The sequence below is a fragment of the Xenorhabdus bakwenae genome, assembly GCF_030272115.1.
Classification (GTDB): Bacteria; Pseudomonadota; Gammaproteobacteria; order Enterobacterales; family Enterobacteriaceae; genus Xenorhabdus; species Xenorhabdus bakwenae.
On record NZ_CP119194.1, the window covers coordinates 3,976,362 to 4,030,269 of the forward strand.

Sequence of the window (53,908 nt, forward strand, 5' to 3'; positions counted from 1 at the left end):
GATCAAGAATAATTGATTAAATGCCATTGTAGTTAAATTGTTTTGCTATTGTTACATTTTGTCTGGTCGGATGAGTGTAAGGAAAAAATAGTAATGAGTACAATTATCAAAGTCAGGGGTTACCATATTGATCTTTTCCAGCACGTGAACAATGCTCGTTATTTGGAATTTATGGAAGCAGCTCGCTGGGATTTACTTACTGAAGATGACACGCTGGAATGGTTAAATCGTAAGAATATTGGTTTTGTTGTGGTGAATATCAATATTAATTATCGCCATCCCGCCGTGATGACAGATGAGCTGGAAGTGAAATCTTCGATGCGGGAGTTACGTAATAAAAGTGGTACATTTTTTCAGGAAATTATACGCCGGGGTGATAATCAGATTATTGCAGATGCTTTAACTACATTTGCTTGTATTGATTTGAAAACGCAAAAAGCGTTAGCTTTAGAAGGTGAATTACGAGAAAGGATGGAAGCCTATAAAAACAATGCCGACGAATAACGATAAAATAAAAATGTGGAATGAGAGGTTCCACGAGCCTCTCACAGATCACGTTGATGAGATCGTTTCGATTAACTGAGATGGGTTTTGGCTTTCATATCTAACATCGTGGCTTGGGCATTGCTTAAATAATGCTTTAATCCCTCAGCCCTGAGATGACAGGCAGCGCATTCACCGCATCCATCACCCTGAATACCGTTATAGCACGTAAGGGTTTTATTGCGAACAAAATCCAATTTTTGATAATAATCTGCCAATGCCCAAGTTTCCGCTTTGGTTAACCACATTAGAGGGGTTTCGAAACGAATATCACGAGCGATACCAAGGCTGACGGCTTTATTGAGTGCTTTAACAAATTCATCACGGCAATCTGGGTAGCCCGAAAAATCAGTTTCACAAACGCCAGTAATAACGACTTCAGCTTCAACCTGATAAGCATAAATTGCCGCCAGGGTTAAAAATAATATATTACGGCCAGGCACAAAAGTACTTGGGAGGCCACTTTTTTCACTTTCACTGAAATCGGGTACGGGAATATTGTCTCTTGTCAGGCTACTGATGGCGAGCTCGTTCAATAAAGTCACATCAAGGACTTTGTGGGCAGCAGCGCCCAATTTTTTGCTTATACGACAAGCGACATCAATTTCAGCATGATGGCGCTGTCCATAATCAAAGGTGACACAGTGAACTTCGTCATATTGGTGGAGTGCCTGAATTAAACAAGTGCTGGAATCCTGTCCACCACTGAATACAACAACGGCTCGTTTCATGATACCTACCTCTGTAAATTGAAGGAGATATGTTACTCATAACCGTTTAACTTGGGTAGTTGTGTTAGATACTGTGTGATATCACCGATATTATTACGCACCCACTCTGGGTTGTAATAGGTATCAAGATAGCGTTCCCCACTATCACAGAGTAATGTCACAATTGCCCCTTGTTGGTTGTTATCGTGCATTTGCTTGGCGAGTTGTAAAGCTCCCCAGACGTTAGTTCCTGTTGATGCTCCCGTTTTTCTGCCAATTAATTTTTCAAGCCAATAAATGGTAGCAATTGTGGCAAGATCGGGAACTTGGATCATGTCATCGATAACCGTAGGGATAAAAGAAGGTTCTGCGCGTGGGCGGCCAATTCCTTCTATTTTACTGCCAGTACCTCCGCAAATATCACGGCGGTTCTGATGGTAGCAATCGTAGAAGACGGAGTTCTCTGGATCGACAACAATGAGTTTAGTGTTATATCCCTGATAGCGGATATAGCGCCCAAGTGTCGCAGATGTGCCCCCTGTTCCTGCACTCATAACGATGTAAGTTGGTTCAGAAAAAGGCTCTAGTTGCATCTGGCGGAAAATACTTTCTGCAATATTATTGTTTCCTCGCCAGTCAGTTGCTCGCTCGGCATAGGTAAACTGATCCATGTAATGGCCATTAAGCTCTTTTGCCAGGCGCTCTGATTCTTGATAAATCAAGGCGGAATGCTCTACAAAATGACATTTACCGCCATAGAACTCAATCTCTTGAATTTTGCGTTTAGCAGTACAGAAAGGCATAACAGCAATAAATGGTAAACCAAGCAAGCGGGCAAAATAAGCTTCCGAAACAGCAGTACTTCCAGATGAAGCTTCAATAATAGGCGTTCCTTCCTGGATCCAACCATTAGTAAGTGCGTAAAGGAATAGGGAACGTGCAAGCCGATGTTTGAGGCTACCCGTGGGATGAGTGCTTTCATCTTTGAGATAGAGGTAAATACCCGGAAATATTGGGAAGTTAAGACGAATAAGATGTGTATCAGCGCTGCGTTGATAATCAGCTTGGATAGCTTTTATGGCATTTGTAGCCCATAAAGACGACATAAATTGACCCTAAATAATAATACCGTAGTGGTATATAGATTACCCTTACATTTGGAGAAATAGATTGTTATTTTTCTGAGAATATCCGTTATATTTGGGAAATATTTCTATAGGATTTAGATATGTTAGATAAAATAGACCGTAAGCTACTGGCACTGCTCCAACAGGATTGTAGTCTATCCTTGAATGCACTGGCTGAAGCCGTTAATTTGACTTCGACACCTTGCTGGAAGCGTCTTAAACGACTTGAAGATGAAGGTTATATTGTTGGCAGGGTTGCCTTGTTAAATGGGGAAAAACTCGGTCTGGGTTTGACAGTGATAGTGATGATTAAAACGCAACAACACAGCAGTGAGTGGTATGAACAGTTTGTCTCCTTTATAAAAGAGATGCCAGAAGTCTTAACATTTTATCGCATGGCGGGTGAATATGATTACCTGATGCATATAGAAGTTGTTGATATGAAAAGTTATGATCATTTCTACAAACGTATGGTAAATGGGGTTTCTGGTTTGATTGATGTTACTTCTAACTTTGCCATGGAAAAGATCAAATATACAACGGCGCTGCCAATACCAGATTCAGTAACATCATAAAGATCCCTTTGGTCGGTAGGTGCTAACTCTTTTATTTTTACCTTGGGAATAGATGTGTGAGATTATTTTCACAATTAAGCTGGTATTTTATTCGTGAATGGCGGCGTTATCTGGGTGCTGTTATTTTCCTCGTTTTGATTGCGGTGCTGCAACTCATTCCTCCCCACTTAGTCGGGATTATCGTTGATGGTATTAGCTCAAAAACAATGACCTCCCGTCAGCTATTAATGTTGCTGGGGTTAATGCTGTTCATTGCTTTGGCAATTTATGGTCTGCGATATGTTTGGCGTGTATGGTTGTTCGGTGCTTCTTATCGGCTGGCTGTTAAGCTGCGTGGTGACTTCTACAAGCGTTTGAGTAGTCAGAATCCTGAATTTTATCTGCGTCATAGAACAGGCGATCTCATGGCGCGCGCAACCAATGATGTTGACAGAGTTGTTTTTGCCGCAGGTGAGGGAGTCCTTACTTTGGTTGATGCATTAGTTATGGGGTGTTCTGTCCTAATTGTCATGAGCGTGGAGATCAGTTGGCAATTAACATTGTTATCACTAGTGCCGATGCCTGTTATGGCCTTGGCGATTAAGCATTATGGTAATCAGCTTCATCATCGTTTTAAATCTGCGCAAGGCGCATTTTCTGTACTGAATAACCATGCGCAGGAAAGTTTGACTAGTATCCGTATGATAAAAGCGTTTGGATTGGAAAAACTTCAATCTAACCAGTTTGAAGAAGTTGCTATTGATGCTGGGCGTAAGAATATGCATGTTGCGCGTGTAGATGCGCGTTTTGATCCCACCATTTTCATTGCTATTACTGTTGCAAACCTCTTGGCTGTCGGTGGAGGGAGTTGGATGGTGGTGAAGGGTTCCATGACCCTTGGTGAATTGACTAGTTTTGTCATGTATCTGGGATTGATGATCTGGCCTATGTTGGCATTGGCATGGATGTTCAACATTGTTGAGAGAGGAAGTGCTGCTTATACACGTATCCGCAGTTTGTTGCAGGAACCCCTGGTAACCGAAGATGGTGTGTTGTCTTTGTCTTCAGAGCGGGGGAGCTTGTGGGCAAATATCAACAAATTTACCTATCCTCAAAGTAATAAACCTGTTTTGGAAAATATCCATTTTCAATTAGAGCCTGGTCAGTTATTAGGGCTTTGTGGATCAACTGGTGCAGGGAAGAGTACTTTATTGGCTTTGTTACAACGGCAGTTTGATGTCACCGATGGAGCCATTCTTTTCCAGTCAAAAAATATCTCTGCGCTTCGAATAGAAGAGTGGCGTTCACGATTGGCTATTGTCAACCAAACTCCTTTCCTGTTTTCGGATACCGTTGCAGGTAATATTGCGTTGGGACGACCGGATGCAACCCAAGAGCAAATAGAAGAAGTCGCTCGTTTAGCAAGTGTACATGATGATATTTTGCGATTGCCCCAAGGTTATCAAACGGAAGTGGGCGAACGCGGTGTGATGCTTTCCGGGGGGCAAAAACAGCGTATATCCATTGCCAGGGCTTTGCTGTTAGAGACAGAGATTTTAATCCTTGATGATGCTCTGTCAGCCGTTGATGGTCACACGGAACACCAGATTATGAAAAATCTTAGCCAATGGCGGCAACAGCGCACTGTTATTATCAGTGCGCATCGGCTGTCAGCATTAACGGAAGCCGATAATATTTTGGTTATGCAACATGGCTCAGTGATACAACACGGCCAGCATAAACAGCTTATCACCCAATCAGGTTGGTATTCCGATATGTACCATTACCAACAACTCGAAGCTGAATTGGGTGGAGAAAATGACTAAAACTCATATAGGTAAGCTATGGCCGTCATTAAAGCGCTTACTTTCTTACGGCAAAAATTACCGTAAACCGATGCTAATTGCTGTATTGATGTTGTGGATTGCTGCATTGGCAGAGGTAAGCGGACCTCTGCTTGTGAGTTATTTTATCGACAATATGGTGGCAACGGGAAATTTACCGCTCGATATTGTCGGTGGGCTTGCCGCAATCTTCTTGATTTTGCAGCTTATTGCTGCGGCTTTACACTATTATCAAACATTATTTTTTAATCAGGCATCTGTGGGAGTGGTGCAGAAGCTTCGTACTGATGTGATGGATTCAGCATTACGTCAGCCATTAAGTGCTTTTGATAATCAACCCGTTGGACAACTGATATCCCGCGTAACAAATGATACTGAGGTCATTAAGGATCTGTTTGTTAATGTGATTCCTATGGTATTTCGCTGTATTGCACTAATTGGTGCCATGCTGATAGCCATGTTTGTTTTAAATTGGCGTATGGCATGTGTTGCAATCGTAATATTTCCGGCAGTCTTGCTTGTCATGGTGATCTATCAGCGTCTTAGTACCCCAATAGTTAGGCGGGTTCGCGGTTATCTGGCTGACATTAATGATGGTTTCAATGAAGCCATTAATGGCATGAGTGTGATTCAGCAGTTTCGTCAGCAAGCTCGTTTTGGCGAGAAAATGTTAGCAACCAACCGAGCACATTATCAGGCTCGTATGCAGGCTTTACGGCTAGATGGCATCTTATTAAGGCCATTAGTGAGTTTCTTTTCTGCCGTAATATTGTGTGGTCTGCTCTTAGTGTTTGGTATCAAAGGCACTGAGGTTATCGGCGTTGGTGTACTGTATGCTTTTATTAACTATCTTGGGCGATTAAATGAGCCACTGATTGAGTTGACTTCACAGCAATCGGTATTGCAGCAAGCGGTGGTTTCAGGAGAACGTGTTTTCGAATTGATGGATAGTCCACAACAGCAATATGGCAACGATTTACGGGCGTTAGAAAGTGGCAGAATTGATATTGAAAATTTAAACTTTGCTTATCGCGGTGACAAACTTGTCTTAAGCGATATTAATCTGCATGTTCCTTCACATGGGTTTGTGGCCTTGGTTGGGCATACAGGGAGTGGAAAAAGCACTCTGGCTAATTTGATTATGGGGTACTATCCGTGGCAAGACGGTGAGATCTATCTTGACAGGCGCTCCATATCTTCGCTTTCTCACGCCGTGTTGCGTAATGGGGTGGCAATGGTGCAGCAAGATCCTGTTGTTTTGGCCGCGTCATTCCTCAACAATATCACGCTAGGGCGGGATATCAGCGAAGAGAAAATATGGGAAGTACTAGAATTAGTTCAATTAGCTGACTTTGTTCGTCATTTACCAGATGGTTTGAATTTCGTTTTGGGAGAACAAGGGAATACACTTTCAGCCGGCCAAAAACAGCTTTTAGCAATGGCTCGAGTTTTAGTGCAAACGCCACAGATCCTTATTTTGGATGAGGCAACCGCAAATATTGATTCTGGGACAGAACAATCAGTACAGAAAGCGCTGAGCATGATCCGCAAACAGACGACATTGGTGGTAATTGCTCATCGTCTTTCAACCATTACTGAGGCTGATTCCATATTAGTGCTGCATCGTGGTGCAATTGTTGAGCAAGGTCAGCATCAACAGTTACTGGAAAAGCGTGGACGCTATTATCAAATGTACCAACTCCAGCAAGTTGGCGAGACGTTGAATGAATCAGTGCACGTTTAGTGTGCATATTTAGGCTGCGTATAGGGAGCAGATGCATTTTCTGTTCCCTTTTTTATCCGCTCTTTAGCGATGTTTTTCGATAACAAACTGATTACTCATCATTTTTAACTTTTGGCATATCCCTTGCAGATATTCCCTTGTACAAACGTAGCGAAAAACGGGGGAAATATGAAACTTATTACCATCATCATCAAGCCATTTAAGCTGGAGGAAGTGCGGGAAGCACTTGCTGATATAGGTATACAGGGTATGACTATAACAGAAGTAAAGGGATTTGGGCGTCAAAAAGGTCATTCCGAACTTTATCGAGGTGCTGAATACAACGTTAATTTTTTGCCCAAAGTTAAGATTGATATTGCTACCAATGACGAACGAGTTGAAGAAATTATCCATGTTGTTCAACAGACTGCTTTCACCGGAAAAATGGGGGATGGAAAAATCTTTCTCTTTGAATTGCAGCATGCCGTCAGGATCAGGACGGGTGAAACGAATGATGCAGCACTGTAAATGAGGAGGGAAAAATGAAGAATAAATTTTTATCCATAGCGTGTATTGCGGCCAGTTTTCCTTCGTTTGCTATTGCTGCGGAAAGTCATTTTAATAAAGCAGACACTGTATTTATGTTAATAAATACGATACTGGTACTTTTTATGACAATACCTGGCATTGCCCTGTTTTATGGGGGATTACTACGCAGCAAAAATGTGTTGTCACTCATGTCACAGGTGATTGTCAGTTTTTCATTGGTTTGTGTGCTTTGGATTATTTATGGATATAGTATGACCTTTGAGACAGGCAACGCTTTTTGGGGTGGTTTTGGTCAGGTTATGTTAAAAAATATATCCATAACTGATCTAACTGGTAATTTTTATCAGTTAATTCATGTTGTTTTCCAAGGTGCATTTGCCTGTATTACTGTTGCTTTGGTGGTAGGCGCGTTATGTGAAAGAATTCGGTTTTCAGCATTGCTGATTTTTAGTGTGTTATGGCTGACCGCATCTTATATCCCTATGGCGCATATGGTATGGGGTGGCGGCTGGCTGGCTCAGGATGGAGCCTTGGATTTTGCTGGCGGGACTGTCGTTCATATTAATGCGGCAGCAGCAGGTTTGGTTGGTGCTTATTTACTTGGGAAGCGCTCAGGCTTTGGGCGGGAAGCATTTAAACCTCATAACCTACCAATGGCTTTTATTGGAACAGCGATCCTTTATATTGGATGGTTTGGCTTTAACGTGGGATCGACTGGTGAAGTCAATGCCACTTCGGCGCTGGCTCTAGTGAATACGGTGGCGGCAACGGCGGGAGCCGTGTTGACATGGGTTTTCTGTGAGTGGCTATTTCGCCAGAAACCTTCGCTTCTGGGGGCTTGTTCTGGATGTATTTCGGGGTTAGTGGTCATTACGCCTGCCGCTGCAACAGTGGGTATCGGTGGTGCATTGGTGATGGGATTGATTGCCGGTATTGCAGGCTTGTGGGGGGTAGTCATACTGAAGAAGTGGTTACGTGTTGATGATGTTTGTGATGTGTTTGGGGTACATGGAGTATGTGGCATTGTTGGTTGTGTATTGACCGCTGTTTTTACTGCCCCGGCTTTAGGTGGAACAGGGTTTGCTGAAGGAATGACAATGCTAAGGCAGCTCGGTATTCAGGTTATTAGTATATTGGTCTGTATAGTTTGGTCATCCATAGCGGCTTATATTTCATTTAAGATCGCTGATAAATTGGTTGGATTACGTATTAGTATCGAGTCAGAAAGAGAAGGACTTGATATTACTTCACATGGTGAAAGCGCTTATAACTGAGCACTTTTATTTGCAAATAGGTATGCCGTAGTAACAGAAAAGTTGATTACGGCATACGGCTATTGATTCAATTCATCATAGCTTACGGATGACTCCCTCCTGAACCGCAGAAGCGATAAGCACCCCTGTGCGGTTATAGATATGCCCGCGGACAAAACCACGCGCCCCTGATGCTGATGGACTTTCGATTGAATAAAGTAACCAGTCATCCATATTGAAAGGGCGGTGATACCACATTGAGTGATCAATCGTGGCTATTTGCATATTTTCCGCCATAAATTTTACGTCATGGGGCTGTAGTGCCGTAGGCAGAAAATTGAAATCTGATGCATAGCCCAGCAAACAATGGTGAATGAATGGATCTTCCGGCATTTTTCCATTGCTACGGAACCAAACATAACGCACAGGGATTTGGGATGAATGATTAGGTAGACTTTGAAGAGGAACGAATTTCATCTCCAAGGGTGGCATGGAAAAAACTTTTTTTTAATTTTGTCGGAAGTGAGTTAGCCATTTTTTTTACAATGTCTTCTTCGGGATCTAACTCTTCGGGAAAAGGGACCAGGGGCATAGTATTTTGATGTTCAAAACTTGCTTCATGTCCTTGAAAGGACGCGGTCAGGTAGAAGATAGGATGACCATTTTGTATTGCGCTGACGCGGCGGGCACTGAAACTTTTTCCATCACGCAATATTTCAATATCATAAACAATGGGCTTATGGCTATCACCTGGGCGTAAAAAATAGCTATGAAAGGAGTGGATCATTCTATCATCCGCGACGGTTTGTTTTGCTGCATATAGCGCCTGGCCTATGACTTGCCCACCGAAAACTTGAGGAAATCCTAAGTCTTGACTTTGTCCTCGGTAAATCCCTTCTTCTATTTTTTCTAAATGTATCAAGTTAATTAAGTTTTGTAATGCTTGACTCATAACATGCCTTTACTTTTAGCGTATTTGAAAATTATAAATGAAAGATTATGGATAATAAGTTTTTATTTATTTGAAAATAAATGGATTAAGTTGTGAATGAAATTATCCTTGAGTTTTTATTTTAGATGTGAATTATCACTGCTAATTTCATTAATGCTTATCAAATAATGCGAATGTATTGCTTTGTAGATTTATCTTTTGATTTGTATGATTATTTTTATTTTAAATGCTAAGGATAAGGAAATTGTTATTTAACTTAGGTTAAATTTGTGAAATTATGTGGTTTTTATATGACATGGCAATGATTCATTAGTGTTATTAAATATATCTATTGTTGCACCTGTTTGCTGTTCATCTACTGTGAGTTATAGCTTGAAAAAAATGCTAAAAGCATTCTGTTTAGTAGGATTATTAATTTTTTGATGCTTTTTACAACGTTACGTGCAATAAATCAGCATTCAAATGAAGTTGCCTTGCTATTTCATCATGTTTGAAAGATAATGACCACCGCTTCGAAATTTGAAGCTAACTTCAATGGGGGCTCTGTTGGTTCTCCCGCAACGCTAACTTGTTAACTTGGTCAGGTCTGGAAAGAAGCAGCCATAGCAAGGGATGCGTGTGCCGGGATGTAGCTGGCAGAGCCCTCACCAATTCCAAGCTCATCATAAGATTATACTGTCAGCCGATAATAGCTACCGGCTCAAGTCACTTTCTATCTGAACATTACAGTCTAGCGGACAAATTTCCAAACAGATGATGGGATTTTATCATAGAGTTTATTCATGGTAAGTTCAGCCAAACGGTGATCAGCCGCAGAGTAGAACAATTCAAGTTCATCTTCCGAAAGCTCGTATTTATTTTTTTCAATTACACGTTCCAGTGTTTCAATAGAAGTGCATTTTCTTAAACGCATCAGATAGTCAGTTTTAGTCATAATCGCCTTATCTTATTTGGTATAAAAAATAGTTAGTAATATATTTATCAGATTCTACTTAAAGAAGCGTTCAAATCATGTAACAAAACGTTAGTTAAGTGTTCGTTTGTTTTTTGCCATTTTGTAAGCTCAAGAAAGCTTATCTTATCACTTCCAAATAAATTATATGTTTTATCTAGATAGTCATCAATTAAGGTGCTCAGAGTGTGGTTGTCTGAGTATTTAATTTTAAAGCTCCAAACAAAAGCTGCAATGTGTTCAATCAATTCGTTTAGTTTTAAACTTTTCTCGGAGGTCAGGTCGTGAATCCAATGATTATCAGTGCGATTCAGGACGGAAAAAGCCTCATGAATTAAATTTTCGCATAAGTATTTTAATTCAGCAACATCATGTCTTCTTGGTGAATATTCATCCATAGTCACCCCCGTAAACGATGCATAGCTTATTTGAACTAAGGCTTATACATGCTAATTATTATAGTCATTCTTTTAGAATAGAGCTTATCAAAACATGATTATTATTTATTAATGTTAATGTTCTATTTTACCTATCTGCCAACTGTTTTTTTAACAATAGCTCATTTACGTTTAGTTATGACAAAAACACTAAATTCTGGCAAAGTCCCGTTTCTGGCAAGCACCAGCATTCTGCTATGAAGGATAATCATATCCACATATGCTGTGAAATATATTAAATTATACTAATACAGTAGATGCTGTAGCAATAGCACAACAATCATTATAGGCGATTGTATTGAGACTTTCAAAACCAATATAGCGTCATTATTACATATGTCACCATCGAGATGGAACACTTTTTACCATTAAAGGTGTAATCAAGAAAAAACAAGGAAAGTTACCCGCCCATCTTCTGTTTTTTATAAAAAACAGAAGATGTTGTCTTTTTAAACCTCTTACTCATTCATAAGTATTTATTTTAATTAGACTATGAATGAATTTTAACGCAGATATTGTCATCCTGTAATTTGCTGTTTGAAGGCATTTTTACTCGTTAAAAAGGCCACATAAGTGGCCTTTTTAACATAACTGAATTTAGTGAGGGGGTGAAATGTGTTCAAGCTCCTCATTTTTTTCGTAAACCGCCGCTTAATGACAACGAAAAATACAGGAACGAAATAAATTGCTAACGATGTCGCTGCGATCATTCCACCCAATACTCCCGTTCCTACAGCATTTTGTGCACCTGAACCTGCGCCATTGCTCAATACCAGAGGCATAACGCCAAGCATAAAGGCTAAAGAAGTCATCAGGATTGGGCGTAAGCGCATTCTGGCTGCTTCAAGAGTTGCTTCTATTAATCCCTTGCCTTCTTTTTCTATTAAATCCTTGGCGAACTCGACGATAAGGATGGCGTTTTTCGCAGACAACCCGATAGTCGTCAATAATCCAACCTTAAAGTAAACGTCGTTATCCAGTCCACGTATTGATGTTGCCAGTAATGCACCGATAACCCCCAGAGGGACGACTAGCATGACCGAGAACGGAACAGACCAGCTTTCATATAATGCTGCCAGGCAAAGGAATACGACAATCAATGACAGCGCATACAGTGCAGGAGCCTGGTTACCGGATAAACGTTCTTGATAAGACATTCCGGTCCAGTCATAGCCAATTCCTGGTGGTAATTGTGCTGCCAGTTGCTCCATAAGTGCCATTGCGTCACCAGTACTTTGGCCCGGCGCTGCTTCGCCCACAATTTCCATAGAAGGAAGACCGTTGTAGCGTTCCAGACGTGGTGAACCATAAATCCAAGGCTCTTTTGATGCATCTATGAACGCAGAAAACGGTACCATTTCTCCATGATAGTTACGAACATACAACTTGCTGATATCGCTTGGTAACATACGATAAGGAGAATCAGCTTGAATATAGACTTTTTTGACTCGACCGCGGTCGATAAAGTCATTGATGTAAGCACCGCCAAACATCGTGCTCAGGGTTGAGTTGATATTTGTTGTGGATACAGCCAAGGCTTCTGCTTTTTCCTTATCGATATAAAGGCGATATTGTTGTGTGTCATCTTGACCATTGGGGCGGACACTTGTCAGCATATCTGGGTGTTGTACAGCCATACCAAGTAATTGGTTGCGTGCTTCTGTCAGTGCTGCATGTCCCAGATTTCCTTTATCAATCAACTGGAAGTCAAATCCGCTGGCAGAACCTAACTCTACAATTGAAGGAATATTGAACGCAAAGACAAGACCTTCCCTGATTTGAGCAAAATTCGCATTTGCTCTGGCAACAATGGCCGGAACTTTATCTTTCGGGTCTTTACGTAATTCCCAATCTTTTAAGCTGATAAAGGCCAGACCCATATTTTGCCCCTGACCACTAAAACCAAAGCCATTAACTGTAAACACAGATTTAACAACATCTTTCTCTTTGGTATAGAAGTAGTCATTGATTTCATTCAATACCTTTTGTGTCTGTTCCTGAGTTGAGCCAGGTGGTAATTGGGCCATTGCCAGTAAAACCCCCTGATCTTCTTCTGGCAAGAAGGAGGATGGCAGGCTCTTAAATATCCAGGCCATGCCCGCGATCAACATGACATAGATCACCAAATAGCGCCCGGTGCCACGTAACATCCGACCGATACTATCAGTATAATGATGTGTACTCTGTTCAAACAGACGGTTAAACCAACCAAAGAATCCTGTGTGAGTTCCATGGCCGCATTTGGCAACAGGCTTGAGCATCGTGGCGCACAATGCCGGGGTCAGGATTAATGCTACCAGCACAGACAATATCATTGCTGAAACGATCGTGATTGAGAATTGGCGGTAGATCGCGCCTGTTGAACCTCCGAAGAAGGCCATTGGTACAAATACAGCGGAAAGCACCAGTGCGATACCGACCAGAGCACCTTGGATCTGCCCCATTGATTTTTTGGTGGCTTCTTTCGGTGATAGTCCCTCTTCCTGCATGATTCGTTCGACGTTTTCCACTACAACAATGGCATCATCCACGAGCAGGCCTATGGCAAGTACCATAGCGAACATGGTTAACGTATTGATGGAATAGCCAAACGCAGCAAGAATGGCAAATGTACCAAGCAGTACAACCGGAACCGCAATCGTTGGGATAAAGGTAGCTCGGAAGTTTTGCAGGAACAGGTACATGACGATAAACACTAACAGAATGGCTTCTGCCAATGTTTTCACCACTTCGAAAATAGAAATTTTAACAAATGGTGTGGTGTCATACGGATAGACAATAGTTAACCCATGTGGGAAGAAAGGTTGCATCTCCGCCAGTGCTTCTTTAACGGCTTTGGAAGTATCTAAAGCGTTGGCATCAGTTGCCAGTTTGATACCAATGCCTGCTGCCGGTTTGCCATTAAAGCGACCAATGATACTGTAATTTTCCGCGCCTAATTGAATAGTAGAGACATCATGCAAACGAATTTGTGAACCATCGGGATTCATGCGCAGCAAAATGTTGCCAAATTCTTCTGCCGAATTCAGACGAGTTTGGGCGATGATCGAAGCATTTAAACGCTGACCTGGAACCGGTGGTGTTCCTCCTAATTGACCGGCCGCAACCTGATTATTCTGCGCCTTGATTGCACTGATAACATCTTGAGTGGTGATTTTATAGTTGAGCAATTTGTCAGGGTTGAGCCAGATACGCATAGCATACTGCGTACCGAAGAGCATTGTTTCGCCCACACCAGTAACACGGCTCAAGTTATCTTTGACACTGCCCCCGATATAGTCAGCGATATCATCTTGGGTCATGGACCCATCTTGAGAGATGAAACCGGCTACCATCAAAAACGAACTGGTGGTTTTATCAACACTAACACCTTGTTGCTGAACTTCTTGAGGCAATAGCGGCATTGCCAATTGCAGTTTATTTTGAACCTGAACTTGTGCGATATCTGGATCTGTGCCTGCTTCAAAGCTCAGCATGATATTCATGTGCCCCGCAGAATCGCTGCTGGAAGACATGTACACGAGATTATCGATGCCATTCATATTCTGTTCAATAACCTGCGTTACAGTATTTTGTACTGTTGCTGCATCAGCTCCAGGATAAACAGCTGAAATGGAAATGGCTGGCGGGGCAATGTCAGGATATTGCTCCACGGGTAATTTCATGATTGCCAGCAAGCCAGATAGCATGGTGATAATCGCGATTACCCATGCAAATATTGGCCGTTCGATAAAAAACTTAGGCATGAATCACCGACTCCTTATTGAGGCTTTTTTGCGAACTCAGCTTGATTAGCCGTAGGACTAGCATTCAAATCTGTTTCCGTTGGCTTGACCGTTATTCCCGGCGCTATTTTCTGCAATCCCGTGACGATTACTCTATCTCCAGCTTTCAGACCTTCTACTACCAACCACTTGTTACCAATTGCCTGAGTCGCATTGATATTGCGCAATTCTACTTTGTCATCTTTATCGACAATCAGTGTGGTTGCTTGACCACGAGGTGTTCTGGTAACAGCTTGCTGAGGAACCAAAACCGCATTTTTGCGTACACCTTCTTCTAACTTAGTGCGAACAAACATACCTGGCAGTAATTCTTCATTCGGATTTGGGAACACAGCACGCATAGTGATAGAGCCTGTTGTTTCGTCAACCGTCACGTCAGAAAACTCAAGGTAACCTTCTTGACTGTATTCTTGTCCGGTGTCAGTGATTAGATGGATTTTGGTTTTTTTTGCTCTCTTTTTGAACGGTTCCTTTTGCAATTTCATTTTTGAACCGCAGATAGTCGTCACTGGATTGAGTGATATCAACATAGATAGGATCTAACTGCTGAACAATCGTTAGAGCTGTTGGCTGACCTGCTGAAACCAGTGCCCCTTCTGTGACGGTGGACTTACCCGCCCGCCCAGAAATAGGGGAGGTTACCTTGGTGTATGCCAGGTTGATTCTGGCATTTTCCAATGCAGCCTGAGAGGACTGAACATCTGCTTTTGCCTGCGCATATTCTGAATTTGCTTTATCAAATTCCTGCTTACTCACGTACTGTGTGCCTAGCAAGGATTGATAGCGTTCAACGGTCAAGCGGGAAACATTCTCGTTGGCTTGCGCTCTGGCTAAACTTGCGTTGGCTTTACTGTATTCTGCTTGATAAGTTGCGGGATCTATTTGGTATAACGACTCACCAGCAACCACATCACTTCCCTCTTTATAGTTACGTTTCAGTATGATGCCGCCGACTTGGGGCCGAACCTCGGCAACACGATAAGCCGAGGTTCGGCCGGGTAATTCTGTGATGACCGTTAGAGGTTCCGCCTTCAGCGTTACGATACCCACTTCAGGAACATGCTGGCCAGCAGCCCCTTGCTGTGTATTTTTATTGTCATTACATCCTGAAAGAATGAAACTGCCTGAAATGATCAGTAATGTGGCCAGAGGCAAAACTCCCCTGTTCTTTCGCATAAGTAAACCTCAATTTTTCAATGTTGATTCGCTAATCTAACAAGTGAAATCATTACTTCGTTGGTTAATGGGTGCTATAGTACAAACATACATGAATGTATGTAAATCAGCCTCCGTCAAAAACAAAGTTTATGGCACTAAAATGGCACGAAAAACTAAACAGCAAGCAAACCAAACCCGTCAGCAAATTATAGATGCTGCGATAAAGCTCTTTTCTGAGCGTGGTGTCTCTGCTACCTCGCTATCCGATATCGCAACTGCCGCTGATGTAACGCGCGGAGCAATTTACTGGCACTTTAAAAATAAAACAGATCTACTTTCTGTTGTTTGTAGAATGCCAGAGCATAAAATAGACGAACTAGAGAAAGAGTATCAATCAAAATATCCTGATAATCCACTTATTGCGTTGAGATATTTATTAATTGCCATGTTAAAAATGATGATTGATGATTCTCAGATTCGACAATTAATGGAAATTTTTTTCCATAAATGTGAATTCGTTGGAGAAATATCTCCATTAGTAGAGGATATTAGGGAAATGTGCATTTCTGATCACCAGAAGATTGAAAAAATGTTATTTGCTTGTATTCAATCTGGAGAGCTACCCTATGATCTTGATTTCAGACGTTCTGCCATCATGTTGAGAGCATTGATGACAGGGATATTTGAGAACTGGTCATTCTCACCGGGCAGTTTTAATCTTCAAGAGCAATCTGCTCATTTAGTGGATAGTTTCATTGATACACTTAAATACAGCCACCATTTGCGGAACATTGAAGAAAACGAAGCTTGAAGGAATCCGCAACGGTGTTCCAGCCCGTAATGATATTCAAAATCAGCTTAAGATCCTGACGGAGCGTAAGGCGTATACAGTTGAAGGAAAGGTATCGATAGCTGATTTGGAAAAAGCGCGCTCTATTCTTTGACAAAATAGAATCAACTGAGACTGGATTGTGATCTACTCAGAAAAAATGTGCTATTCCGTCACATGCAGCGATTGCAGTAAGTACAGAAGCCATTGAATGATGGGAGCCAATAGCCAGATAAATGAAGAGCAAGCATGAGTTAGGCTTATTCCTCAGATTGCCGGGCCTGTTTTTTCAATTTCCCTTGAAGATCGTGTTTGACGATTTCTAGTGCTGCCAGTGCGATAGCAGGAGAAATTTCGTTACATTCAAGCAGATAAATAAGATCTACTGCGAGTTGTATTTCAGGTGGTGCTTGTTCCAGAGCCATAGCTACCGCTTCCTTTGTGATTAATCTGAATGCTCTTGCTTTTCTATCGACTTCTCGATTCGCATTAATGCTTGACGGCAGCGGGCGAGCCTACCCGCCAAGGCGGCAATTTCTTTTTGCAGTTTGTACTTATTGGCAAGTGTAGTTTGTTTATTTAACTGTAATTCCCTGTCATCAATCATTGCCATTAAACGACGTTCATAATCTTGATGTTCTGCCAGACGTTGATAAAGATCCTGTTTTTGTGATCGGCGCTCAAATTTATCTTCCTGTTTTCGCAGCGCTTGGGTGGATATCTCGCGCTTAAGTGCCTCGATTTGTGTTACTAAACGCTCGGCAAGGAACTTCACTTGTTCAATCCGATAATCGCTTATACAGGCTTTCAATTGTTCCAGATTTTGCCTGATTTCTTGCATATATCCACCGAGTTTATTGCTGCGGTGGTGAAATAACACTTGATCAAAACGGGCAGTGGAAAAAGGGGTATCAGGCAGTAAAGCTAGCTCTTTTTCCAGAGTACTGACTTGTTTTGCAAGTACACTTAATAAATTTTGTATGCCCATTAGCATCTCATTATCATTAATAATCTGTCTGTTAAAGTACTCAGGTGTGGAGCTTGACTTAAGTCAACAAAATATAAGCAGCGGCTTGCTTGGCAGTTGCTTTTTTTTCGGCAGTTTGAATAGATTTTACCGTTTTCTTTTTAAACCAGGCTGGCATCAATTATGACCGCTAACGCACAACAACTGCAATTAATTAAAGATAGTATCGAAACCATCCCTGATTATCCAAAGGCGGGGATACTTTTTCGTGACATTACCACATTGCTCGATAATCCAGCGGCCTATCAAGCCACAATCGATTTATTGGTAGCTCGTTATCAGAATACAGGCATCACGAAAATTGTTGGTACTGAAGCACGTGGTTTCTTATTCGGAGCGCCTGTTGCACTGCGTCTGGGGGTTGGTTTCGTTCCTGTTCGCAAAAAAGGTAAATTACCGCGTGAAACATTGAGCGAAACTTACGATCTGGAATATGGTACAGATACATTAGAAATCCATAAAAGCGGCATTCAGGAAGAGGATAACGTGCTGGTTATTGATGATTTGCTGGCAACGGGGGGCACCATTGAGGCGACGGTACGTTTGATTCGTCGTTTAGGTGGTCAAGTTTCTGAAGCGGCATTCGTTATTGGATTGCCGGATTTAGGTGGTGTTGAACGTTTGAAAAAACAAGGCGTTGACAGCTACACCCTCGTTGAATTCCCCGGTCACTGATTATTCTGTTTTTTTTGCATTATTGATACATCAGCCTCGCCGTTAACGGTGAGGCTGTGCTAGCATGTTAGACAGTCATGTTCAATTTCCTCGGTATTCATGAGCTATCAGGTACTTGCCCGTAAGTGGCGCCCACAAATATTTTCTGATGTGATCGGTCAGCAACATGTGCTGACTGCATTGGCGAATGGTCTCGAACACCAACGCCTTCATCACGCTTATCTTTTTTCCGGCACTCGTGGCGTGGGAAAGACCACTATTGCACGTCTGTTGGCAAAAGGACTGAATTGCGAAACGGGTATAACCAAGGCTCCGTGTGGTCAGTGTATCAACTGTCTTGAAATTGAACAGGGGCGGTTTGTTGATCTGATTGAGATCGATGCTGCTTCCCGAACAAAAGTAGAGGATACCCGCGAGTTGTTGGACAACGTCCAATATGCGCCTGCCAGAGGTCGTTTCAAAGTTTACCTTATTGATGAAGTTCACATGCTTTCTCGCCATAGTTTCAATGCATTGTTGAAGACACTGGAAGAGCCACCAGAACATGTGAAATTCCTTTTGGCAACAACAGATCCACAGAAACTGCCAGTGACTATTCTTTCACGCTGCCTGCAATTCCATTTGAAAACACTCGACGTGGATCAAATGAGTAGCCAGTTGGAACATATCCTTGATGCAGAGCAAATAGAAAGCGATGCTCGTGCCCGTCAGCTACTTGCCCGTGCAGCAGATGGCAGTATGCGTGATGCCTTGAGTTTAACAGATCAAGCCATTGCTCTTGGTGGAGGGAAGCTGACATCGGATATCGTCAGCCAGATGTTGGGAACGCTGGATGATGACCAACCATTAGCGATGATTGAATCGTTGGTGCGTGCAGATGGTCAGCAAATGATGGCACTGGTGGAACAAGTGGCAACCCGTGGTGTAGATTGGGAACATCTACTGGTTGAAACATTGTCGCTGTTGCATCGGATTGCCATGCTCCAGCTGTTGCCTCAGCAACCTGAAAGTGAGCCTTCTTCAACCGAAGGGCGGTTGCGTTTGCTGGCAAGATCAGTTTCTCCGACTGATTTGCAGCTTTATTATCAGGCGTTACTGGTGGGGCGCAAGGATCTTCCTTATGCACCAGAGCGACGGATGGGGGTGGAGATGGCGTTATTGCGCGCCTTGGCTTTTCATCCCAAAACCATTATTGAGGAAACATTACCACCCACTGTGGAAAACCCTGTAGCGCCAATGGGAATAGCCCCCCAGTTATCTTCAAATCAATTTACTTCAAATAATGAAGAAAATGAACGTGTTGAACGGAGAGTGCCACAATTGATGGACAGTGAATCTTCCGTTGCAAACAGCCCAACAGCGAAACTATTACACGCTAAAAGTTCGTTGACTCGTCAAGGAAATACGCCCCCAAAAAAGCCTGAGCCGGCAGAGTCTGCGAAGGCGAAGCCGGCAAGTTCGGCGCTGGAGAGACTGGTGGCGGTGGCAGAACAACAGTCTCAATCCCATATCCCTGAAACACGGGAACCTGAGTCGGCTAATCCGGTAAAAAAAGAAGCTTATCGCTGGCGAGCAACCAAGACTGGAGAAGAGAAGAAGCCGCGTCCGACTGCGACACCAAAAACGATCAAAGCGGCGCTGGAACACGAGAAAACAGCAGAATTGGTAGAAAAGCTGGCCATTGAATCGAAACAAAGGGACCTATGGGCTGCGGAAATTGATAAGCTGCATATTCCCAAATTGGTTCAACAGGTAGCGCTGAATGCATTTAAAGAACAGATTGATGAAAATCGTCTTTGTCTGCATTTACGTTCAAAGCAGCGCCATCTTAATTCAGCATCGGCTCAGACAGTGTTGACCGAAGCATTAAGTGAATTGCATGGCAAACCTATTGAACTCAATATCATTGAAGATGATAATCCTGCGGTAAAAACGCCTCTGGAGTGGCGACAAGCCATTTATGAAGAAAAATTGGCACAAGCGCGTCAATCCATTATTTCGGATAAAACGATTCAAACACTTCAGCAACTATTCGATGCAGAATTGGATGAAGACAGTATCCGGCCTGTTTAACTGCCGTAGTGTATTTTATGCTGTGGCTATAGCGAAGAGAGAGAATTATGTTTGGTAAAGGTGGTTTGGGCAATTTGATGAAACAGGCCCAGCAGATGCAAGAAAAAATGCAGCAGATGCAGGAAGAAATTGCAAAGCTGGAAGTGACAGGCGAATCTGGCGCGGGTCTGGTAAAAATCACGATTAATGGCGCACATAACTGCCGTCGGGTTGAAATCGATCCAAGTTTAATGGACGATGACAAAGATATGCTGGAAGATCTGATCGCAGCGGCATTCAATGATGCTGCTCGCCGTATTGAAGAAACCCAGAAAGAAAAAATGGCCGGTGTTTCCAGTGGAATGCAATTACCACCCGGGTTTAAGATGCCATTCTAATGCAAACCAGCCCTCTTCTTGAATCTCTGATGGAAGCCCTGCGCTGTTTGCCCGGCGTAGGTCCAAAATCTGCACAACGGATGGCATTTCATCTATTGCAGAGAGATCGCAGTGGTGGAATGCGATTGGCACAGGCACTGACACGAGCGATGTCTGAAATTGGTCACTGTCAGGATTGCCGGACATTCACGGAACAGGAACAGTGCACGATTTGCGCTAATCCCCGTCGTCAGCAAAATAGCCAGATTTGTGTAGTGGAAAGCCCGGCAGATATTCATGCCATCGAACAAACGGGGCAGTTTGCGGGACGTTATTTTGTCCTGATGGGGCATTTATCGCCACTGGATGGTATCGGGCCAATGGATATTGGTTTAGATCGTTTAGAAGAACGTTTATCTTCTGAAACCTTGTCTGAAATCATTCTGGCAACTAATCCCACTGTCGAAGGAGAGGCAACGGCAAACTATATTGCAGAAATGTGCTCTCAATATGGTGTGACAGCCAGCCGAATTGCTCACGGTGTTCCTGTGGGCGGAGAACTTGAAATGGTGGATGGTACAACACTGTCTCATTCGCTGGCTGGCCGTCAAAAAATCACGAACTTGTGATTTTGTTCCCGGTTAATGGGTGATTTTATGGATGGTGCTGCGGATTATGCCGCCATCCATAGCTGATTACCCGCTTATCAAACTAATTTTATATTCTTCTTGTTGTCTTAACTTGAAACTCTCCGTATCTATCCCCATTTGATGATTATCGTCCGATTGTACATATCTGAACTGGATTTAGATTGAGGTAATAAATGAGTATGAAAGATCAGGAAACCCGTGGATTTCAGTCTGAAGTCAAACAACTGTTGCAGTTGATGATCCATTCTCTCTATTCCAATAAAGAAATTTTTCTGCGTGAACTGATTTCAAACGCATCTGATGCGGCTGACAAATTGCGCTTCCGTGCATTGTCTGCCCCTGAGCTGTATGAAAATAATGGTGAATTGCGTGTTCGTCTGGCTCTTGATAAAGAACAGAAAACTATCACTATCAGCGATAATGGTATCGGTATGTCCCGTGATGAGGTTATCGATAATCTGGGCACGATTGCAAAATCTGGTACTAAAGCCTTTCTTGAATCCATTGGTTCTGATCAAGCAAAAGACAGCCAATTGATTGGTCAATTTGGTGTAGGCTTCTATTCTGCTTTTATTGTCGCGGATAAAGTCACCGTACGTACCCGTGCAGCAGGGGCACCCGCTGAACAAGGTGTATTCTGGGAGTCAACGGGAGAAGGCGACTACACTGTTGCTGATATTGAAAAAGCCGAACGTGGTACAGAAATCATCCTGCATCTGCGAGATGGGGAAAGCGAATTCCTCAATGACTGGCGCCTACGTTCTATCATTGGCAAATATTCTGATCATATTGCCTTGCCTGTTGAAATTGAAACCCAAACTAAAAACGAAGAAGACGACTCGATTACCGTTACATGGGAAAAAATCAACAAAGCCCAGGCATTATGGACGCGTAATAAAGCTGAAATCAGTGATGAAGAGTACCAAGAGTTTTATAAGCACATCTCCCATGACTTTACTGACTCCCTGATTTGGAGCCATAACCGCGTTGAAGGTAAGCAGGAATACACCAGCCTGCTCTATATTCCCTCTCAGGCACCGTGGGATATGGGGAACCGCGAACATAAACATGGACTGAAACTGTACGTACAGCGTGTCTTCATCATGGATGAAGCTGAACAGTTCATGCCAAATTACCTGCGCTTTGTTCGTGGGCTGGTCGATTCCAACGACCTGCCATTGAATGTTTCCCGTGAAATTTTGCAAGATAGCTCAATCACGCGTAATCTGCGCAGTGCGCTGACTAAACGTGTATTGCAAATGTTGGATAAACTGGCAAAAGACGACGCAGAAAAATATCAGACCTTCTGGCAGCAGTTCGGCTTGGTGATGAAAGAAGGTCCAGCCGAAGATGGCGCAAACAAAGAAGCTATTGCTAAGTTACTGCGCTTTGCTTCGACTCATAATGATAGCTCCGCTCAAACCGTTTCTCCGGAAGATTACATTGGCCGTATGGCAGAAGGGCAGGAGAAGATTTATTACATTACTGCGGATAGTTATGCGGCGGCGAAGAATAGCCCGCACCTGGAGCTGTTCCGCAAGAAAGGCATTGAAGTTCTGTTACTGTCTGACCGCATTGATGAATGGATGATGAGCTACCTGACTGAATTCGATGGTAAGTCATTCCAATCGGTCAGCAAGGCTGATGAATCCCTCGATAAACTGGCGGATGAAAACAAGACTGAGCAAGAAGAAGCAGACAAAAAACTGGCACCATTCATTGAACGTGTGAAGACTCTGCTCGGTGATCGCGTGAAAGAAGTCAAGCTTACCCATCGTCTGACAGATACTCCAGCTATTGTAACAACTGATGCTAATGCGATGAGCACCCAAATGGCGAAGCTATTTGCGGCAGCGGGTCAGGCTGTGCCAGAAGTCAGTTATAACTTTGAGCTGAATCCTGAACATCTCCTGGTTAAGAAATCGGCTGAGATTGATGATGATGCTCAATTTGCTGATTGGATAGAGTTGCTGTTGGATCAAGCACTATTTGCTGAACGTGGCACATTGGATGATCCAAACCAGTTTATTCGTCGTATAAATCAATTATTATTAGCTGAAAAAGCTTAAACTTATTGAGATAATGATAAAAACCACGCTTCAACGAAAAATGGGGCGTGGTTTATTTTTTTTAGTTAATGCGGAAACGTTTACCTGTTTTCTTGAGCCATTCCCCATTCAAATGGTATGGTGGTACGTTTTCTTTAAAATATGAAAAGCAAATAGCAAGGGGATTTACGCAATGCGTATTATTCTACTGGGCGCACCAGGCGCCGGTAAGGGGACTCAGGCACAATTTATTATGGAGAAATATGGGATCCCCCAAATTTCGACAGGTGACATGCTACGTGCTGCGGTAAAAGCTGGCACCGAATTGGGTTTGCAAGCAAAAGAGCTGATGGATAATGGCAAGCTGGTAACTGATGAGCTGGTCATTGCATTGGTTAAAGAGCGCATCAAACAAGATGATTGTCATAATGGCTTCTTGTTGGATGGGTTCCCCCGCACTATTCCTCAGGCAGATGCCATGAAAGCAGTCGATATCAAGGTTGATTATGTGCTGGAATTTGATGTTCCTGATGAAATCATCGTTGAACGTATTATTGGTCGTCGTGTGCATGCGCCGTCCGGCCGTGTTTACCACATCAAATTCAATCCACCAAAAGTGGAGAATAAAGATGATGCTACAGGCGAAGAGCTGACTACCCGTAAAGATGATCAGGAAGATACTGTCCGTAAACGTCTGGTTGAGTACCACACACAAACAGCACCTCTGGTTTCTTACTATCAGCAAGAAGCACAGGCTGGTAACACAAAATACTTCAAACTTGATGGTACTCGTCAAGTAGCGGAAGTTAGTGCAGAGCTGGCTAATATTCTGGGTGAATGATTCGTGTTTGCTTGAGTTGTTATAACAGGCGGCCTTCATACCGCCTGACTTTTTTATAGTGCACGCTACCCTAGAGCAATTAACTCCATGAAATGTTACATGTAACTATCATTCATGTTTTATACTATACCAATCCAACTTCAAGATGCGTGTTATATTTCCCCGCGCAGCGGGGAAATATAAGGCCTCGCGTCATCTGGCGGATTGCAATTTGAAGTTTATCGAGTATAGATTGTCAGTCATTTTAATGGAGCTCTGAGGAATGAGTAGCAAGAAGTATGGTGTCCTGTTAGTGAATCTTGGTACACCTGATGCGCCAGCACCAGCAGCAATAAGATGTTATCTGGCAAAGTTTCTGAGTGACAGAAGGGTCATTGATATCCCTTCATTTATTTGGAAACCTATCTTGAATGGTCTTATTCTTCCGTTTCGTGCTTCTCGAATGGCTAAACTTTACCAAGAAATTTGGATGGAAGAAGGTTCCCCTTTATTAGTTTATAGTCGTCGTCAGCAGAAATTGCTGGATGAAAAGTTGGCGAATATCCCTGTTGCTTTGGGAATGACTTACGGCTCCCCTTCTTTATCTCAGGCCGTAGAGAGTTTGTTACAACAGGGCATTGAGGCTCTCATTATACTGCCACTTTATCCTCAATATTCCAGTACAACTTCGGCAGCAGTTTTTGACAGGATCAGTAAAATATTACGGGAGTACCGGACAATTCCTACCCTGCATTTTGTTCGTAGTTATGCCACCCATCCGGCTTATATTGCTGCACTAAAGGAAACCATTGAGCAGAGCTTTGAAAAACAGGGTCAGCCTGATCGGTTAATTATTTCCTATCATGGTATTCCTGAACGTCTGGTAAAGATGGGGGATATTTATCCGCAAGATTGTCAAGCGACAACTGAACTATTGAGTCAGGCACTGGATTATCCCGCAGATAAAATTATGATGACATATCAGTCGCGTTTTGGTTGCTTACCGTGGTTATCTCCTTATACAGATAAAACCATGGCATCATTACCCAGCCAGGGCGTAGAACATGTTCAAGTAATATGTCCGGGATTTGCGGCAGATTGTCTGGAAACGTTGGAAGAGATTAAGCAACAGAATAAAGTTATCTTTTTAGAGGCTGGTGGGAAAAAGTTTGAATATATTTCTGCACTTAATGATAATAACGCCCACATTTCTTTGCTTGAACAGTTGATAAATGATGTCATGAAATAACTTGCAATTGCGGGTTATGGGACATTATCACACATGATGAATAGCAGACATTGATCGTCGTATGATTTTAAGGATACGTTTTTTTAACCAATGAATACGATAAGCGAGAGAAAGGGCTTGCATATCAATGAAAAGCAAAATTATTTGGATTGGACATATAGATAATGAGTAATAAACCTATTAAACACCCTGATTTTTATCAAGAACATGCAAACTATTATCCTCCAGAGCGGGAGGATGAAATTGATTTGTTTGAACTATTCTCTGTACTCTTCCAATCAAAATACTTGATTATTGCAGTATCTTTCGTCTTTGCAATTATTGGTTTTGGTATCGCATCATTTTTACCACAAAAATGGACCAGTACAGCGGCTGTAGTGAAACCGGGGCTGGAGGAGTTTCAGCCATTGAAAAATGCGTTAACGGATTTACATGTTCTGAACATAGATCCCAAAGTGACAGAAGAGTCACTGTATAAGCGGTTTATTGAAAATTATAACTCACGTGTATTACGTGAAGAATATTTGGTTAATACCGATTACTTCAAGACGTTGCTGGCTAAGAATCAAGATAATTCTGAGCAGGGAAAAAGAAAGCTTATCGAGGCAATTGTCAATAAAAACATTGAGATATATTTACCCAAGAAAGAAAAAGACGATGAAGTTATCGATGAAGCCAAACTTTCTTTCAGTGCTGGCAATGCAAAAGATGCCTACAATCTATTAAGTGGCTATATCAGATTCGTCTCTTCGGTGGTTCGTGCTCAAGTGAAGGAGGACCTGCGTGATATGGTTCATGGGAAACTGGAATATTCGCAAAAGCTTTATGCTATCGATTTGGAGCGTATCGCTAATATGCGCAGCGTCGGTATTGAGCGACTGAAGTATGCGATTTCTCTTGCTAATTCTGCGGGAATTAAAAAACCCGTATCGAATGGCGGAGCTATGATCAAGGATGATCCGGATTATTCGATTGCGCTGGGTTCTGATGCACTGCAACGTAAATTACAGATTACTGAAGAAATTACTGACCCAACTAAAATTGATGCAGACCTGCGTAACCGTCAGTTGTATATCAAAAATCTGGAAAAAGTGAATGTGAATACCGTTGATTTTGTGCCATTCAAGTTTATGGAGGAACCTTATGAGCCAACTTCAAAAGATTCACCTAAGCGTTTGCTGATTCTGATTGGCGCAGGCTTTATCGGATTTATTTTATCCATCATGTCTGTTCTGTTGCGCCATATGGTACGTAGTCGCCAGAAACAAGAAGCTTAATATTATCTATTATAGATAATGCTCTGATAGCTAACGTTTTGACAGCCAATGTTGTAATAACATTGGCTGTTTTCATTTGTTGTTGCCCTATTTTTTTGTTTTGCTCTGGTATTGTGGCGCACTGTATTATGCTAACATGCCGCATATTTTAGCTCTACCGCAACAATTAATTATGAAATTCCCCGGTAAACGTAAATCTAAACACTATTTTCCTGTCAGTTTAAGAGATCCTCTGCTCCAACCCATCAAAGAGATGATGGATACCGAAAATAATCAAGCCTACATTGTTGGTATTGACCAGACACTGGTTGATATTGAAGCCAAAGTTGATGAGGATTTTATCCAGCGTTATAACCTAAGCAAGGGACATTCGTTAGTCATTGAAGATGATGTAGCTGAGGCTCTCTACAACGAACTGACAGACAAGGATCTTATCAGCCACGAATTTGCAGGCGGCACCATCGGTAATACCCTGCATAACTATTCTGTGCTGGCTGATGATAAATCCGTCCTGCTTGGTGCGATGTGTAATAACATCCAAATAGGAAGTTATGCGTATTGTTATCTTTGTAATACATCCAGCCGTATGGATTTGAATCACCTCCAGGGGGTTGATGGCCCAATTGGCCGCTGTTTTACCTTAGTGACGGAAAATGGTGAAAGAACGTTTGCCATTAGTCCGGGGTTAATGAATCAGCTTCATCCAGAGAAGATCCCTGAACATATTATTGCGGAAGCGTCAGCTTTGGTGATCACTGCATATTTGGTGCGTTGTAAATCAGGTGAGCCAATGCCAGAAGCCACAATGAAAGCCATTGAATATGCGAAGAAGCATAACGTACCTGTTGTATTGACGTTAGGAACAAAATACGTCATTGCGGATGACCCACAATGGTGGCGCGATTTTCTGGCTGAAAATGTTTCTGTTGTGGCAATGAATGAAGAGGAAGCGTGTGAATTAACAGGTTTCAGTGATCCGCTACTAGCGGCTGACATGGCATTAAACTGGGTGGATTTGGTGTTATGTACCGCAGGGCCTGCTGGATTATATATGGCGGGTTATACGGAGGAAGAACACAAGCGCCAAACATTGCATCCTTTTCTGCCTGGTGCGATTGCAGAATTTAACCGTTATGAGTTCAGCCGGGTGATGCGTAAGGTGGATTGCCAAAACCCAATGCGGGTTTATTCCCATATTGAGCCTTATATGGGGGGACCTGAAAAAATCATGAATACTAATGGTGCTGGGGATGGCGCATTATCTGCATTACTGCATGATATCACGGCCAACAGCTACCATCGCATGAATGTACCGAATTCCAGTAAACATGCGCACTCTTATTTAACTTATTCTTCTTTGGCTCAGGTATGTAAATATGCTAACAGAGTCAGTTATCAGGTCTTAAGACAGCATTCTCCGCGTTTAACCAGAGGGTTACCGGAGAAAGAAGATAGTCTGGAAGAATCGTACTGGGAGCGTTGATTTTGCTGGCCTGAGAGATTGTCTTCACTGTTTTTATGGAAAGATCCCCACGTATGGGGATATTTCGTGGCTCGCAAGTTATATTGATGATGGCGTCTCTGACGAATGTAGTGATGGTGGCTCCATTGGACAACCCTCTTCATATTCGGGTAGCGATTCAGCCATTGCCCGTGCTATTTCATGTTCACCAATGATAATGTGACTAGTGCCACGCTCCGTAATGTAAGTGATTTCATCATCATAATGGGCACGGACAATGATATTAATATCGGGCCTGATTTCTCTGGCATTCGCAACAATTTCACCCGCTTCATAACCATTGGGGATTGTCAGGAATAACATATAAGCACAATCAAGCCGTGCCAGGGCCATGATCTCTTTATTGACGGCATTACCCATTATGGCACTGATACCCACTCCACCTAACTCTTCAAATCGGGTACGTGTATCTTCAATAACCACAACGGGGAAGTCTTTTTCTTGTAAACGCTGGCAAAGTTGACGACCCACCCGGCCATAACCCACCACAATGGCGTGACCACAAATATCAACAGGGATTTGAGTTTCCTCTTCCAACGTTTCTTCGAGTAATTGTTCTTCAATGGTTTCTGTTTTTTCCAGATAACGATCCAGTAAACTGAACAGAACAGGATTCAGCATGATTGAAATAATGGCACCAGCCAGTACAAGGTTACGGGCTTCGCCATCCAGGAATCCCAGCGTGACAGCAAGCCCGGCGAGAATAAAGGCAAATTCACCTATTTGGGCGAGGCTGGCAGAGATGGTCAGGGCTGTACGTCGTGAGTGGCCAAACATTTTGACCAATAGCATGGCAGCTAATGACTTGCCAATGATAATAATAGCAAGGGTTCCTATAATCGCCAGAGGCTGTTGGAGTAAGACCATAGGGTCAAACAGCATGCCAACAGAAACAAAGAAAAGAACTGCGAAAGCATCCCTTAACGGTAAAGTATCCTGCGCAGCCCGGTGGCTCAATTCTGACTCATTCAATACCATGCCAGCGAAGAATGCACCGAGGGCAAATGAAGCATCAAATAGTGTTACCGCACCGTAAGCAACCCCTAATGCAATGGCAAGTACAGCCAGCGTGAATAATTCACGCGAGCCTGTAGCAGCCGTTTTTGCCAGTAACCAGGGAATGACACGGCGGCCGACGAAGATCATCAACAAAATAAAGGCAATGACTTTGCCAACGGTAAGGAATATCTTCAATAGCAATTGGCCAATATTGGCGTTGTGGCTGTCCATAATTCCTGCTGCCGCAGGAAGTAAGACTAATGTCAGTACCATCGCCAGATCTTCAACAATTAACCAACCGATGGCAATTTGTCCTCTCTGACTATCAACGAGCTGTCGTTCTTCTAATGCCCTGAGCAATACCACTGTACTGGCGGTAGACAGGCAGAGACCAAATACAATACCGCTGAGTAACCCCCAACCGAGCAGCATTGATAATCCGGTACCCAATAAGGTTGCAACGGCAATTTGGGCGATAGCACCAGGAATGGCGATGGATTTGACGGCTAACAAATCTTTAAGTGAAAAATGTAGACCGACACCAAACATCAATAAGATCACGCCAATTTCTGAAAGTTCTGGAGCTAAAGAGGTATCGGCAACAAAACCAGGGGTAAAGGGACCCGCTAGCACACCGGCTACAAGGTATCCTACCAGAGGTGAGATTTTCAAACGTTGCGCAAGCATGCCAAGCAGATAGGCAAGAACAAAACCGCCAACAATGGTCGTGATAAGAGGTGTCGAATGCTCCATCAAGGCTCCTTCTGGGTAGCGAGTATAATAAATTGTATGGTTAGGTGAGGTAATAATTTATTTTATAAATAATTAAAGATAAGATTACAAAAAAACATATTGAATGCTAAAAGCAAGGGAAATCCACTTAAATACCATTTTAATGTAATTTAATGTATATATTGCCATTATTTACGCTTGTTTACAAAGAAAAATAGCGTAACAATTATGATGCTTACTCAGGATTTTACTTGGTTTTTTCAAGGTTTCTTTTCTATATTTGGCAATAACAGTGTAAAAATACCAAGAAGGGGTAGAAAAGCACAAATTTTGTAAACCAATTCTATGCTAGTCTTATCTGCGACATAGCCAAGTACGGCAGCTCCAATGCCACCCATTCCAAATGCCAGACCAAAGAACAAACCTGCTATCATACCTGTTTTACCGGGGATGAGTTCTTGGGCATAGACTAAAATTGCAGAAAATGCAGAGGCTAATATTATGCCAATAATGACCGTTAATATGCTTGTCCAGAACAAAGAAGTATAAGGTAACAGCAGGGTAAAAGGTGCAACGCCAAGAATTGAACCCCAAATGACATATTTCCGGCCTATCCTATCCCCAACGGGTCCTCCGATCAGAGTACCTGCCGCGACGGCAAATAAAAAGATAAATAGATGGATCTGGGCATTTTGTACGGATAAGCCAAATTTCTGCATCAGATAAAAGGTATAGTAGTTACTGATACTGGTTAGGTAAAAGTACTTGGAGAAAACCAGTAATAGAAGAATGGCAAAAGAATTTATAATGGTTTTTCTAGGCAGCGTTGGCAGGGAATGAGTACGAGAAGACAGGGGGAAAATAACCCGATGCTGCATCTTATACCATTGGCTGACTTGCAAGAGGATCACGATAGCCAGCAGTGCTGCTAGGGAAAACCAACTGATGTTTCCCTTGCCGTAAGGCGCAATAAAAATAGCAGCTAACAGTGGTCCCAATGAACTGCCTAAATTTCCCCCTACTTGAAATAAAGATTGGGCCAGTCCATGACGTCCACCCGAAGCCATGCGTGCGACTCGTGACGATTCTGGATGAAAAACGGATGACCCCGTACCGACCAATGCGGCAGCCATTAATATCATTGGAAAACTTTCCGCATAAGCTAATAGAAGCAAACCAGATAAGGTAAATCCCATACCGATAGGCAGTGAATAGGGTTGCGGATGTTTATCAGTATACAAACCGATAACAGGCTGCAATAAGGATGCGGTTACCTGATAGGTCAGAGTTATCATTCCGACCTGAACAAAACTGAGAGTAAATTCAGATTGCAGCAGTGGATAAATAGCCAGAATTAACGATTGAATCATATCATTCAGCATATGGGATAAGCTGATAGCCCCGAGAATTGAAAAAACTGTCCGCTGTGTTTTTGTTGGTGCAGTTGGAAAAGGATTTTTTTGACTTTTTTCACTCATATTTATTCGCTTATCGCTGTCATTATCAACAAAATTTGTAGGGTGAATTTTTAGGTTTGTTGAGTTGTTGTCTAATTTTTACACCATAATACATCTTAGATAATTAACAAACTTTTTATTGATACCTATATAATTTGACCGCAATATCAAAAAGGTGAAATCTTTTAAGCTGCGGTTTGAAAGGGATAAGCCACCACCATCATATAACTAATAAAGTTTTAAAATACATGGAGATATCCCATGAAATTATCGTTTAAAGCGTCAATTTGTGCCCTTGCAGTTTCGCTGTCACTGGCACCGTTAATTGCAAACGCCTGGGAAAAAGATAAAACCTATGACATTACCATCTTGCACACTAACGACCATCATGGTCATTTCTGGCATAACGATTATGGTGAGTATGGTTTGGCGGCTCAAAAAACGGTGGTAGATTCCATTCGTCAGGAAGTTGCCAAGAAAGGAGGCAGCGTATTGTTATTGTCAGGTGGTGACATTAACACCGGTGTCCCGGAATCAGATATGCAAGATGCGGAACCCGATTTTAAAGGCATGAATCTGGTGGGATACGATGCAATGGCATTGGGGAACCATGAATTTGATAAACCCTTAAATGTATTGTTTCAGCAACAAAAATGGGCAAACTTCCCCTTTCTCTCTGCCAATATTTACCAAACCAGCACAGGCAAGCGCCTGTTTAAGCCATATGTTATTTTTGATAAGCAAGGCGTGAAAATAGCGGTTCTTGGCCTGACAACCGATGACACCGCGAAAATCGGTAATCCGGCTAATTTTCCAGATGTTGAATTCCGTGTTCCAGCCGAAGAAGCCAAAAAAGTTATTGAAGAGCTGAAAAAGAGTGAAAAGCCGGACGTGATTATTGCGGCAACCCACATGGGGCACTATGACGATGGTCATCATGGCACGAATGCGCCGGGAGATGTTGAAATGGCACGTAGTTTGCCTGCGGGTTATTTGAATATGATTGTGGGAGGGCATTCACAAGATCCGGTGTGTATGTCTGCGGAGAATAAAAACGATAAACAAGTAGATTATGTTCCGGGTACACCTTGTTCTCCTGATCACCAAAATGGCACATGGATTGTTCAGGCTCACGAATGGGGGAAATATGTAGGTCGGGCTGATTTTCAATTCCGTAATGGTGAATTTAAGTTGGTTCATTATCAATTGATCCCTATTAACTTAAAGAAAAAAGTAACAAAAGAAGATGGCAGTACGGAGCGTGTTTACTATACCCATGAAATTAAGCAAAATCCTGAAATGCTTAAGTTGCTGACACCTTATGAAGACAAGGGCAGCCAGATCCTGAATGTGAAAGTAGGCTCAGTAGATAACAAATTAGAAGGTGATCGCAGTAAGGTGCGTTTCGTGCAAACGAATATGGCCCACCTTGTATTAGCTGCTCAGATGGAACGAACAAGCGCTGATTTTGCAGTGATGAGCGGTGGTGGAATTCGTGACTCGATTGAAGCAGGAGATATTACTTACAAGGATGTTATGAAAGTTCACCCATTTGCTAACCAAGTGGTTTATGTGGACTTCAAAGGTAGCGAAGTTTTGTCCTATTTGACGGCTGTTGCCAATATGGAAAAGGATTCTGGCGCTTATGGTCAGTTCTATAATGTGAGTTTCGTGAAGGATGGTAAGAATATCAGTGAGGTAAAAATCGGTGGTAAGCCATTAGATCCAAATAAAACTTACCGCATGGCAACGTTGAACTTTAATGCGATTGGCGGAGATGGTTATCCACGGATTGATAATTTGCCTGGTTATGTTGATACAGGGTTTGTTGATGCTGAAGTATTGAAACGATATATTGAAAAACATTCTCCATTAAAAGCTTCTGATTATGAACCGAAAGGTGAAATTGATATAAATAATAACAACTGATCAATATACCAATCCAACTTCAATATGCGTGTTATCTTTCCCCGCACAGCGGGGAAAGATAAGGCTTCGCGTCATCTGGCGGATTGCAATTTGAAGTTTATCGAGTATAGGAACGATTGAAATTGAATAATAATTTAATTATTAAATAGCAGCGTAATTAATGATTTTTGCACTGTGAGGAACGTGTATCGACATTATTGTTTATCACAAGTCCCTGTTTTGAAGAAAACAACGCCAGCTCGAAAAAATTCAGCGAGAATGGCAATAAATTTTCAAATTTTAGCAATATCAGCAAATGAACAATTAAGTAATTGGCATAAGTCTATGGGGGACAATTCAATATCTAAACCACGTTTACCACCAGAGATAAATAGGGTTGGCAAGGTTTGCGCCTGGCTGTCAATCACGGTAGGTAGACGTTTTTTCTGTCCCAACGGGCTAATGCCACCGACTAAATAACCCGTTACTTTTTGTGCCAGTTGAGGATCGGCCATCTCTGCCTTTTTAGCCCTGAAAACTTTAGCCACTTTTTTCAAATCGAGTTGCCCAGAGACCGGCGTCACGGCGACAGCAAGATTTTTAGGATCACCATTCAATGCGACCAACAGTGTTTTAAAAACCTGATTAGCATCTAAACCGAGTTTTTTCACCACTTCATCACCAAAATTATGTTCATTGACATCGTGGTCATAAGGATGAAGTTTGAAATTAATTTTTTGTTTTTCCAGCAAGATAACAGCGGGGGTCATATTTTTTCCTATAACGATCAGTTTATAACTGCTTATCCGTAATAATTAGTTTTCAGAATGAAACAGATGAAGTTGCTATGTTTGTGGTTTTGCCAGCATCTGTCGCAAGTTGTTCTCGCCGTGGAGGTGCAAAGCGCCTACTGTAACCAAATATTTTCCTGCGGGTAAACCATGTAACTGCTCACTCCATTGACGGTTGCGTTCAGCCATTAAGGTTTGATAAATCTCTTCGCAGAATGTCATGGGTATTACCTGATTCTGTTTCTCCGGTTTGTAATTCATCCACCAGCTAATCATAGTCTGTAAAGCGCGGGCATTAGTATGCCAATGGGTGATGGTATCTTCCAATAGTGAAATCCCACCGTTTGGTAAGTTGGTGAGAAGGTTTACTTGTGCATCAGTCCCTTCCAATTCGATAATGGGTTTATTGAGTGCTTTTGCACTGTTCAGTAATTGGCAATCGATACCATATTGAGGTTGTAACCCCAAATATTGGGCTTGGGCAGCCTGTAATATCAATGCGACTTGCCACGATGGCAATGGATCCAGCAACGTGACAGGATGTTGAATTTCTCGGCAATAGTGTTGCAAACAGGCAAAATGTTCGGGAGATAAACGTTGTGATAGTTCGATCTGTTCAGGAAATGTTTCCTTGAAAGGGGAATTAACCTGCGTGATATCTGCCTCGACAATCAGCGCATCCGCTTGCTCTAACTGTTCCAACAATACCTCAGAAAGTGGGGACATGTTTTTAGTACCCATATGAATGCTGCCAACAATATGTAATTGTTTATTATTATTTAAATTGATGTCAAAAGCCGGATAAGGGTAATGCCGTTGGGAATTGAATCCCAATACTTTACTGAAATAGGTCATTAATTTTCCCATATTGCATACTCCAATAGCTGGCATTGGGCGGTATGCTAACCGGTTAATCACCAACAAGAAAGAGGGAAAAGTGCGGGATGAAAAGCTAAACGAAATAGGTTCAGCTTTTCATGGGAAAAATAAAATTTCCTGAATATTAGGTCAGGATTTAGGCTTGAAGCGCAATAAGCGATTGGCATTACTAACAACAGTAATAGAAGATAATGCCATGGCCGCACCTGCAACGACAGGGTTTAGTAAAGTGCCAGTGAACGGGAATAAAATACCGGCTGCGATTGGAATACCCAATGTATTGTAGACAAAGGCACCAAATAGGTTTTGTTTCATATTACGCAATGTACCACGGGATAATTCAACTGCATCAGCAACCCCGTGCAGGCTATGGCGCATCAGGGTAATTGTTGCGGTTTCGATGGCGATATCACTACCGCTTCCCATTGCGATGCCGACATCCGCTTGCGCCAATGCTGGGGCGTCATTTATGCCATCGCCGACCATCGCCACTTTCCTGCCTTCTGATTGCAGTGACTGAATGGCTGCGGCTTTGCCATCAGGCAAAACTCCGGCAATCACCTGGTCAATACCCGCTTCTTGGGCGATAGCATTTGCTGTGGCGGGATTATCTCCTGTTAACATAACCAAACGATAGCCTTGGTGATGTAAACGTTGCAGGGCAGAAACAGTATCCTGCCGCAAGGGATCACGAATAGAAAACAGGGCAGCGATTTTGCCATTGGCTGACAGAATAACAGGTGTGATGCCTTTTTCTGCTTGTGCTGCAACTAATGGCTTTAATTCTGTGGTTTCAATCTGATGCTGCTCAAGCAATTTTGGGTTACCCAATAACAGCGTGACCTCTCCAATTTCTCCCTTAACACCCAGTCCTGCGAGGGTTCGGAATGTCTGTACTTCGGGTAATTTTTGCCCCTCAACTTGCAATAAAATAGCGTTTGCCAGAGGGTGACTTGAGCCATTTTCTAATGCACCGGCCCACAGTAATACTTGCTCTTCGGTAAAACCATTAAAGGTGTGGATCTCTGTGACTTGCGGCATACCTTCAGTTAAGGTGCCTGTTTTGTCAAAGACAATCGTATCCAGTTGACTGGCATGTTGCAGAGCATCAGCATCACGCACCAATACACCTAATTCGGCTGCCCGTCCTACCCCTGAGATGATGGACATGGGGGTTGCCAGCCCAAGTGCGCAGGGACAGGCGATAATCAAAACGGTTGTCATGATGACCAGCGCGTACATGATTTGTGGGGCAGGGCCGATAAAAAACCAAATCGTGCCGGCAATCAGGGCAATAGCAACAACAACAGGCACAAATATTGCAGATATTTTATCGGCCAACTGGCCGATTTCAGGTTTGCTGCTTTGTGCCTGACGAACAAGTTTAATAATGCGTGCCAGGGTTGTCTGGCTACCAACCGCATTGGCTTTAAACAGGACCGTACCATCTTGAACGACAGTGCCGGCATGGACGGTATCGCCCGTTATTTTCTGCTGAGGGATAGGCTCACCGGTCAGCATGGCTTCATCCAGCCAAACTGTACCCTGAGTAATTTCACCATCAACCGGAACGCGATCTCCTGTTGTCAGGCGCAGTATCATATTGGGCATTACATCAGCCAGTGGTACTGTTTTTTCACCTTCAGAGGTCACTACCCGCGCTGTTGGTGGAGTGAGATCCAATAATCGCTCAAGAGCCTTGGAAGAGCGTTGGCGGGCACGTTGTTCCAAGGCATGGCCGAGATTGACCAAACCAATGATCATGGCACTGGCTTCATAATAAAGATGGCGGGCCTGAGGTGGAAAAATGTCTGGCCACAAATTGACGCTCATTGAATAAAGCCACGCTACGCCAGTACCCAGAGCTACGAGGGTATCCATTGTCGCACTGCCATTTTTTAGACTTTGCCACGCATTACGATAAAAATGCCCGCCTGCAAATATCATTACAACCAGCGTCACCAAACCAATCGTTAGCCAAATGGTGTGGTTTGCTGGTGTGAGTATCATATTGTCGCCTATCATACCCCACACCATGACAGGCACCCCAACCACTAACGCAAGGGCCGATTGCCAGCGGAAGCGGCGCATATTAGCCTGCGCGATTTGTTGCTGACGCTCACGGCGTTCTGTTTCATCCTGAATGATTTCCGCACCATAACCGGCCTTGATGATGGCTTCAACTAAGGCATTTGGTGAAGCGTGGCCTGTGACCAATGCGCTTCTTTCCGCGAGATTGACTCTGGCATGTTCCACGCCATCAACGGATTGCAGGGCTTTTTGTACCTTGCTGACACAGCTTGCACAGCTCATGCCATCCAGCAGGAGCTGAATGCTGCCATCACCCCTCACATCATTTTTGTTGCTGTGCTCAACAGAAACGGTTTCTACCGGAGTCGAAGATATTGCCGCTGCCAAAGACTCCGGAGTCAGTGGAACATGTATTGCCAGCGGCTCAGGTTTTGGGCAATCGGATTCCGTGGCTAATTCAGCGTGATATCCGGCTTGTTCGACTGCATGAATTAAGGCACTGTTCTCTGCTTTACCATAGATTTTTGCGGTTTGGGTATCAACTTCTGTGGCGATAACACCTTCTACTGCTTCCAATGCCTTTTGTGTTTTATTTGCACATTTCATGCAGCTTAAACCTGACAGGCGCAATACAACATCGGGTCGGCTGGCAACCGTGGCTTGATAATCTTCGGCAACAATGGCGGCAATCAATTCATCAGGTGAAACATGACTGATAATTTTGGCATAATTGAGGTTCACATCCGTCAGCTCAACGCCGGGTATTTTTTCCAGCGCTTTTTTGACCCGGCCGACACAATGCATACAAGTCAGGCCTTGAAGTGCGAGAATGGTGGTTGTGGACATAACACTATCTCCTGATACAGAGTGATATACTTATCATTAAGGCTAAACCTTCCTGCAAGGGGAAGGTCAAGGGGAAATAATGAATATCAGTGAAATTGCCCGTAAGACCGGTTTAACCCGCAAAGCGATTCGGTTTTATGAAGAAAAAGATCTCATTACTGCACCGGAGCGGGGAGATAATGGCTATCGTCATTACCAGAAAAGGCACATTGACGAACTGATGCTTTTGCGTCAGGCGAAAGAGGTCGGATTTACGCTGGAGGAGTGTCGAGAATTGCTGCGATTATTGCGCAATCCTCACCGTCACAGTGCCGATGTCAAAATGGCGACCCTGCAAAAAGTGGCGGAAATAGAAAAAACGGTGGTGGAATTGCAAAAGATAAAGGAAAAATTACTGGTATTGGTGGCTGAATGCCCGGGAAATGATGGGGCGGATTGTCCCATCATTGAGCATTTATCTGGCTGCTGTCAGCATCACGGATGATGGGAAACCGGTTTCACTTTTAATGTGATCCCGTCAACGGCGATGACTTCAATTTCGCTATTGGCCGGAAGTTCTCGGTCACAGTGAACGCGCCAACTGCCATCGGCCAGTTTGATTCGCCCAAAACCGTTTTCGGTATCCGTGATTAAACGGGTCCGCATGCCAATCAATTGGTGGTTCTTCTGATTGAGCGTCTTATCACTGGCCTGACGTGGGCGATGGCGTAGCCAGCTACGCCAGGCAATAACAGAAAGCAAGGTCAAGACAGCAAACAGAGTACCTTGCCATTCCCAGTCCATATTAGGGAAAATCCATGTGATCAGGGCAACAACCACGGCTGCGGTTCCTGTCCACAACAGATATCCCCCCGTTCCCAGCAATTCCGCAATCAGAAGCAGGCCACCGAAACAGAGCCAGAACCAGGCTGGTTGAGCGGCGATCTGTTCAATCATAACAATTATCCTGTATGGTTATTTATCCTGTTTGCTCTTCTTGCTTTCGGAAATTAATTCGGCAATACCACCAATGGCGCCCATTAAATTGCTGGCTTCCAGTGGCATCATAATCACTTTGCTGTTATTTGAGGCACCAATGTTGGTGAGGGCATCGGTATATTTTTGGGCAACAAAGTAGTTAATTGCCTGCATATCACCATTAGCGATAGCGTCAGAAACCATTTTGGTTGCACGCGCTTCTGCTTCGGCGGCTCGTTCACGAGCTTCCGCTTGCAGGAAGGCTGACTGGCGTTCACCCTCTGCTTTCAGGATTTGCGACTGTTTTTCCCCTTCCGCTTTCAAAATGGCGGCCTGACGAATACCTTCCGCCTCAAGAATATCTGCACGTTTGGTACGTTCTGCTTTCATTTGGGCGTTCATCGCGGAGATCAACTCCTTAGGTGGACGCACATCGCGGATCTCAATCCGCGTGATTTTGACACCCCACGGGTTAGTCGCTTCATCGACGATTGCCAGCAATCGGCTGTTGATGGAATCGCGTTGGGACAGCATTTCATCCAGTTCCATTGAACCCAGCACGGTACGGAAGTTCGTCATGGTCAGGTTGATGATGGACAGTTCCAGATTGCTGACTTCATAGGCAGCACGTACAGGATCGACGACCTGAATAAAGCAGACGGCATCAATAGTGACATTGGCATTATCACGAGAAATAACTTCCTGCGATGGGATATCCAGAACCTGTTCCATCATATTGATTCTACGGCCGATACGATCAACAAATGGCATGATAATGTGCAGGCCTGGTGTTAATGTACGGGTATAACGTCCAAAGCGCTCAACTGTCCACTGATAGCCTTGTGGAACGGTTTTGACACAGGTAAAGACGATAGCAACCGCAATAACGATTAAAATCGGTACAGCACCAAAAGAGAGTAGATCCATAACAATTCCCTTACTTAGCTAATTATGGAATATATAAATTTTCTTTACTTAATGGAGTAAAGAGTATACATGACGACGGTATTTAGATGCCAGAGTATCTCCAGTGCCCAGTGCAGAAAGAATATCCATCATCGTCTTTTTCACTGCACCCTCGGCAGCAGAAAGATCCTTTTTCAGAAAACTAAGTAGTAATTCCAGAGCCTCTTCATTACGGCCAACGTCGTGTAATTTGGCCGCCAGTTGTACGGCTAATTCTGCATTCTCTGATTGCATTGCCAACGCTTGTTGTAGTTGCCGAATCTCAGGGGAATCAGCTGCCTCTTGTTGGGACTTAAGGTACTCAAGTAACTCATTATAGTGTTCATCTTGGGCTTCTGATGGCACGGTATCCAGTATTTTTTGGGCCTCTTCAAGATGATTGAGTGAAAGGTTCACTTGGGCTAGCAATAAGGTAATCTCTGTATCTTGCGGATTTTCCTGATGGATTTCTTTGAGTAAAAGCAGTGCCTCCTGCTCTTTACCTTCTGCAAGTAGTTCGTCAACTTGCTCTAATGGTGATTTTGCCATTTGAGGGAGGAAAGTGGCAAAAATCTTTCTGATGGCTTCATCTGTCTGGATACCTTCAAAACCCTGAACAGGGCGAGCTTCTTTTACGAACAGTACGGTAGGTAAGCTACGCACACCAAATTGTGCAGCGATATGGAAAAGTTGGTCGCAATTAACTTTAGCCAGGGCAAATTGCCCGGCATATTCATGGGCTATTTTATCAAGCGTGGTTTCTAATTCATGGCAATGTAGGTCCTGTGGAGACCAGAAGTAGAATACGACAAGCTGGGTGAGAGAGTGCTGAACAACCTGGGTAATATTCGATTCATCAATATTAATGATATGGGCAGTATTATTGTTTGTATTCACGGTTGGTTCCATGGGATTTTTCTCTGAGTCGTTGTAAGGTGATTACATGAATAAATAAGACTTGTTTGTCTGTTTTTCAATGTCTATTTACTTTGCCAGCGCAAGATTCTATCGAGCCATCGCTCAGGGAGTAGACGGCGCATCATTTTTACTGCATGAGTCAATAACGTAACCGAATAGCGTAATTTCGGGTTGGCGCTTTCCAGCGCATGAATCAGTTTAGAGACGACATCCTCAGGCATCAACGTAAAACGACGAACAAGGCCTGGATTCTCAACCGGATGATCCTGCTGTGTTTGGTTGATATTGTGCGTAAAACGGGTATGAATTGGGCCAGGTTCTATCAGGCTGACCTTAATGTCGGTTTTAGCCAATTCGCCCCGTAAGGCATCCGACCAGGCTTCAAGAGCATATTTACTGGCAGCATATGCGCCACGACCTGGTGTCGAAATCAATCCCATTACAGAACTGGTCTGAACAATCCGTCCTGCGCCGTAAGCGCGTATAGCGGGCAATAACAGGCACGTCAGTTGGTGGGCGCCAAAGAAATTGGTGGAAAACTGTTTTTCCATCTGTTCGCGGGAGATACTTTCCAATGGACCGTAAACACCAAATCCCCCGTTATTGAATAGCCCGAACAGACGACCGTTGGTTAATTCGATTACTTTCCTGGCGGCGCACTCTACGCTTTCTTTATCATCTAAATCCAATTCGATGGGTTCGAACCCCAATTCACGCATATGGGCCAAATCAGAGGGTTTGCGGCAAGCTGCGAGTACGCGGTAACCACGTTGGTGGAGGGTTTTGGCCGCGATTAACCCAATCCCGCTAGAACACCCAGTAATAAAAATGGCTTTTTGCATAACTTTACTTGTTTACCTGCATCAATTTATGGAAATAAATGATTTACTATTAAGAAATATTTTTTACTTAAGGAGAGTTGATGTATGTCGATAATGTGTTGGACATCCAATCAACAATAAAGGGTTGTGCCGCTTGATTGGGATGTAGCCCGTCATCTTGCATCCATTCTGGTTTGATAGCAACGTGTTCCATGAAAAATGGCAGCAGAGGAATTTGGTTGCGTTCAGCCAGTGTGGGATAAATTTTGGCAAAGGATTCGGTATATCGCTTTCCATAATTAGGTGAAATTCGGACTTGCATTAATAACGGTTGTGCACCGGTTTGTTTAATCAGATTGATGCCCTGTTGCAAATCCTGTTCTATGTTTTGAATGGGAAAACCACGCAATCCATCATTAGCACCAAGCGCTATCAAAACCCATTTTGGATTGTGCTGTTTCAATAACTCAGGCAAACGTTCAAGCCCTTGCGCGACAGTATTGCCACTAATACTGCCGTTAATAATGACGGTTTTTTTGCCGGCTTGTTGCCACTGTTTTGCCATCAGTGCAGGCCATGATTGCTCAACGGGTAAACGATATCCGGCACTGAGGCTATCACCTAATATAAGCAGGGTATCTGCCGCCGCGGCTCTGGCACTGCATAGCACCACCAATAAAAGGAAAAATACATGGCTGTAGAAAGTATTCTTGAAGTTCATCATCTCACTAAACATGTCGGTCAAGGGGAACAGGTAATTAATATATTGCAAGGTATTGAGTTGGTTGTCGAGCCAGCACAGACAATTGCATTAATTGGTGAATCAGGATCAGGTAAATCAACACTTCTGGGCATTATTGCCGGATTGGATGATGGTAGTGGGGGAGAAGTTCATCTATTGGGGCAAAATATCAGTCGCATGAATGAAGAGCAACGCGCACAGTTAAGGGCAGAAAATGTAGGTTTTGTTTTTCAGTCATTTATGTTGATCCCCACCCTGAATGCACTGGAGAATGTCCAGCTTCCGGCACTATTGCGTGGTGAATCGGAAACCCAAAGTCGTGAACAAGCCATTGAGCTACTCGAACAGTTAGGGTTAGGAAAACGCCTGAAACACATGCCTGCCCAACTTTCGGGGGGAGAACAACAGCGGGTGGCGTTGGCACGGGCATTCTGTACTCGTCCCAAAATCCTGTTTGCTGATGAACCAACAGGTAACCTTGATCGCCAGACAGGAGAGCGCATCGTCGATTTACTGTTTTCCCTTAATCATGATTACGCCACCACGTTGATTTTAGTCACGCACGATAACCAACTGGCGGCGCGTTGCAAGCGTCGTTTACGTCTGGTAGATGGAAAATTACGGGAGGAAGCATGATCTGGCGCTGGTTTTGGCGTGAATGGCGTACACCCTCTCTCCTGATTGTCTGGTTATCCCTGACCTTAGCGGTAGCCTGTGTACTGGCATTAGGGCGTATTAGTGATCGCATTGATCAAAGTGTGCATTATCAAAGCCGTGATTTTCTGGCGGGTGATCTTGTCTTAAGGGCTTCGTATCCCGTTGATGAAACCTGGTTGCAAAGGGCGCAGGAGCAAGGGTTGACACTGAGTCGGCAAATTTCATTTTCGACGATGACGTATGCGGGAGATATTCCGCAACTGGCTCAGGTGAAAGCCGCAGATGAGCGTTATCCTCTGTATGGCGAACTGGAAACCCATCCGTATGGGTTAACGCCAGAAAAAGGTTCAGTGCTGGTAGTCCCACGATTGTTGGCACTATTGGGCGTTAAAGTCGGGGATAATATTGATGTGGGAGATACCACATTGAAGATTAGCGGCGAATTGCTGCAAGAGCCTGACAGCGGTTTCAATCCCTTCCAGATTTCTCCCCGAATTTTAATCAATATCGATGATGCTCAGTTAACAGGGGCGATTCAACCCGGAAGCCGCCTGACTTACCGTTATATGTTTGCGGGTTCTCCTGCCGCCATCCAATCATTCCAGCAATTTGTTGGACCGCAACTAAAAGCCGATCAACGCTGGCTGACCTTGCAACAAGATAATGGTGTTATGGCACAATCCATTGAACGTGCCCAGCAATTTTTATTGCTGTCAGCGTTGTTGACATTACTCCTTGCTGTTGCTGCGATGGCCGTTTCTATGGCGCATTACTGCCGTAGCCGGCATAACCTGATAGCCATCCTGAAAACATTAGGGGCAGGGCGTTGGGCGTTGCGCCAATGGATCATTGGACAATGGTTAGTGATATTACTGGCCGCCATAGTGGTAGGCTCCATTTTAGGTTTGGCTTTTGAGTCTGCATTGATTCGAATTTTGGCAGGAATGTTACCTAAGATGTTACCGGCTGCGGGAATGTGGCCGTGGGTATGGGCGATAGCCGCCCTGTTTGGCATGGCCGTGTTGGTGGGTGTCCGTCCTTATCGTCAACTTATGGCTACTCAGCCTTCACGGGTATTGAGAAGTGACGTAACGGCATCCATCTGGCCCCTGCGTTATTATTTGCCTGCGGTGGCATTCATCATAACGGGAGGATTGGTATTACTGGCAGGCACCCAGCCGTTGTTATGGTCGCTGTTAGCGGGAGTACCGATTGTCGCGTTGTCTTTGGCGTTATTGGGGTGGGGGGGATTATGGCTACTGCGCCGTGTGACGTTCCGTCAGTTAAGCCTGCGTCTGGCGGTTAATCGGTTACTGTGTCGGCCATTTCAGACCATGACCCAATTGGCGGCATTTTCTCTGTCATTCATGTTGCTGGCTTTGCTGATTATGGCAAGGGGAGATTTATTGAACCAATGGCAACAGCAATTACCGCCGGATAGCCCTAATTATTTCCTGCTTAACATGACCCAACCACAAACGGCTCAGGTTAATGACTTATTGGCTAAATATCAGGTGAAACCGACCGATTTTTATCCCGTGGTATTGGCACGTTTGACGGAAGTGAACGGACAATCTGCGCTGGCATGGGCGGATAAAAAACAGCCTAATAGTACTACCGTGCGGCGCGAACTGAACTTAACATGGAAAGCAGAACTGCCGCCGTTTAATACCCTGATTGCGGGAACGTGGCCGCCAAAACCGAACGAAGTTTCTATGGAGCAAAGTGTTGCTGAACGGTTGCAAATTAACCTGGGAGATAGGCTTACATTCACCGGAGATACCCGAACGTTTCATGCCACAGTAAGCAGTATTCGCAAGGTGGATTGGGAGAGCATAAACCCGAACTTCATTTTTATTTTCGCCAAAGAGACGTTGGAAAATCAGCCCGGAATGTGGTTAACCAGCTTTCATTATGAAGGAGAGGGAAAGCTGTTAACGGAAATTAACCGCCATTTCCCAACCATCAGCGTGTTGGATATTGGTTCGATACTCAAACAAGCACAAGGCATTTTGCAGCAAGTTAGCAAGGCATTAGAAGTTATGGTTATTTTGGTGATGATCTGTGGCGGATTGCTGTTATTGGCACAAATTCAGGTTGGTATGAACCAGCGACAACTTGAATTGGTGGTATACCGCACATTAGGGGCGAGCAAAAAACTTTTGCGTCATACATTATGGAGTGAATTTGCCCTGCTAGGTTTTATGGCCGGTTTAGCGGCAGCATTGGGTGCAGAAATTGCACTTTGGTTGTTACAGACTCAGGTCTTTGATTTCCCGTGGCAGCTACAATGGCAGATGTGGTTTCTGCTTCCCATCATCAGTAGCTTACTGCTTTCACTATGCGGTGGCTGGTTAGGGGTTAGGCTATTAAGGAAGCAAGGGCAATATCGGCGCTTGCCGGAATAATTCCCACATCTTTGATAAACCTCGTTTGAACCAACGAGGTTTATCAGCAATCTGACCGGATATTATCAGGCAAATTCCTCTCTTAATTTCCTTGTTTGTACGTTATTTCAGTTCATTTTTACCTTATTCAGTAAATTTGGTGCCTTCAACCGTGTATTTTCTCATTTTATGAGCAGGTGGTTTCATCATTAATGTGACGACAAGAACAACAAATACGGGAATGGCAATAATCAGGAATGCAGAGGTAAAACTGCCTGAATAATCTTTGATGGCACCGGCAAAAAAAGGTGCCAGACAAGCCAGAGTGGATATCAGGTTCATGATAGAAAACAGTTCCAGATAAGGCTTGCGACCAAAATAGTTAGCCAGCAATACACTGGAAGCAAGGAAGGTCATGCCATATCCCATCCCGACACACACGGTGAACGCAACCAAAAACGGCCATGATGAGGCGATACTCAGTGCAATCAAGCCAAATATAATAACGGACAGGCTGATAATCAGTAATTTTTTCGGCTCTACCCATTCTCCAATTGCACCACCGGCTAATCGGGAAAACGCATTGATAAAAGCCATTGTGCTCAGTAACCCGGCGGCGATAGCTTCGCTGAAACCATTTTCGATAATATGGGCCACCGCAAAACTGTTGACGGTAATGCCACACCATAAAAATGCGGTATAAGCTGCCGCAATCATATAGAACTGCCATGTCCGTAGTGCCTGATGTGCAGTCCAACGTTGTTTAGTGCGATAAATGCTGGAAGTTTCCTGATTGTTATGTTTCTGATTTACGGCCTTGGCGTGGGCGATTTCCCGTTTACCTTCCTGAAGAATAATAATCGTCAGAATGACGAAAATGGAGAGGATAATAGCGGAAATCATCCAATGCATCCGCCATGTTCCCCAAATACGGGTCGCCATAAAGTAGATCCACGGGCCTATGACCCCACCCAGTCCACCTATTGTGAAGTAGAAACCAAAAGCAAGGGATTGTTTCTCATATAGCCGTGAAATCACATAAGTGCCCGGCACGGTTGCCAGAAAAGTAAAACCGATCCCCATTAAAGCCGTACCGATAAAATAGGATGAAATAGCGTATGTATGATAAAGGTTGTAGAAACCCGCCAGAAAAATCAGCAGGCCGATAAACAGGGTAAAACGAACGCCAATTTTACGAATAAATACCGTTGGCAGAAAACTGGATAACCCGCAAGTCAGGCCAAGCAGTGTGAATCCTAATCCTGCATTTGTCCAACTCCAGCCCAGTTCATAAATCATACTCGGCAGGACAACACCCAATGACGTAAAGGTTGTTGCTGTGGATAGAAAATAGACCATGCCTAAAAGTATCAGCAAAAACCACTGATAAGTACGTCCGAATTTGTCGTGTTGAATGGACATTGTGACTCCATCAAGGATATAAACGATTAAAAGCGGCACTATTTTATGTGTTTATGAGAAAAAGCTGTATCGAATAAACACGCCATAGCTAAATTGATTGGTGTGAAAACCCGACGTATCTCTGATTTTGTATTTATTTTTGACGGAATTCACGACAATCCTAGTCCACAAATGACCGGCTTGAGAGCCTAATTCTTTGCCTAAGTCATAATGCAATTCGGGTTTGAAATCGAGCATTTCAGGGTTATCACCTATGGATTTAAAGATGCAGCGAGACAGCAAGAGAACGAATCTCCGGCAGAATAGATAACGATGTGACCGAGCGTAGCCAACAAAGCTGCAACTGGAAAGCCGACGGGATATCTAATAGAAGAGATTAGGCCTTGTGCAAGGTAAAGAGAGCGTATTATCAAATGGATTTAGCACACTGATTATTAGCAATAAACGTTAACCAAATCGGGAAGTGGTAGCTTATTTTAATCACTACCACTTTCTTTAGTTGGCAATTGATCAACTTAATTTATCTTGTGCCCATTTAAGGCTGCTTTGGTATTCTGTTGGTAATAGCGAGGCTAATGTTTGCAACGTTTTTTCCAATGTCCCTTTATCTGCATGGATAACATTTAAGTGGCCTACTTTACGTGCAGGACGAACTTCTTTTTCATACCAATGTAAACGAACCAGCGGCAAATTCAGCCATGCGGGATTCACCTCTGTGCCGATCAGATTGATCATGACGGATGGTGCAAAGATTTCAGGTTGTGGCATAGGAAGATTCAAGATCGCCCGCAGGTGAAGTTCAAACTGGCTGATAGAAGCGCCGTTTTGTGTCCAGTGACCACTATTATGAACCCGTGGAGCCAGTTCATTGATCAGCAAATTATCGCCAACAATAAAACACTCCATCGCCATAACACCAACATAGTTCAGGTGCTGCATGATGGTGGATAGCATCTGCTCGGCTCGCTGTTGAAACGGCTTACCGGCGCTATTATCAGGTAAAGCAACACTGGTACGCAAAATACCTTCCTGATGCAAATTGTGAGTCAAAGTATAGAATACTGATTCACCTTTGGCATTGCGGGCTCCTACCAGCGAGACTTCCCCCGAAAACGGAATACCCTGTTCCACAATACATTCACCGTAAATTTCAGGTGGAAGCGTTGTTTCATCACCCGGCCGGATACGCCACTGACCACGCCCGTCATAGCCCCCAGTCCGTCGTTTGACAATGATAAAATCGCCTAACTCTGCAAATAGCTGTGGCCATTGTTCGGGAGAGGAAAGCCGTTGCCACGGCGCGGTTGACAAACCCAACGTATCCATGAGCTGTTTTTGTGGCAAACGATCCGCCAGTTGCGGAAAAATCTCACGATTGATAAACGCCTGATGATGAGCCAGCTCGCGGGTTAATGCGGTTTCGGGCCAACGCTCAATTTCTGCGGTGATCACGCTGCTTTGGTAGGGCACTGCCTCCGGTTCGGCATCCAACCCAACAGGATAAACAGCGATCCCTAACGGTTCACCGGCTTGACGCAGCATTCTGCCTAACTGACCATTTCCCAATACACAAACAGGCTTCATGCATCCTCCCGTGGATCTGGATTATCCAAGACAGCCTGAGTTTGTTCACTGCGCCAATCTGATAAACGTTGAAACAGCACACTGTCATGCAACGCCAGCACCTGAGCCGCCAACAATGCGGCATTTGCGGCTCCTGCCTTACCGATAGCCAGTGTACCAACCGGAATGCCCTTTGGCATTTGGACGATAGAATACAGGCTATCAACACCGTTAAGCGCCGCGCTTTGTACCGGTACCCCAAACACAGGCACTAAGGTTTTAGCTGCCAACATCCCCGGTAAATGTGCTGCTCCACCTGCACCCGCGATAATCACATCAAAACCATTTTCTTGCGCTTGTTCTGCGAAACGAAAAAGCTTATCTGGCGTTCGGTGTGCCGAAACAATTTCAACACGAAAAGGAATAGCGAGTTCGGTCAGGATATCGGCTGCATGTTGCATGGTTGCCCAATCGCTTTTAGAACCCATGACAATGGCGATTTTGGCGTGGTTTTGGGGTTCTATTTCTGTTGGAGAAGTCATTGTTGGGGTAATAGCTATTGTGGGATCAGAGCTGGACGTCATAAATCAGATGCTCCTGTATTGGGTGTCTACCAGAACAAAGATGAAATTTCAGACGGCGGATCATATCATGCTAATAGCATGAGGAAAACGTTTGCGTCGTTTGATTTATCGATTTTTACAAAATAAGCAAGGCGCTTAGAAGGTGAAGGATATTAACTCAATAGTCGTTTCTGTAACTTTGAACATTGAACCTTGCTCATGCCATGCCCCTAATACACCGCGATGCATGGTCTTATCGCCAATCTGAATATCGTGTATTGCTGGGCGGTGAGTATGACCGTGAATGATCCAATCTGTTTGATATTTTTTAAAATGTTCGGTAACGGCCTCTTGATTGACATCCATAATAGATGAAGATTTTTGGCTGTTGGCATATTGGCTACCTGCTCGCATTTTGGCGGCAATTTTCAAACGGATAAATAAAGGAAGAAGCAGGAATAGCCGTTGTATCCACGGAGTATGTACTCGCTTACGATACTGCTGATAGTTGATATCATCGGTGCATAGCGTATCGCCATGCAAAATCAAAATACGTTTACCGTGCAACTCCAGTACTTTTTCCTGTGGCAGCAGAATCAAGCCGCTCTCTCTGGCAAAACGGGAGCCGAGCAAGAAATCACGATTGCCATGAATGAAATAACAGGGAATACCTTGTTGTTTCAGTTCATTAAGGGCCCGGGCGATTTTAGTATGCAATGGGTTGGGATCATCATCACCAATCCAGTAATCAAAAAAATCACCGAGAATATAAAGACTTTCAGCGTGGATTGCATCTTCACGTAAAAAACGCAGAAAACCGGCAGTAATTGCCGGTTCTTGTTCACTGAGATGCAAGTCTGCAATAAACAGTGTACTCATGTAGCGATGATTCTCTAACGGTAATTATTCGTTGACAGTGACACGTTCAATGATCACATCTTCATGTGGTACATCTTGGTGCATACCGCTGCGGCCAGTAGAAACACCTTTGATCTTATCAACTACATCCATGCCTTCAACGACTTCGGCAAATACGCAATAACCCCATCCATCCGGGTGCTCTGAACGGAAGTTCAGGAAATCGTTATCGACAACGTTAATGAAGAACTGGGCAGTTGCAGAGTGTGGATCATTGGTGCGTGCCATAGCGAGGGTGCCACGGCTGTTTTTCAGGCCATTGTTGGCTTCGTTCTTGACAGGCGCTTTAGCTGTTTTCTGCGTCATGCCAGGTTCAAAGCCACCACCTTGAATCATGAAGCCATTGATAACACGGTGAAAAATAGTGTTATCATAAAAACCTTCCGAGCAATAACTCAAGAAGTTTTCAACGGTTACAGGTGCTTTATCAGCGAATGTTTTGATTACGATATCGCCAAAATTGGTGTGGAAAGTCACCATAATAAAAATCCTAGTAATAGTTTTGATTGACCCTATATAGGGGGTTTTGAACAACCGCTGTTATATCATATCTCAGATTTTGAGTCAGTACTCAGGGAAAGTATCAGAACAAGACGGTTTATGACGCTTGCAAAGCATTGCATATCAAGGTGAAATGTCTGATCTGGCTTCTCTCTATTCTCATTTATTTATCTTGCTGATAAAGAAGCCTATAATCAGTCAATTTATTTGATTTTATTACACGTACATAATTTTTACGGAAACCCACTGATGCTAAAAATTTTCAATACTCTCAGCCGTCAAAAAGAAGAATTTAGGCCGATTCACGAAGGGAAAGTGGGCATGTACGTGTGTGGCATCACCATTTATGACTTGTGTCATATTGGTCATGGCCGAACATTTGTGGCATTTGATGTGATTTCTCGTTACCTGCGTTATCTGGGATATGATCTGACCTATGTCCGTAACGTCACTGACGTGGATGATAAAATTATTAAACGCGCCATCGAAAACAATGAAAGTTGTGACGATTTGACCGCACGTATGTTGGCAGAAATGCACAGCGATTTTGATGCATTGAATATCCTACGCCCGGATTTAGAACCTCGTGCAACGCAACATATCCCAGAGATCATTGCCATCACGGAAGCGCTGATTAAGCGTGAGCACGCTTATGTTGCCGCTAATGGTGACGTTATGTTCTCCATCGACACCAACCCTAATTATGGCCTGCTTTCCCGCCAGGATTTGGAACAATTGCAGGCTGGCGCCCGTGTTGAAGTGGCAGATGTAAAACGTAACCCAATGGATTTTGTATTATGGAAAATGTCCAAACCGGGTGAGCCGAGTTGGGAATCTCCGTGGGGGGCTGGCCGTCCAGGCTGGCATATTGAATGTTCCGCCATGAACGGCAAGACGCTGGGTCATCACTTTGATATCCACGGTGGCGGTTCTGATTTGATGTTCCCGCACCATGAAAATGAAATTGCCCAATCAACTTGTGCCCATGAGGGTCCTTACGTCAATTATTGGATGCATTCAGGCATGGTCATGGTGGATAAAGAGAAGATGTCCAAGTCGTTGAATAACTTCTTTACCATCCGTGATGTATTGGCCTATTACGATGCTGAAACCGTGCGTTATTTCTTATTATCCGGTCATTATCGCAGCCAGTTGAATTATACGGAAGAGAACCTGAAACAGGCGCGCACTTCCCTTGAACGTTTGTATACTTCCCTGCGTGGTACAGATAAATCCGTTCAACCTGCGGGTGGAGAAACATTTGAAGTCCGTTTCGTTGAAGCAATGGACGATGATTTCAATACACCAGAAGCGTATTCAGCCTTGTTTGATATGGCGCGTGAGCTTAATCGTCTGAAGGCAGAAGACATGGTTGCGGCTAATGGTCTGGCGGCAAGGTTACGTAAATTGGCCGGGATTCTTGGTCTTTTGGAACAAGATCCAGAACACTTTTTGCAAGGCGGAACACAGGCGGACGACGATGTTGCCCGCATCGAAGCACTCATCAAACAGCGTAACGATGCCCGTAAAAATAAAGAGTGGGCATTGGCGGATGCGGCGCGCAACCAGTTAAATGAAATGGGAATTGAGCTGGAAGATGGCCCGCAAGGAACAACATGGCGTCGTAAATAATCGATTTTGCTTTATCGAACACCAGAACCGCCCTTAAATGGGCGGTTCAGTCTTTCATGTCTTTGCGCTTTGATAGCGAGATTTTTTTAGTTGTAGTACTTAGTGGTATAAATGAGCGGAATAAAAACCGACAGATTTATTGATGACTACTTAAGTGCTCAGGATAGAAAGCATTTCCAGCGTGATACGTGATTTTTCCAGAAACCGCATCCCGTTTCATGGCAACGAAAGAAGAATGACTCAGAGGCTCTGGTATTTGATGGGTGTCATCACGGGAAGCAGGATGAAGAAGAGAAATTTTTACTCTACGTTTAGAATTACTTAATTTATAAGGCAAACCTAACAACCTTCTTGCAGCTCTATTACTTAACATAATTAACTCCGTTTCAGTTGTACATAAGCTTCTCAGTATAGCGACTTATTAGAAGATTGATATGATTGTTTGTCAATATATCGTCAGCGTCACATATTTTGCGAATAAAAACAGATAAATCTGTAATCAGCAAAAACAATATCCACCAATAATATTGGTGTTATGATTGACATCATATTATTTAATATTTATATATCACCTTATACTGGTTTATATAAAATAATTAATATCTATTTATACACGATAAACTGCAATCTGCAGGACAACACAAGGCCTTATATTTCCCGCTGCGCGAGGAAATATAACACGCATCTTGAAAGTGGATTGGTATATAAAATAAAAAGACAATACCTTAATACAAAAGGTACTGTCTTTCTGAAAAGTATTAGTGATAATGTTTACTTATTGAGTTACTCTTCAACGCGAACAGATTCGCCATTAAAGGCAACAACTTTACCAGCAGTAATTTTGCAGCGTTTGCGAGTTTCGAGTTGGCTATCAACCTGTACCAAACCTTCTGCAATCACGGCTTTTGCCGCAGCACCACTTTCACACCATCCTTGAAATTTCAGCAAATCACATAACTCGACATAAGGGTGGTCATCTAAATAAAAAATTTTCATCAATAACCTTCAGTTGTATCTATATCATGGTATTCCTCGCAAGCTTGCAAGGTATTTTGAATCAATGTTGCAACGGTCATCGGTCCGACACCGCCGGGGACAGGGGAGATCCAACTTGCGCGTTCAGATGCCTTATTGAAATCCACATCACCAATGACTTTGCCATTTTCCAGCCGATTGATACCAACATCAATCACAATTGCGCCTGGCTTAATCCATTCACCAGGAATAAAGTTGGGCTTACCAACAGCAACAACCAGTAAATCTGCCTGCTCAACATGCTGACGTAAGTTTTTGGTAAAGCGATGCGTTACTGTCGTTGTACAGCCAGCCAACAGCAATTCAAGGCTCATTGGGCGTCCAACGATATTAGAAGCGCCGATAATAACGGCATTTAGCCCATAAGTATTGATATTGCAGCGTTCAAGCAGGGTTACAATTCCGCGGGGGAGTACAAGGGCGCAGTTTGGGCGCCCGCTGGCAAAGACGGCCGATATTATAAGGATGGAAACCATCCACATCCTTATCGGGATGAATGCGTTCCAGTACTTTGACATTATCAATGCCGGCAGGTAAAGGGAGTTGAACCAAAATACCATCGATTTGCGCATCGGCGTTCAGATCATCTATCAGAGAAAGCAATTCAGCTTCGCTGGTAGTATCAGGTAGGTCATAAGAGCGGGACATAAACCCGACTTCTTCACAGGCGCGGCGTTTACTGGCGACATAAATTTGAGAAGCAGGATTTTCTCCCACTAGAACGACGGCAAGACCTGGTGCTCGTTTTCCGGCGGCAACACGCTGCCTAACTTTTTCTGTAACTTCGTTTCTGATTGTCTGCGCAATCGTTTTCCCATCAATAATTTTTGCTGACATGTATTTAAGATTCCATTATCAAGTATAGGAATGGGGGCTATTTTGTCAGAACATGAACCGCCTGTCAGTTTTATTAATAATCATAAAATGAACATATGAGCGAAAAGGGCATTGACTCATTCCATTATGCCCGTATAATCCGGTGCTGCGTTAAGGCATTAATAATGTTTCTTATTCTATATACCATAATGCGCCCTTAGCTCAGCTGGATAGAGCAACGGCCTTCTAAGCCGTAGGTCACAGGTTCGAATCCT

44 protein-coding genes, 1 other RNA gene and 5 pseudogenes are annotated in these 53,908 nt (G+C 43.5%); 22 read left to right on the forward strand and 28 right to left on the reverse strand.

Annotated elements, in window-relative coordinates; translation table 11 throughout:
* The first annotated feature begins 93 nt into the window (after positions 1-93).
* Positions 94-504 (forward strand): acyl-CoA thioesterase, encoded by a 411-nt coding sequence (locus tag PXH59_RS19645; RefSeq protein ID WP_285809834.1) that lies wholly within the window; start codon positions 94-96, stop codon positions 502-504.
* Between the two features lie 71 nt (positions 505-575).
* Here PXH59_RS19645 and queC read toward each other — a convergent pair whose 3' ends face one another.
* Both queC and PXH59_RS19655 read right to left on the reverse strand, forming a co-directional pair.
* Complete coding sequence (queC, locus tag PXH59_RS19650) at positions 576-1,274, reverse strand: 7-cyano-7-deazaguanine synthase QueC (RefSeq protein ID WP_285809836.1); 699 nt, start codon at positions 1,272-1,274, stop codon at positions 576-578.
* A gap of 32 nt (positions 1,275-1,306) precedes the next feature.
* Positions 1,307-2,359, reverse strand: coding sequence for a PLP-dependent cysteine synthase family protein (locus PXH59_RS19655; protein WP_047766804.1), 1,053 nt, complete (start codon positions 2,357-2,359; stop codon positions 1,307-1,309).
* Between the two features lie 122 nt (positions 2,360-2,481).
* On the opposite strand from PXH59_RS19655, the gene PXH59_RS19660 reads away from it, so the two are divergent.
* The 5 genes from PXH59_RS19660 (at position 2,482) to amtB (ending at position 8,324) form a co-directional block, all read left to right on the forward strand.
* Positions 2,482-2,955, forward strand: coding sequence for an Lrp/AsnC family transcriptional regulator (locus PXH59_RS19660; protein ID WP_047766802.1), 474 nt, complete (start codon positions 2,482-2,484; stop codon positions 2,953-2,955).
* A gap of 56 nt (positions 2,956-3,011) precedes the next feature.
* Entirely contained in the window at positions 3,012-4,760 is a 1,749-nt protein-coding gene (locus PXH59_RS19665; protein WP_285809838.1) for a SmdA family multidrug ABC transporter permease/ATP-binding protein, read from the forward strand.
* Positions 4,753-6,522, forward strand: coding sequence for a SmdB family multidrug efflux ABC transporter permease/ATP-binding protein (locus PXH59_RS19670; protein WP_285809839.1), 1,770 nt, complete (start codon positions 4,753-4,755; stop codon positions 6,520-6,522). The genes PXH59_RS19665 and PXH59_RS19670 overlap by 8 nt, the downstream gene beginning before the upstream one ends.
* A gap of 168 nt (positions 6,523-6,690) precedes the next feature.
* Positions 6,691-7,029, forward strand: a complete 339-nt coding sequence (glnK, locus tag PXH59_RS19675; protein ID WP_047766799.1) for a P-II family nitrogen regulator — start codon at positions 6,691-6,693, stop codon at positions 7,027-7,029.
* Between the two features lie 14 nt (positions 7,030-7,043).
* Positions 7,044-8,324, forward strand: coding sequence for an ammonium transporter AmtB (gene amtB / locus PXH59_RS19680; protein WP_285809842.1), 1,281 nt, complete (start codon positions 7,044-7,046; stop codon positions 8,322-8,324).
* Between the two features lie 75 nt (positions 8,325-8,399).
* Here amtB and PXH59_RS20295 read toward each other — a convergent pair.
* Together PXH59_RS20295 and PXH59_RS20300 are read right to left on the reverse strand one after the other, a co-directional pair.
* Positions 8,400-8,735, reverse strand: a pseudogene (locus PXH59_RS20295) (acyl-CoA thioesterase II); the annotation flags it as partial.
* 111 nt (positions 8,736-8,846) lie between these two features.
* A pseudogene (locus tag PXH59_RS20300) lies at positions 8,847-9,255 on the reverse strand (acyl-CoA thioesterase domain-containing protein); the annotation flags it as partial.
* 544 nt (positions 9,256-9,799) lie between these two features.
* On the opposite strand from PXH59_RS20300, the gene ffs reads away from it, so the two are divergent.
* An RNA gene (gene ffs / locus PXH59_RS19690) (signal recognition particle sRNA small type) lies at positions 9,800-9,896 on the forward strand.
* 89 nt (positions 9,897-9,985) lie between these two features.
* Here ffs and hha read toward each other — a convergent pair.
* The 4 genes and pseudogenes from hha to PXH59_RS19710 form a co-directional block, all read right to left on the reverse strand.
* Entirely contained in the window at positions 9,986-10,189 is a 204-nt protein-coding gene (hha, locus tag PXH59_RS19695; protein ID WP_047766794.1) for a hemolysin expression-modulating protein Hha, read from the reverse strand.
* Between the two features lie 47 nt (positions 10,190-10,236).
* A complete protein-coding gene (tomB, locus tag PXH59_RS19700; protein ID WP_285809844.1) occupies positions 10,237-10,605 on the reverse strand; it encodes an Hha toxicity modulator TomB in 369 nt (122 codons plus the stop codon).
* Between the two features lie 647 nt (positions 10,606-11,252).
* A pseudogene (locus PXH59_RS19705) lies at positions 11,253-14,390 on the reverse strand (efflux RND transporter permease subunit); the annotation flags it as partial.
* Positions 14,391-14,404: 14 nt separating this feature from the next.
* Positions 14,405-15,605, reverse strand: a pseudogene (locus PXH59_RS19710) (efflux RND transporter periplasmic adaptor subunit).
* 142 nt (positions 15,606-15,747) lie between these two features.
* Here PXH59_RS19710 and acrR point away from each other — a divergent pair.
* On the forward strand, positions 15,748-16,398 hold the full coding sequence (gene acrR, locus PXH59_RS19715) for a multidrug efflux transporter transcriptional repressor AcrR (protein WP_152669754.1): 651 nt from the start codon (positions 15,748-15,750) through the stop codon (positions 16,396-16,398).
* A gap of 278 nt (positions 16,399-16,676) precedes the next feature.
* Here the strand turns inward: acrR and rsmS are convergent, their stop codons facing one another.
* Positions 16,677-16,841 carry a pleiotropic regulatory protein RsmS gene (rsmS, locus tag PXH59_RS19720; protein WP_072059730.1) on the reverse strand — a complete coding sequence of 55 codons (165 nt, stop codon included), beginning with the start codon at positions 16,839-16,841 and terminating at the stop codon, positions 16,677-16,679.
* Between the two features lie 20 nt (positions 16,842-16,861).
* A complete protein-coding gene (gene priC / locus PXH59_RS19725; RefSeq protein ID WP_285809848.1) occupies positions 16,862-17,404 on the reverse strand; it encodes a primosomal replication protein PriC in 543 nt (180 codons plus the stop codon).
* Between the two features lie 162 nt (positions 17,405-17,566).
* Between priC and apt the strand changes: the two genes are divergently transcribed.
* The 9 genes from apt (at position 17,567) to PXH59_RS19770 (ending at position 28,074) form a co-directional block, all read left to right on the forward strand.
* The gene (gene apt / locus PXH59_RS19730) at positions 17,567-18,118 is read left to right on the forward strand and encodes an adenine phosphoribosyltransferase (RefSeq protein ID WP_047766786.1); all 552 of its coding nucleotides are present in this window, start codon (positions 17,567-17,569) and stop codon (positions 18,116-18,118) included.
* Between the two features lie 99 nt (positions 18,119-18,217).
* On the forward strand, positions 18,218-20,191 hold the full coding sequence (gene dnaX / locus PXH59_RS19735) for a DNA polymerase III subunit gamma/tau (protein ID WP_285809850.1): 1,974 nt from the start codon (positions 18,218-18,220) through the stop codon (positions 20,189-20,191).
* Positions 20,192-20,238: 47 nt separating this feature from the next.
* Positions 20,239-20,568 carry a YbaB/EbfC family nucleoid-associated protein gene (locus PXH59_RS19740; RefSeq protein WP_047766784.1) on the forward strand — a complete coding sequence of 110 codons (330 nt, stop codon included), beginning with the start codon at positions 20,239-20,241 and terminating at the stop codon, positions 20,566-20,568.
* Positions 20,568-21,176, forward strand: coding sequence for a recombination mediator RecR (gene recR, locus PXH59_RS19745; RefSeq protein WP_047766783.1), 609 nt, complete (start codon positions 20,568-20,570; stop codon positions 21,174-21,176). Before PXH59_RS19740 ends, recR begins: the two co-directional genes overlap by 1 nt.
* Before the next feature lie 200 nt (positions 21,177-21,376).
* Positions 21,377-23,266: a molecular chaperone HtpG gene (htpG, locus tag PXH59_RS19750; protein ID WP_285811835.1), complete on the forward strand. Its 1,890-nt coding sequence runs from the start codon at positions 21,377-21,379 to the stop codon at positions 23,264-23,266.
* 172 nt (positions 23,267-23,438) lie between these two features.
* Positions 23,439-24,086 carry an adenylate kinase gene (adk, locus tag PXH59_RS19755; protein ID WP_047766782.1) on the forward strand — a complete coding sequence of 216 codons (648 nt, stop codon included), beginning with the start codon at positions 23,439-23,441 and terminating at the stop codon, positions 24,084-24,086.
* Between the two features lie 262 nt (positions 24,087-24,348).
* Positions 24,349-25,314, forward strand: a complete 966-nt coding sequence (gene hemH / locus PXH59_RS19760; RefSeq protein WP_285809851.1) for a ferrochelatase — start codon at positions 24,349-24,351, stop codon at positions 25,312-25,314.
* Positions 25,315-25,478: 164 nt separating this feature from the next.
* Positions 25,479-26,591, forward strand: coding sequence for an LPS O-antigen length regulator Wzz(fepE) (gene wzz(fepE) / locus PXH59_RS19765; RefSeq protein WP_285809852.1), 1,113 nt, complete (start codon positions 25,479-25,481; stop codon positions 26,589-26,591).
* Positions 26,592-26,763: 172 nt separating this feature from the next.
* On the forward strand, positions 26,764-28,074 hold the full coding sequence (locus PXH59_RS19770) for an inosine/guanosine kinase (RefSeq protein WP_285809854.1): 1,311 nt from the start codon (positions 26,764-26,766) through the stop codon (positions 28,072-28,074).
* A 78-nt stretch (positions 28,075-28,152) separates the two neighbouring features.
* Here the strand turns inward: PXH59_RS19770 and ybaL are convergent, their stop codons facing one another.
* Together ybaL and PXH59_RS19780 are read right to left on the reverse strand one after the other, a co-directional pair.
* On the reverse strand, positions 28,153-29,865 hold the full coding sequence (gene ybaL / locus PXH59_RS19775; RefSeq protein ID WP_285809856.1) for a YbaL family putative K(+) efflux transporter: 1,713 nt from the start codon (positions 29,863-29,865) through the stop codon (positions 28,153-28,155).
* A 239-nt stretch (positions 29,866-30,104) separates the two neighbouring features.
* A complete protein-coding gene (locus PXH59_RS19780; protein ID WP_285809858.1) occupies positions 30,105-31,322 on the reverse strand; it encodes an MFS transporter in 1,218 nt (405 codons plus the stop codon).
* A 240-nt stretch (positions 31,323-31,562) separates the two neighbouring features.
* On the opposite strand from PXH59_RS19780, the gene ushA reads away from it, so the two are divergent.
* Positions 31,563-33,230: a bifunctional UDP-sugar hydrolase/5'-nucleotidase UshA gene (ushA, locus tag PXH59_RS19785; RefSeq protein ID WP_285809860.1), complete on the forward strand. Its 1,668-nt coding sequence runs from the start codon at positions 31,563-31,565 to the stop codon at positions 33,228-33,230.
* Between the two features lie 272 nt (positions 33,231-33,502).
* Here the strand turns inward: ushA and ybaK are convergent, their stop codons facing one another.
* The 3 genes from ybaK to copA all read right to left on the reverse strand — a co-directional run bounded on the left by ybaK (position 33,503) and on the right by copA (position 37,756).
* Positions 33,503-33,979, reverse strand: coding sequence for a Cys-tRNA(Pro)/Cys-tRNA(Cys) deacylase YbaK (gene ybaK, locus PXH59_RS19790; protein WP_047766776.1), 477 nt, complete (start codon positions 33,977-33,979; stop codon positions 33,503-33,505).
* A 75-nt stretch (positions 33,980-34,054) separates the two neighbouring features.
* On the reverse strand, positions 34,055-34,867 hold the full coding sequence (locus tag PXH59_RS19795; protein WP_285809861.1) for a TraB/GumN family protein: 813 nt from the start codon (positions 34,865-34,867) through the stop codon (positions 34,055-34,057).
* Between the two features lie 141 nt (positions 34,868-35,008).
* Complete coding sequence (gene copA / locus PXH59_RS19800; RefSeq protein ID WP_285809863.1) at positions 35,009-37,756, reverse strand: copper-exporting P-type ATPase CopA; 2,748 nt, start codon at positions 37,754-37,756, stop codon at positions 35,009-35,011.
* A 79-nt stretch (positions 37,757-37,835) separates the two neighbouring features.
* Between copA and cueR the strand changes: the two genes are divergently transcribed.
* A complete protein-coding gene (gene cueR, locus PXH59_RS19805) occupies positions 37,836-38,240 on the forward strand; it encodes a Cu(I)-responsive transcriptional regulator (protein ID WP_285809864.1) in 405 nt (134 codons plus the stop codon).
* On the opposite strand, the gene PXH59_RS19810 is transcribed toward cueR, so the two are convergent.
* The 5 genes from PXH59_RS19810 to tesA all read right to left on the reverse strand — a co-directional run bounded on the left by PXH59_RS19810 (position 38,231) and on the right by tesA (position 42,118).
* Positions 38,231-38,692: an NfeD family protein gene (locus PXH59_RS19810; protein WP_285809865.1), complete on the reverse strand. Its 462-nt coding sequence runs from the start codon at positions 38,690-38,692 to the stop codon at positions 38,231-38,233. The two genes, cueR and PXH59_RS19810, sit on opposite strands and share 10 nt — an antisense overlap.
* Positions 38,693-38,710: 18 nt before the next feature.
* Positions 38,711-39,640, reverse strand: a complete 930-nt coding sequence (locus PXH59_RS19815; protein WP_285809866.1) for an SPFH domain-containing protein — start codon at positions 39,638-39,640, stop codon at positions 38,711-38,713.
* Between the two features lie 48 nt (positions 39,641-39,688).
* Positions 39,689-40,567, reverse strand: a complete 879-nt coding sequence (locus tag PXH59_RS19820) for a thioredoxin family protein (RefSeq protein ID WP_047766770.1) — start codon at positions 40,565-40,567, stop codon at positions 39,689-39,691.
* A 71-nt stretch (positions 40,568-40,638) separates the two neighbouring features.
* Positions 40,639-41,418 carry an SDR family oxidoreductase gene (locus PXH59_RS19825; protein ID WP_285809867.1) on the reverse strand — a complete coding sequence of 260 codons (780 nt, stop codon included), beginning with the start codon at positions 41,416-41,418 and terminating at the stop codon, positions 40,639-40,641.
* Between the two features lie 67 nt (positions 41,419-41,485).
* Entirely contained in the window at positions 41,486-42,118 is a 633-nt protein-coding gene (tesA, locus tag PXH59_RS19830) for a multifunctional acyl-CoA thioesterase I/protease I/lysophospholipase L1 (RefSeq protein WP_285811836.1), read from the reverse strand.
* On the opposite strand from tesA, the gene ybbA reads away from it, so the two are divergent.
* Together ybbA and ybbP are read left to right on the forward strand one after the other, a co-directional pair.
* Complete coding sequence (gene ybbA, locus PXH59_RS19835) at positions 42,089-42,775, forward strand: putative ABC transporter ATP-binding protein YbbA (RefSeq protein WP_285809869.1); 687 nt, start codon at positions 42,089-42,091, stop codon at positions 42,773-42,775. The genes tesA and ybbA overlap by 30 nt on opposite strands.
* Positions 42,772-45,204 carry a putative ABC transporter permease subunit YbbP gene (gene ybbP / locus PXH59_RS19840; RefSeq protein ID WP_285809870.1) on the forward strand — a complete coding sequence of 811 codons (2,433 nt, stop codon included), beginning with the start codon at positions 42,772-42,774 and terminating at the stop codon, positions 45,202-45,204. Before ybbA ends, ybbP begins: the two co-directional genes overlap by 4 nt.
* Positions 45,205-45,327: 123 nt before the next feature.
* Here the strand turns inward: ybbP and PXH59_RS19845 are convergent, their stop codons facing one another.
* From PXH59_RS19845 to ppiB, 5 genes are all read right to left on the reverse strand, one after another.
* Positions 45,328-46,605 (reverse strand): MFS transporter, encoded by a 1,278-nt coding sequence (locus PXH59_RS19845; RefSeq protein ID WP_285809872.1) that lies wholly within the window; start codon positions 46,603-46,605, stop codon positions 45,328-45,330.
* 510 nt (positions 46,606-47,115) lie between these two features.
* Positions 47,116-48,189: a 5-(carboxyamino)imidazole ribonucleotide synthase gene (purK, locus tag PXH59_RS19850; protein ID WP_285809874.1), complete on the reverse strand. Its 1,074-nt coding sequence runs from the start codon at positions 48,187-48,189 to the stop codon at positions 47,116-47,118.
* Positions 48,186-48,710: a 5-(carboxyamino)imidazole ribonucleotide mutase gene (gene purE, locus PXH59_RS19855; RefSeq protein WP_285811837.1), complete on the reverse strand. Its 525-nt coding sequence runs from the start codon at positions 48,708-48,710 to the stop codon at positions 48,186-48,188. The genes purK and purE overlap by 4 nt, the downstream gene beginning before the upstream one ends.
* A gap of 177 nt (positions 48,711-48,887) precedes the next feature.
* On the reverse strand, positions 48,888-49,610 hold the full coding sequence (locus tag PXH59_RS19860; RefSeq protein WP_285809876.1) for a UDP-2,3-diacylglucosamine diphosphatase: 723 nt from the start codon (positions 49,608-49,610) through the stop codon (positions 48,888-48,890).
* 24 nt (positions 49,611-49,634) lie between these two features.
* Positions 49,635-50,129, reverse strand: a complete 495-nt coding sequence (gene ppiB / locus PXH59_RS19865; protein WP_285809877.1) for a peptidylprolyl isomerase B — start codon at positions 50,127-50,129, stop codon at positions 49,635-49,637.
* A gap of 270 nt (positions 50,130-50,399) precedes the next feature.
* Here ppiB and cysS point away from each other — a divergent pair, with 270 nt between their 5' ends.
* Positions 50,400-51,782, forward strand: coding sequence for a cysteine--tRNA ligase (gene cysS / locus PXH59_RS19870; protein WP_285809878.1), 1,383 nt, complete (start codon positions 50,400-50,402; stop codon positions 51,780-51,782).
* A gap of 136 nt (positions 51,783-51,918) precedes the next feature.
* On the opposite strand, the gene sra is transcribed toward cysS, so the two are convergent.
* The 3 genes and pseudogenes from sra to folD all read right to left on the reverse strand — a co-directional run bounded on the left by sra (position 51,919) and on the right by folD (position 53,654).
* On the reverse strand, positions 51,919-52,155 hold the full coding sequence (sra, locus tag PXH59_RS19875; protein ID WP_072059792.1) for a stationary-phase-induced ribosome-associated protein: 237 nt from the start codon (positions 52,153-52,155) through the stop codon (positions 51,919-51,921).
* Between the two features lie 410 nt (positions 52,156-52,565).
* Positions 52,566-52,778: a ribosome-associated protein YbcJ gene (gene ybcJ / locus PXH59_RS19880; protein WP_047770620.1), complete on the reverse strand. Its 213-nt coding sequence runs from the start codon at positions 52,776-52,778 to the stop codon at positions 52,566-52,568.
* Positions 52,778-53,654, reverse strand: a pseudogene (gene folD / locus PXH59_RS19885) (bifunctional methylenetetrahydrofolate dehydrogenase/methenyltetrahydrofolate cyclohydrolase FolD). Before folD ends, ybcJ begins: the two are co-directional and overlap by 1 nt.
* Between the last annotated feature and the right edge of the window lie 254 nt (positions 53,655-53,908).

Coding starts and splice junctions, on each gene's coding strand:
- PXH59_RS19645 (WP_285809834.1), top strand. CDS start 94: ATGAGTACAATTATCAAAGTCAGGGGTTACCATATTGATCTTTTCCAG.
- queC (WP_285809836.1), bottom strand. CDS start 1,274: ATGAAACGAGCCGTTGTTGTATTCAGTGGTGGACAGGATTCCAGCACT.
- PXH59_RS19655 (WP_047766804.1), bottom strand. CDS start 2,359: ATGTCGTCTTTATGGGCTACAAATGCCATAAAAGCTATCCAAGCTGAT.
- PXH59_RS19660 (WP_047766802.1), top strand. CDS start 2,482: ATGTTAGATAAAATAGACCGTAAGCTACTGGCACTGCTCCAACAGGAT.
- PXH59_RS19670 (WP_285809839.1), top strand. CDS start 4,753: ATGACTAAAACTCATATAGGTAAGCTATGGCCGTCATTAAAGCGCTTA.
- glnK (WP_047766799.1), top strand. CDS start 6,691: ATGAAACTTATTACCATCATCATCAAGCCATTTAAGCTGGAGGAAGTG.
- amtB (WP_285809842.1), top strand. CDS start 7,044: ATGAAGAATAAATTTTTATCCATAGCGTGTATTGCGGCCAGTTTTCCT.
- hha (WP_047766794.1), bottom strand. CDS start 10,189: ATGACTAAAACTGACTATCTGATGCGTTTAAGAAAATGCACTTCTATT.
- tomB (WP_285809844.1), bottom strand. CDS start 10,605: ATGGATGAATATTCACCAAGAAGACATGATGTTGCTGAATTAAAATAC.
- acrR (WP_152669754.1), top strand. CDS start 15,748: ATGGCACGAAAAACTAAACAGCAAGCAAACCAAACCCGTCAGCAAATT.
- rsmS (WP_072059730.1), bottom strand. CDS start 16,841: ATGGCTCTGGAACAAGCACCACCTGAAATACAACTCGCAGTAGATCTT.
- priC (WP_285809848.1), bottom strand. CDS start 17,404: ATGGGCATACAAAATTTATTAAGTGTACTTGCAAAACAAGTCAGTACT.
- apt (WP_047766786.1), top strand. CDS start 17,567: ATGACCGCTAACGCACAACAACTGCAATTAATTAAAGATAGTATCGAA.
- dnaX (WP_285809850.1), top strand. CDS start 18,218: ATGAGCTATCAGGTACTTGCCCGTAAGTGGCGCCCACAAATATTTTCT.
- PXH59_RS19740 (WP_047766784.1), top strand. CDS start 20,239: ATGTTTGGTAAAGGTGGTTTGGGCAATTTGATGAAACAGGCCCAGCAG.
- recR (WP_047766783.1), top strand. CDS start 20,568: ATGCAAACCAGCCCTCTTCTTGAATCTCTGATGGAAGCCCTGCGCTGT.
- htpG (WP_285811835.1), top strand. CDS start 21,377: ATGAAAGATCAGGAAACCCGTGGATTTCAGTCTGAAGTCAAACAACTG.
- adk (WP_047766782.1), top strand. CDS start 23,439: ATGCGTATTATTCTACTGGGCGCACCAGGCGCCGGTAAGGGGACTCAG.
- hemH (WP_285809851.1), top strand. CDS start 24,349: ATGAGTAGCAAGAAGTATGGTGTCCTGTTAGTGAATCTTGGTACACCT.
- PXH59_RS19770 (WP_285809854.1), top strand. CDS start 26,764: ATGAAATTCCCCGGTAAACGTAAATCTAAACACTATTTTCCTGTCAGT.
- ybaL (WP_285809856.1), bottom strand. CDS start 29,865: ATGGAGCATTCGACACCTCTTATCACGACCATTGTTGGCGGTTTTGTT.
- PXH59_RS19780 (WP_285809858.1), bottom strand. CDS start 31,322: ATGAGTGAAAAAAGTCAAAAAAATCCTTTTCCAACTGCACCAACAAAA.
- ushA (WP_285809860.1), top strand. CDS start 31,563: ATGAAATTATCGTTTAAAGCGTCAATTTGTGCCCTTGCAGTTTCGCTG.
- ybaK (WP_047766776.1), bottom strand. CDS start 33,979: ATGACCCCCGCTGTTATCTTGCTGGAAAAACAAAAAATTAATTTCAAA.
- PXH59_RS19795 (WP_285809861.1), bottom strand. CDS start 34,867: ATGGGAAAATTAATGACCTATTTCAGTAAAGTATTGGGATTCAATTCC.
- copA (WP_285809863.1), bottom strand. CDS start 37,756: ATGTCCACAACCACCATTCTCGCACTTCAAGGCCTGACTTGTATGCAT.
- cueR (WP_285809864.1), top strand. CDS start 37,836: ATGAATATCAGTGAAATTGCCCGTAAGACCGGTTTAACCCGCAAAGCG.
- PXH59_RS19810 (WP_285809865.1), bottom strand. CDS start 38,692: ATGATTGAACAGATCGCCGCTCAACCAGCCTGGTTCTGGCTCTGTTTC.
- PXH59_RS19815 (WP_285809866.1), bottom strand. CDS start 39,640: ATGGATCTACTCTCTTTTGGTGCTGTACCGATTTTAATCGTTATTGCG.
- PXH59_RS19820 (WP_047766770.1), bottom strand. CDS start 40,567: ATGGAACCAACCGTGAATACAAACAATAATACTGCCCATATCATTAAT.
- PXH59_RS19825 (WP_285809867.1), bottom strand. CDS start 41,418: ATGCAAAAAGCCATTTTTATTACTGGGTGTTCTAGCGGGATTGGGTTA.
- ybbA (WP_285809869.1), top strand. CDS start 42,089: ATGGCTGTAGAAAGTATTCTTGAAGTTCATCATCTCACTAAACATGTC.
- tesA (WP_285811836.1), bottom strand. CDS start 42,118: ATGAACTTCAAGAATACTTTCTACAGCCATGTATTTTTCCTTTTATTG.
- ybbP (WP_285809870.1), top strand. CDS start 42,772: ATGATCTGGCGCTGGTTTTGGCGTGAATGGCGTACACCCTCTCTCCTG.
- PXH59_RS19845 (WP_285809872.1), bottom strand. CDS start 46,605: ATGTCCATTCAACACGACAAATTCGGACGTACTTATCAGTGGTTTTTG.
- purK (WP_285809874.1), bottom strand. CDS start 48,189: ATGAAGCCTGTTTGTGTATTGGGAAATGGTCAGTTAGGCAGAATGCTG.
- purE (WP_285811837.1), bottom strand. CDS start 48,710: ATGACTTCTCCAACAGAAATAGAACCCCAAAACCACGCCAAAATCGCC.
- PXH59_RS19860 (WP_285809876.1), bottom strand. CDS start 49,610: ATGAGTACACTGTTTATTGCAGACTTGCATCTCAGTGAACAAGAACCG.
- ppiB (WP_285809877.1), bottom strand. CDS start 50,129: ATGGTGACTTTCCACACCAATTTTGGCGATATCGTAATCAAAACATTC.
- cysS (WP_285809878.1), top strand. CDS start 50,400: ATGCTAAAAATTTTCAATACTCTCAGCCGTCAAAAAGAAGAATTTAGG.
- sra (WP_072059792.1), bottom strand. CDS start 52,155: ATGTTAAGTAATAGAGCTGCAAGAAGGTTGTTAGGTTTGCCTTATAAA.
- ybcJ (WP_047770620.1), bottom strand. CDS start 52,778: ATGAAAATTTTTTATTTAGATGACCACCCTTATGTCGAGTTATGTGAT.